The organism is Cryobacterium sp. N22 (genome assembly GCF_002929555.1).
Classification (GTDB): domain Bacteria; phylum Actinomycetota; class Actinomycetes; order Actinomycetales; family Microbacteriaceae; genus Cryobacterium.
On sequence record NZ_PJJP01000033.1, the window covers coordinates 1 to 57,671 of the forward strand.

The following is a 57,671-nucleotide window of genomic DNA, read 5'->3' on the forward strand; positions in this document are numbered from 1 at the left end:
GAGACCCCAGCCAACCGGCTGAACCAGCTGCTCCTCGCAGCATAAAACCACGCGTTGCTCCCACAGCTTGACTTTGCCCGGCAACGAAGGCGGGAAGTCCGCAAATGAGTGGATGCCGGGGTGCCCGGGCGGGTCAGGCGGCGGGGGTGCGCTCGTCCAGGCCCCAGGGCTGGCCGTAGCCCGCGGGTTCGGGAGCGGCCATGAGGTCGAGGTAGGGCTTCGCGTCGAAAGCCTCCGGGCCGAGCACTCCGGTGCCGGTCCACACGCCGGTCGCGAGCAGTTCCAGGGCGATCGCGGGGTTCAGGGCGGTCTGCCAGACCACGCACTGGGCGTCGTACTCCGCCATCGTCCACTCGTTGTCGCTGACGTGATAGAGGTAGACCTCCCGCGGCGCGCCATCCAGACCGGTGCCGGTCACCCAGACGCCGGCGCAGGTCTTGCCCGTCATGCGGGGGCCGATCGTGGCCGGGTCGGGCAGGCTCGCCGCGACCACGTCGCGTGGGGCGACCATGGCCGGGCCGTCGGCGGTGCGCACCCGCACCGGGTTCACGCTGTCGAGGCCGAGCAGGTGCAGGGTGCGCAGTACCCCGATGAACTCCTCACCGAGCCCGTACTTGAAGGTGACCCGCTTGGCGTCCAGCCAGCGCGGCATCAACAGCACCTCCTCGTGCTCCACGTTCACGCACTCCACCGGGCCGATGCCCTCGGGAAAGTCGAACACCTCGGGCTCGCTGAACGGCGGTGTCGTGTACCAGCCGCGGTCCTTCTCGAAGATCACCGGCGGGTTCAGGCACTCCTCGATGGTGGTCCAGATGCTGAACGACGGCGCGAAGATCTCGTTACCGGCCTCGTCACGCACGACCAGGTTGGCGCCATCCCGGGTCCCGAGCTCGTCGATCTCGCTGAACAGGTGGTCAGAGGCATATCGGGCGAAGACGTCGCTCAGTCCGGGCTCCACGCCCATGCCCACCAGAGCGAGCCGGCCGCTGGTCTCCCAGTCGCCGGCCTGTTCGAACTGGTCGTCGCCGAGCTTGATGCCGGTCTGCGCGTGCGGGTCGGTCGGATGCGGCTCGGACAGGCTCATCGCCATGTCGAGGTAATCGGCGCCGGCGGCGAGCGCGCCCGCGAAGATGCTCTGCACGAACTTCGGTTCCACGGCGTTCATCACGTGGGTGACTCCGTGCTCGCGCGCCACCCGGGTCACCACCGCCGGGTCGGATGCGTCGATCTGCGCCGCCGTGAACCGGGCAGCGGTCTCCGCGCCGTGGCGGGCCTTGAGTGCCGCGATCGTGCGCTCCGCCCGGCCCAGGTCGTAGTCGCTCACCACGACATGTTCGTAGAAGGAGCGGCGGGCAATGATCTTCGCGAATGCGTCACCGACGCCACCCGCCCCAACGAGAAGGATCTTCATTCCCCGAAACTAGCGCGCGGCGACCGCAAATGTCAGCCCTCGTGCACACATGCCGTGAGCCCGGCCGGCACCAGCGCCCGGAGTACTACGCGTGGGGGTGCGGCGCGGGCGAGCGATCCCGCCGCCTGGCTATGGTGTTCTCGCCGTCGAGCTTGGCCGCCAGTGGCGCCCACAGGACCACGGCCACGCCCACTCCGAGCAGCAGCCCGCCGATGGTGTCGGTGAGCCAGTGCGCGCCGAGGTAGGTGCGGCTCACCATCATGGCGACGGTGTAGACGGCGCCGGCAATCCACACCCACAGCCACGGGAATATGATCCCCAGCGCCACGGCCATGGTGGCGGCATTCGCGACGTGCCCGGAGGGAAACGAACCGAAGTCCGACGAGATCAGCATGTCTTCGGGACGAGCCCGGCCGAAGAGGGTCTTCAGCAGCTGAACGAGGCCGGCGCTGACGATGGTGGCGATCACAAAGTAGAGGGCCGCCCAGGGGCGCCTGAGCACGAGCAGGGTCACCACGATCAGCAGCGGAATCACGATCACTCCGGCGATGCCGGCGCCCAGGAAGTTCATCACCAGCGCCGGAACCTCCCAGACCGGGGAGCGGTGCTCGAGGATCTCTTCCATCCACTCAGCGTCGGCCTCGATCGGGCGACCGTTGCCCCGGGTGAGGATCAGGGCGCCGAGCAGGAACGCGAGGACGACGGCGACCGCACCGCTGATCAGCGGCCAGCGCCGGGCGATCCGGCGGGCGGGCGCATCCGCCGCGGCCTCGGGCTGCGTGGGCTCAGTCTCGGGGTTTCGGGAGGGGTCCATCAACCCATGTTAGATCGGACGCGGCGGGCGGTCAGTGCGTCAGCGCCGCCACCGTGCGCGGGCGCACGATGAACCAGAGGCTGAGGATCGAGATGATCGCGCAGACACCCATCACCGAGGCCATCGGCACGGCGGTGCCGACCCCGAGCAGGCCGACGACCGGCGAGATCAGACCGGCGATACCGAAGTTGGCGGCGCCGAGCACGGACGCGGCTGTGCCGGCCTCACTGCCGTGCGAGTTGAGGGCGATGACCTGCACCGTGGGGAAGGTGAAACCGCAGCCGGCGATGAAGAACCACAGCGGGATGAGGGTGCCCCACAGGCCCGCGCCCAGCAGGTCGAGGGTGAAGATGGCTGCCGACATGACCACGAGAACCGCGGTGGCGCCGATCAGGATGTTCTGCGGCCCCACGTTGTAGCGGTGCATCAGACGTGAGCTGGCCTGCACGCCCACAACGATGCCGAGGGAGTTCACCGCGAAGAGCACGCCGTACTGCTGGGCGCTGAAGTCATAGACCTGCTGGAACAGGAACGGCGACGACGAGAGGTAGGAGAACAGGCCGGTGAAGGTCATGGCGCCGATGATCGCGACACCCACGAAGGTGCGGTCGCTGAGCACGGCCCGGTAGCGCTGGCCCAGGCTCGAGTGACCCGGCACGGTGCGGCGTTCCTGCGGCAGGGTTTCCACGATCCAGATCGCGACGGCCACCATGACCACGATGCCGTAACCGGCGAGCACCCAGAAGATGCCGCGCCACGGCATCACGAGCAGCAGCTGCGAGCCGATGACGGGGGCCAGCACCGGCGCCAGGCCGCTGACCAGGGCCAGGCGGGAGAGCATCTTCACCAGCGGCTTGCCGCCGAAGAGGTCGCGCACCATGGCCATGGCCACGACGGCGCCCGCTGCGGCGCCGAAGCCCTGCAGCACCCGGAAGATGCCGAGGGTCACGATGTCGGTCGACAGTGCGGCGCCGACGCAGGCGAGCACGTGGAAACCCGTGGCCAGCAGCAGCGGCAACCGGCGACCGACCTTGTCGCTCCACGGGCCCACGATCAGCTGGCCGAAGCCGAATCCGATCATGGTGCCGGTGAGGGTGAGCTGGATGGCGGCGGCCGAGACCCCGAGTTCGCTTTCGAGGGTGGGGAACGCCGGCAGGTACAGGTCGATGGTGAACGGACCGAGGGCCGTGAGTGCGCCGAGGATGATGATGTAGACGATGCGCTGCCCACGGGAGAGCGCGTCACCCGGGTGACGGGCGGTGGAGGCGAGCTGCGCCTCGGAGATCACGGGGATGACGGCAGTAGTCACGGAGAAGGGTCCTCGGTCGGGGTCGTGCAGAAAGGGGGTGTGGGCGATTGCCCAGTAGCAAAAAGCGTGCACTGGTCGGTTCTATTCCCCGCACCAGGCATCCCGGCAAAGATTGCGCGGATCCGGCCTTTTCTGCACGTTCCGGCTAGAGCTGCAGCTCCATGAAGACATCCGCCCGCTCGTAGGGCATCGGACCGATCCGCTCGGCGGGCACATGGGCGAAGCCCACCGACTCGTAGAGGTGCACGGCGGCCGGCAGTTTGGTGCTGCTGCCCAGGAACAGCGAGGCGGCGCCGAGCCGCCGGGCCGTGTCGATGGCCGCCATGATCAGGCTCCGGCCCAGGCCGCGATTGCGGACGGCCGGACTGACCGCCATCTTGGACAGCTCAAAAACGCCGTTGCCCGTCGGCAGCACGGCGACGCAGCCCACCCGTTCTTCCCCCAGGCGGGCGATCAGCACAACGCCGCCGACGCCCTGGATGCGGCCGGCCGGGTCGTTCAGCAGCGCGCGGTCGGCGTCCTCCATGCTGAAGAGCAGGGTGATCCACTCCTCGTTGAGCTCCCGGAACGCCTGGGCGTCCTCGGCGGAGGTCATTTCATCAATGACGACGGGACGTCGCTGGGCGGCGGCGAGTGGCATGGTGGGCTCCTTCGTGCGGTACGTGATTACCATTCTGCGAGCAGTTGATTCAGACGTCCAATATCGGTTCCACCTAGATCAAGACGTGCCACATCTTGATAGGCTCGGGGCATGGTCGCTCATCTGGAACTCCGGCACCTGCGCTATTTTGTCGCGGTCGCCCAGGAACTGCATTTCGGCAGGGCGGCGGAACGCCTGCACATGGCCCAGCCGCCGCTGTCGCAGCAGATCCGCAAGCTCGAGGAGCTGATCGGCACCCCGCTCTTCGACCGCACCTCACGCCGGGTGGTCTTGACCGAGGCCGGGGTGGCGTTCCTCGACCGCAGCCGACGGCTCCTCGACCAGGCCGCGTCCGACGTCGACGAGGCCGCCCGGATCGGGCGCGGGGAGCAGGGCCGGTTCGACATCGGCTTCATCACGTCGGCCATCCCGCTGGGCATCACCGAGCGCATCCGCGCGTTCCGGTCGTTGTACCCGTCCGTGCACGTGCAGCTGCACGAGGGCTATACCTCGTTGATCCTCGGCCGCCTGCTCGATGGAGAGATCGACATGGGCGTGGTGCGCGACTCAGAGCCGCACCCCGCGATCACGATGACGACCCTGGCCACCGAGCCCTTCGTCGCAGTCGTGCCGAGCGATCACCCGGCGGCCGGCCTGACGGTTCTGGACGCCGGGATGCTGCGCGATGACCCGTTCGTCTTCTATCCGCGCGCCGCGGGCGAGCGGGCCTATCTGCGCAACCTCGAGCCCTGCCACCAGGCCGGCTACGAACCCCGAGTGGTTCAGGAGGCGTCCTCCTGGGTCACCATCCTGTACCTGGTCGGTGCCGGCCTCGGGGTGAGCATCGCCCCGGCCAGCGCCACCCTGAACCTGCCGGCCGGCGTCTGCACCCTCCCCCTGGCCGGTGCGCACCCGCGCAGCGAGGTGCAGCTCGTGCAGCGCGCCAACGACCGGCGGGCGATCATCGGGAACTTCCTGCGGGTGCCCGGGTCTCTCACCCCCACGTTGACACCGGGCGCGGAGCCGGGTTCAGGCTGAGACCGCGTCAGGCAGAGACCGCGCCCGCGCCGGCTGCCGGGGGCCCGGCCGGATCGTCGAGCAGCCCCTCGAAGGCCAGCTCCGCGGCGCCGATCATCAGCAGATTGGAGCCGAGCTCCGCGGCGCTGAGCCGCACGGTGCCGAACGCGGCGTCGAGAGAATGCTTCGCCACGGCCGAGCGCAGCCTGTCGGCATCCACCGCGAGCAGCGCGGCGAGAAACCCGCCGAGCACCACGAGCTGCGGGTTGAGGATATTGATCGCCCCGGCAAGCGCCACCGCGAGGTGGTCGATCTGACGGTTGACCTCGGCGCGCACGACCGGTGACGTGGACGCCAGCAGCGCCTGTTCGAGCTCGTCGGTGTCCGCTCCGTCCAGACCGAGCACCTCGAGCAGCTCGCGCCGGGTGACCTCGGCCTCGAGGGTGCCGCGGATGCCGGCGGAGTCGACCCGTTCGCTGTCGCTGACCCTGGTGTGCCCGAATTCGCCCGCGTAGCCGGCGATGCCGCCGGCCGGCGCGCCGCCGACGATCATGCCGCCGCCGATGCCGCTCGCACCGCCGTTGAGATAGATGAGGTCGGTGATGCCCTTGCCGGCGCCGAAGAACCGCTCGGCCAGGGCGCCCAGGCTGGCGTCGTTGGCGGCGAGCACCGGGTAGCCGGTGGCGGCCTCGAGCATCTCGGCGAGGGGCTCGTCGATCCAGCCCAGGTGCGGCGCGTGCCGCACGAGTCCGTCATGGGCGCGCACCAGTCCGGGCACTGCCACGCCGATTCCCACGACCTTGAACCTGGCCTCGAGCTCGCCGCGCATGCCGTCGATCACGGCGGCGGCGATGTTGACGGCCTCGAGCACGCTCGGCGACTGGTCGGTGGGATAGCGCACCCGGCGGTGCACCTGACCGTCGAGGCCGACGATGCCGATGGTGACGGCGTCGATCTCCGGGTTCACGGCGAGAGCCACAACCTGCTCGCTGACGCTGACGATGGGGCTGGGCCGGCCGACCTGGTTGGTGGAGCTCGGTTCGCTCTCGACGACCAGCCCGCGCTCGACCAGCTCGGCCACGAGCGCGGCGATGGTGGACCGGTTCAGTCCGGTGACCCTGGTCAGCTGGGAACGCGATGCCGCGCCGCTGCGGTGCACGAGTCGCAACACCACAGACAGGTTGTGTCTGCGCACGTCGTCATGGCTACTGCCCTGCACGGTTCCTCCGTCTGGCTGACGCCCGATTCTGCGAGCGCAAGTCACTCTGGCCCCCAGAATACCCGGCAACCGTGTCGACCTGCCGTGATACGTTGCAGATCGCCACAAATCGACCCGACGGCGCCGCAGACAAGGATGTCCATGGAATTCCCCAGCATGAGAATCGCCCTCACCGGCGGCAGCGGCAAGCTCGGCAGGACCGTGCTCGCGCGGCTCCGCGCCGAGGGCCACCAGGTGCTCAACCTCGACATCGCGGGCACCCGCGGGGCCGGTTTCCTGCGCACCGACCTCACCGACTACGGCCAGGTGCTGGATGCCTTCTCCGGCGTCGACGACCAGGCCGCCGGATTCGACGCCGTGGTGCACCTGGGCGCGATCCCGGCGCCGGGCATCGTGCCCGATGTGGCCACCTTCCACAACAACATGCTCTCCAGCTACAACGTGTTCCAGGCGGCCCGGCGCGCGGGCATCCGCCGGATCGTCTACGCATCCAGCGAGACCGTTCTCGGCCTGCCGTTCGACACCGATCCGCCGTACATCCCGGTCGACGAGGAGTACCCGGCCCGGCCGGAGAGCACCTACTCGCTCGTGAAGCACCTCGAGGAGCAGATGGCCATCGAGCTGGTGCGCTGGGACCCGGAGCTGTCGATCACCGCACTGCGGTTCTCCAATGTGATGGACCCCGAGGACTACGACGCCTTCGAGGCGTTCCAGTCGGATGCGACGCTGCGCAAGTGGAACCTCTGGGGTTACATCGACGGCCGTGACGGCGCCCAGGCGGTGCTCAAGGCTCTGCAGACCGCGCCGCCGGGCTTCGAGCGCTTCATCATCGCCGCCGCCGACACCGTGATGCGCCGGCCCAGCGCCGAGCTGGCCGCCGAGGTCTTCCCGAACGTGCAGCTCACCCGCGAGGTCGACGGAACCGGCACGCTGCTCGGCATCGACAAGGCCCGCCGCCTGCTCGGGTACTCCCCCGAGCACTCCTGGCAGGACCCCCGCTGACACCTCGCGAACTGTGAGATAAGCCCCGAAAACTCGAGTTTTATGGGGCTTATCTCACGGTTCGCGGATGGGGGCAGGGCCGGTGGAGCCCCGCTCGACGTAGCGCGGAGGCAACAGGTCGACGTGCGGGGTGCGGTCACCGGTGATCTGGCGGATGGTCAGCTCCACCGCGCGCACCCCGGAGTCCTCCGCGGACAACGGGATCTCGTCGAGGGGCGGGCTGAACTCCGAGGTGTCGAAGACCGCGCAGGCCGAGATCACCGACAGCCGGCCGGGAATCGAGATCCCCCGGGCGGCGAGCATCTCCAGCACCGTGACCTGCACGGATTCGCCGGCGTGCATGATCAGGGCCGTCATGGCCGGCACGGTGCTGAAGAGCTCGTCGATGCCGCGGCGGATGCTGTCCATGTCGGAGTCCGGCATCACGAAGGCCGTCTCGATGCCACGGTTTGCCGCCGCGCCGAAGAATCCGTCCCGGAACCGGAGCGGGTAGTTCGCACCCCAGTCATAGGTGAGGCGTGACATGCCGAGCAGCCCGATCGAGCGGTGCCCGAGGTCGGCGAGCCGGCCGACGGCCAGGTGCGCGGCACCCTCGAAGTCCAGGTCGACGCAGACCAGCCCGTCGGTGTCGGCCGGCACGCCGATGACGGTGGCCGGGATGTTCAGCGCCCGCAGCAGCGGCATCCGCTCGTCGTCGAGGGACACGTCCAGCGCGATGATGCCGTCGGCGAGTCGGCTCGAGGTCACCCGTTCCAGCCCGGTGGACGCCTCGTCGGCGGTGAGCAGCAGCACGTCGTAGTCGATCTTTCGGGCCGCCGTGGCGACGGCGAGCACGAAGGACATCAGCACCCCGGGCTGGGTGTCCGGGCGCACCGGGGCGGTCAGGGCGAAGATGCGGGTACGGGTGCCGGCGAGCATCCTGGCCCCGGCATTGGGCCGGTAGCCGAGCTCCTGGATGGCGCTGACGACCCGGTTCCTGGTCGACTCGGCAATGGAGCGGTTACCGCTGAGAGTGTACGACACCGTACTGATCGACACCCCGGCGAGACGGGCCACGTCGTTGATAGTTGCCATGCGTCCTCTGATACCTGGGTGGGGCCCTCAGTACGGGTCACCGCTAAGAATACCCAGCGCCCGGCCGGATGCCGGCGCGGGCGCTGGGTGGTGCCGGTCAGCCCTTGACGGCGCCGATCATGACCCCGGAACTGATGTGCTTCTGCAGGAACGGGTAGACGATCAGCACCGGAACCAGCGCGATGATCACCACGGCCATCTGCACAGCCAGGGTGGCCACCTCGCCGCTGCCCACACTCACCTGGCCGGGCACCGAGACACCCTGCAGCACGTAGGAGCGCAGGATCACCTGCAGCGGCAGCTTTTCGCTGTCGTTGATGTACAGGGTGGCGTTGAAGAACGCGTTCCAGTAGCCGACACCGTAGAACAGGCCGATCACGGTGATCACCGAGCGTGACATCGGCAGCACCATCTTGGTGAGGATGCGCCAGTCGCCGGCGCCGTCGATCCGCGCGCTGTCGATGATCGACTGGTCGATCCCCATGAAGAAGCCGCGCATCAGGAAGATGTTGAACACGCTGATGCAGCTGGGCAGGATGAGTGACCAGTAGGAGTTGATCAGGCCGAGGTTGCTCACCAGCAGGTAGCTGGGGATCATGCCCGCACCGAAGAACATGGTGATCAGCAGGAAGAACAGGATCGGCCGGTGGGCGTATGAGCCGGGGCGGGAAAGGCCGTAGGCGGCCATCACCGACACCACCAGGCTGATCAGGGTCCCCACCGCCGTGATGCCCACGCTGACCATGACGGCCCGGGTGACCACCCCGCCGGAGAGGATCTGCTCGTAGGCGGAGAGGGTGAGCTCGCCGGGCACCATCACCATGCCGCCGGCCGCCGTGATGGTGGCCTGCGAGGAGAAGCTGGTGAGCACGACGATATAGAGAGGTACGACGATCAGGGCGGCCATGCCGAAGAGCACGATGCCGCGGGCGCCGGCTTCGAGCGGAGCGCGGGGCTCCTCCCAGGCCGGCCTGGTGACCCGGGGCGGACGGGGGCGCGCTGAGGCGCGTGGTCTGGTGGTGATACTCATGATTTCTGGTAGACCCCGGCTTCTCCGAATAGGTGCGCGAGTTTGTTGGCGCCCAGCACCAGGATCACGCTGATCACGCCCTTGATCAGGCCGGCGGCGGCGGCGTAACTCCAGTCGCCGTTTTGGATGCCGGAGTAGTAGACGAAGGTGTCCAGCACCTCGGCCGCACCCGCTCCGACCGCATCGCGTTGCAGGAGCAGCTGCTCGAAGCCCACCGTGAGGGAGTCGCCGAGACGCAGGATGAGCAGCAGGATGATGATGGGCCGCAGGGCGGGCAGCGTGATGTGCCACATCCGTTTGAGCCGACCGGCACCATCCATTGCGGCGGCCTCGTACTGGCTCGGGTCAATGGCGCTGAGTGCGGCGAGGAACACGATGATCCCCCAGCCGGCGTCCTTCCAGAGGGCCTGGGAGGTGACCAGGACTAGGAAGGTGTCGGGCTGGGTCATCAGGTTGACCGCTTCGATGCCGTTGTCGCGCAGGAACTGGTTGAGCAGCCCCGCTCCGCCGAGGATCTGCTGGAAGATCGAGATCACGATCACCCAGGACAGGAAGTGCGGCAGGTAGACGATCGACTGGAACAGGGACCGCACGCGCGGGCTGAGCAGCCCCTGCAACAGGATCGCCAGCATGATCGGCACCGGGAAGAAGAAGACCAGCTGGAACGCCGTGATGGTGAGGGTGTTGCGCACCGCCGACCAGAAGGCTTCGTCGGCCAGCACCCGTTCGAAGTTGGCGAAGCCGACCCACGGGTTCTCGAACGCCCCCACGTAGGGCGAGTAGTCCTGGAACGCGATCGCGTTGCCGACGATCGGCACGTAGGCGAAGAGCGCGGTGAGCAGCAGCGCCGGTAGCACCATGATCAACAGGGTGCGGTCGCGCTTGAACAGGGCGCGGCGCTTCTTCCGTTTCTTCGCCGTCGCGGCCTTGAGGGTGGCTGGGTCTGCGGGCGGCGCCGCCGTAGTGGGGCGCCGCTCGTCTAATACGGTCATCGTCCCGGCCTACGCGTCCAGGTACTTCTGGTAGAACTTGCGCAGCTCGTTGCCACCGTTGGACTTCCAGGTCTCGATCGCGCCGTCCAGAGCCGAGAGCTCCTTGCGCCCGTTGGCCACGTCGGCCTTGAGGTCGTCGAAGGGCTTGGACAGCGAACCGAACTTGGCCGGTTCCTGGATCTGCACACCGTAGAGCACCGGGTCGGTCGCGAAGGCGCTCATCCGGGCGCTCCAGTTGCAGTAGTCGGTTACGAACTGCGGGTATCCAACGTGCGCCTGCACGACCGGCGGGTGCACCAGGAACGAGTAGGTGGAGGTGACCTCGGCCTGACCCTTGGCGTTGAGCACCGGGGCGCCGTTCGCGTCGAGGTCGTAGTGGGTGCCCTGCACGCCGGAGTTGAGGAGCTGGTACTCCGCGGTGCCGAACGGTGCCGCGATGAAGTCGGCCACAGCGAGCATCTCCTTGATGGCCTTTTCGTCGGCCTTCTTGTTGATGAAGCTGAAGATGTTGGTCGGGCTGCCCTTGTACAGGGTGGGATCGCCGCCGTCGGCCCCGAAGAAGTCCATGGCCTGGGTGTTGTAGCTCGGGTTGGACGGCAGCACCCTGGCGAGGGACTCGGCCCAGCCGCCGACGCCGTCGCTCTTGACCAGGGTGTTCCCGGCCTCGTAACGGCTGTTGGCCTGCTGGTCGTTGCCGGCCATGGCATCCGGGTGCACCGCACCGGACTTGAACAGGCGGGTCAGCCAGTCCAACGCCTGGCGGTACTGGTCGGTCTCGACTTTGTGCACCAGCTTGCCGTCGACAACGGTCCACTTGTCGGGCACGCCGAACATGATCTGACCGGCGTTCCACAGGTCGTCGGCGCCCCAGCGGTTCTTGGACGCGTCCGTCGCCTCGGTGAGGATGGTGATGAAGCTCTCGGCGTCGGTGGGCAGCGGCAGGCCGAGCTCGTCGAAGATGTCCTTGCGGTAGAAGAACGCGTTCTGGATGACCTCGCCCGGGTACGGGAGCCCGAAGAGCTTGCCCTGGAAGACCGAGTACTTCCACGAGTCGGTCGGGATGTTGGCCAGGTTGGGGTAAGCCTTGACCTTGTCGCCGGCGAGGTACGGGCTGAGGTCGGCGAACAGGGAGGTGACGGCCTGGTCGAACTTGGGCGGCAGGTTCCAGGATGGGATGACAACCATGTCCGGCACGTTGTTCGGGGAAGCGAGCACCGCCTGGATCTTTTCGCCGTAGGTGTTTCCGTCGGAGACCTGGAACTTGATCGTCGCGCCCAGTTCCTTGTTGACGGCCTTGAAGTAGTCGTTGTTCGAGCTGGGGATGGTCCACCAGGCCGGGGAGAGCGCGGTGTACGAGCCGCCGGCGCCCGGCATCTTCGCCACGGACGTGCGCAGGGTCGTCGGCAGCTTCAGGTAACCGGCGGTGGAGCCGTTGACGCTGACGAGGTCCGGAACCGCGAAGTCCACCGGATAGTAGTTCGGGATTACGCCGGCGATGTCCTCGGCGCTGAACAAGCCGCCCGACGTGCTGGCTGTTCCGGTGCTGCAGCCGGCGAGGGTGGCGGCGGCGGCTCCGGCTCCGACGAAGCCCAGGAAGGACCTCCGGTTCAGCGGCTTCTTGGCGAATGCTCTCAGATCAGAACTGGCCGTGTGGATGCTCATGCTGCCTCACTTCTTCGTAAGTTGCTGTTCTTGCCGAGGCCTGGGAAAACAAGAATTGCCCCCAAGTCCAGCTCCCTGCGGAAGCGCTTCGACAATCGGGAGTGTACAGGGATGAATTACGCGGAGGCAACCACAAATCGCGAATTGTGACCTAGACTCGGCAGGTCGACGTAGTTTTCGCGACAACTGTCGAAACGCTTCGACGGTCACCGAACCAGGAAGATCTTGATGACGCACGGCACCGACGCCGCAACGGCACACCGCCTCCTCGACCAGCTCACCGTCGAGGAGAAGCTCAGCCTGCTGCATCAGGCCAACCCGGCCATCGAGCGCCTGGGACTGGCCGCTTTCTCCACCGGTACCGAGGCCCTGCACGGCTTGTCCTGGCTCGGCGAGGCCACGTTGTTCCCGCAGCCCGTCGGGCTCGCCGCCTCCTGGGACCTGGACCTCGTGCGCCGGGTGGGTGAGGCCGTGGGCATCGAGGTGCGCGGCAAGCACGCCGACTCCCCCGCGGTGAGCCTGAACGTGTGGGCGCCGGTGGTGAACCCGCTGCGGCATCCGCTCTGGGGCCGCAACGAGGAGGGCTACTCGGAGGACTCCTGGCTGACCGGCCTGCTCGGCTGCGCCTACTCGTGGGGCCTGCGCGGCACCGACGCCGTGCGCTGGCGCACGGTGCCCACCCTCAAACACTTCCTCGGCTACAACAACGAGGTCGACCGCTCCACAACCAACTCGCAGCTGCGCCAGCGGGTGCTGCACGAGTACGAACTGCCGGCCTACCGGCCGGCCATCGAAGAGGGCGCCGCCGGGGCCGCGATGCTTTCCTACAACCTGGTGAACGGCCGCCCCGCGCACGTCTCCGACCTCGTCGCAGCCCACCTGCGCACCTGGGTGGGTGACAGCGCCGACCTGTTCATCGTCAGCGACGCCGCCGCCCCCACCAACCTTTTCGTCTCCGAGGAGTTCTTCGACGGCCCCGTGGCCGCGCACGCCGCCGCGCTGATCGCCGGCGTCGACAGCTTCACCGACAACGACACCAACACCGAACCCACGGTCTCGGCCATGCGCCAGGCCCTCGCCGAGGGACTCATCGGCATGGAGCACGTGGATGCCGCGGTGCTGCGCCTGCTCACCGCACGCGCCCGCACCGGCGAATTCGACACCGAGCCGCATCCGTACGCCGGCATCACCGCCGACGTGATCGGTTCGCCGGCGCACCTCGCCCTGGCGAGGGAGGCGGCCGCCGCCGGTACCGTGCTGCTGAAGAACGACCCTGTCGCCGGTGCCCCCGTTCTGCCGCTGGCGCCGGCGTCCCGCGTCGCCCTCCTCGGCCCGCTCGCCGACCGGGTCCTGGCCGACTGGTACAGCGGCAGCCTGATCGCCCCGGTGAGCCTCACGGACGGGCTGGCCGCGGCTTTGGCCGGCACCGGGGGCGGCGTCACCGTCGCCAGCGGCAGCGACCTGATCGCGCTCCGCGACCCGCGCACCGGCCGGTACGTCACCTCCGGCGGACCCGACGGCGGGCGTCTGCACGCCGCGAGCGACACCGTCGGCGACCCGCAGACCTTCGAACTCACCGAGTGGGGTCACGGCCACGTCACCCTGCGGAACACCGCCACCGACCGCCTGGTCACCCGCGGCCCGCACGGCTATCTCGAGGACACCGCCACCCGGGTGGGCGGCTGGGTCGCCCAGGAAGACCTGCGCCTGCTGCGCCACGACGACGGCAGCGTGTCGCTGCAGCACCGCGGTTCCGGCCTGTGGCTGCACGCCGACCTCGGCAACGGCGCCATCCTGGCTCAGCCGGCCACCGAGGCCACGGCCGACAGGTTCGGCCTCCGGGTGCTGCGCTCAGGGCTCGCCCACGCCGCCGAGGTGGCCGCAGCGGCCGACACCGTGATCGTCACCGTGGGCAACGACCCGCACCTGGGCGGCCGCGAGACCGAGGACCGCCCGGCCCTCGCGCTGCCCGAACACCAGGCCGAGCTTGTTGGCGCGGCCGCCGATGCCAACGCCCACCTGGCTGTGCTGGTCATCTCCTCCTACCCGTTCGCCCTCGGCGGGGCGCTTGAGAAGGCCCCGGCCATCCTGTGGTCGTCGCACGCCGGCGAAGCGCTCGGCCACGGCCTCGCCGACGTGCTCACGGGTGCGGTGGAGCCCACCGGGCGTCTCGCACAGACCTGGTGGTCCGGCGAGTCCGACCTCGCCGACGTGCTCGACTACGACATCATCACCAGCGCAAGCACCTACCTCTATTCCTCGGCAACACCCGACTTCGCCTTCGGACACGGGCTCGGTTACGCCCGTGCCAGCGTGGCGACTGCAACCCTGCCCGACACCCGGGTGCGATGGACCGAGGAGGCCGGGCTGGAGCATCCGGTGACCGTGACCACCGAAGTGGTGGGCGACACCGGCGACGGGCGGCCGGGCGTTGCCTCGGTGCAGCTCTACGTGTCGGCTCCCGGGCATCGTCTGCCGTTCCCCCGCCGCCGCCTGGCCGGCTTCGGTCGCGTGAGCGTCCCGGCCGGCGGTGCCGCCGAGCTGACCATCACCCTCAACCCGGCCGCGTTGACGGTCTGGGACGTGACCACCCAGCGCCCGATCGTGGAAACCGGCGACTACGAGCTGCTCGTCGGGCGCTCGGCCGAGAGCATCGACCACCGGCTGCTGTTGCACGTCGACGGCGTCTCCGTGGCGCCCCGCAACCCCGTCGCCGGTTTCGGCGCCGACTCCTTCGACCACACCGGGCACAACGACACCGTGCGGAGCGAGCTGGTGGCGTACACGCCGCAGGCCGGCACCGCCGTGGCCGTGGCCGCCGATGCGCGCCGCGCCCGCCTGGTCTACCTGTCGGTCGACCTGGCCGCCCTGGCCGGGGTGCTCGCGGTCGAGGCCCGCGGCGCCGGCCGGATCGACCTGGAGAGCCGGCGGGATGGACTGTGGTCACCGCTCGGCAGCGCCCCGGTCGGCGCGCCCGACTGGCAGACCGTGTTGATTCCTCTCGATGATGCGGGCACCGACGCCGCACCGGCCGACCTCCGGGTCACACTGTCGCGCGGGGTCCAGCTCGCGTTCCTCGGCGGGCCGCCCGCCGCGCTTTCCTAGATCGCCGCATCCACTCACCATCAGCACCACCGACAAGACGGGACATCATGCTCAGCAACCTCACCGGATGGCACTTCATCATCATCCTCTTCGTCGTTCTCCTGCTCTTCGGCGCACCCAAGCTGCCCGCGTTGGCGCGCAGCATGGGTCAGTCGATGAAGATCCTCAAGACCGAGCTGGCGCCCACCGACGCCCCCACCCCCGACGACAAGCCCCCAGTCCGCGAACTGTGACCTAAGCCCGAAAACTCGAGGTTTTTGGGGCTTAACTCACGGTTCGCGGGAGTGAAGGGTGCCGTCGGGGGCCAAGAACAGCCGGATGCCCGCGGTGGGCACAACGACTTCGTGCCGGCGGCCGCGGTAGCCGATGAGCCTGGGCCCCGCGAAGCGCTCCTCGCGGGCGCGCAGGGCCACGCTCACCAGGGCGCCCTCGGACCAGACCAGGTCGACGAGCACGCCGCCGCGGGAGGCCAGCCCGATGACCCGACCCTCGGGCAGCGACGCCGGCAGTGCGGGCAGCAGCTCGAAAGTGTCGGTGTGCGACTGCAGCAACATCTCGCAAACCGCGGCGACGAAGCCCAGGTTGCCGTCGATCTGGAACGGCGGGTGGGCGGCGAAGAAGTTGGGGTACAGCCCGCCGGCGTGTGGGCCGGCGTCGTCGCGGGCCGGCCGGAGCACCAGCTCGAGCAGGTCGTCGACCTTGGCGGGTTGGTGGAGTCTGGCGCGCAGGCACAGCTTCCAGGCCAGCGACCAGCCGGTGGAGTCGTCACCGCGCCGGTCGAGGGTGGCCGACGCCGCCCTGGCGTGCTCGGCGTCGAGTCCGTCGCCGGGGTACAGCCCCACCAGGTGGGAGACGTGCCGGTGCTGCGGGTTGGTCTCGAGGCGTTCCCGGTCCCACTCGAGCAGGGTGCCGTCGCTGCCGATCCGGGGACCGGGGATGCGGGCCAGCGCCGCCGTCGCCTCCGCGAGGATCGGGTCATCGGCCTGCCCGCTTTCGGCGGCGAGGGCGGGGAGCAGCGTGAACAGTTCGCGCAGCAGGGTGCGGTCCATGGTCGATCCGCTGCCGGCCGCGACCGGTCGTGCGTCCAGGAAGTACTGGTTCTCCGGGGAGGTGGAGGGCCGGGTGGTCAGGCTGCCGCCCGGCAGTTCCACCAGGAAGTCGAGGCAGAACCGGGCGGCACCGTGGGCGAGGGCCCACAGCCGGGCAAGCTGGTCGGGAGTGGCGGTGCCGAACCGGCGCACCTCGTCGAGCTGCCGCACCAGCCAGACCCCGGCCATCGGCCACTGTGCCCAGGAGGCGTCGCCGGTGACGGGCGAGCTGAACGCCCATCCGTCGGAGTTGTGGTGCGCCACCCAGCCCCGGCAGCCGTAGAGCCGTTCGGCGGTGTGCCGGCCGCGGTCGGCGAGGGCCTCCACAAAGGTGAACAGGGGCTCGGCGGTTTCGCCCAGCTGGGCCACGTGGGCGCCCCAGTAATTCATTTCGGTGTTGATGTTGAGGGTGTAGTTGCTGCTCCACGGCGGTTGCATGGCCTCGTTCCAGAGGCCCTGCAGGGTAGCGGGCAGCCCGCCGGGGCGGGAGCCCGCTATCACGAGGTAGCGGCCGTAGTCGAACAGGAGCGACACCAGGCCGGGATCGGTCATGGCGGCCGGGCGAGGGTCGGTGGCCGCGCGTTCGAGCCGATCGGGAGCACTCGACGCGTGGGCGTCGGCCGGCCCGGGCAGGTCCAGGTTGACCCTGTCGAACAGGGCGGTGTAGTCCAGCCGGTGCCGGGCGGCGAGGTCGTCGACACCTGCCCCGGCGACGGCGCCCAGCCGGACCGAGGCGGTGGCCGCGGCGTCGGCGGCGGTGCCGGCGGCCGGCCGGCCGGCGCCGGTGAACGTGGTCTCGGTGGCCACGCAGACCAGGATCTCCCTGGCGCCCGTGATGCGGAGGGCCCCGGACCCGTCGGGTGCGGCGTTGCCGTCATGCCGCACCGACACCACAATGGCGCCCTGCAGCGGGTCGATGCCGTCGAGTTCCCAGACGACGGCAGGCCGGTCCGGCCGGTGCCCCGGCGCCACGTCGGCCGGCAGCCGCAGCTGCACGCTCAGGCCGTCGGTCGTGACCGTGCGCCCGAGTTCGGCGAGCGGGGTGCTGACCGAGACCGTGAAGACCGGGTCGCTCAGGGCGGCATCGGCCACGATGTGGTGAACGAGCACCCCGTCGGGGTGGCTGGCGAAGCTGGTCTGCTCGAGGCCGGAACCCTGGATGTGGTGGGTGGCGTCGGCCAGGTCGAGCCACCGCCGGGTCAGGGCGTGCCCGCCGGGCAGGTCGATCTGCACGGTGCCGAACGGCAGGAAGGTCTGGCCGTACTCGGCGCTCAGCACGGCCAGTTCCGCCTCGGCCTCGGCCGCCCGGTCCTCGGCGAGGTGCGCACGCGCCGCGGCCAGCGCGGCCGCGGCGGCGGCCGCATCCACCTGACCGCGGCGGTGTTCGCTGTCCGGCGAGCCCGACCAGGCGGTCTCGTCGTTCAGGTGCAGCCGCGTTGACTGGTCGGTGGCATCGACCATGGCGCCCAGAGTGCCGTTGCCGAGCGGGAGGGCGTCCAGCCAGCTCCCGCTCTGGCCGGTGTAAGACAGCGCACTCATCCCTAGAACCGCACCCCTCCGGCGGCCAGGCCGGTCTTCCAGTACCGCTGCAGCGACACGAAGACCACGATGATCGGGATGATCGACACCAGGGAGCCGATCACCACGAGGGTCTGCAGGCCGGGGATGGTGATGGAGGCCTGGCTCCAGCCGGACAGCCCGACGGTGACCGGTTGCAGTCTGGCGTCGCTGAGCACCAACAGGGGCAGCATGAAGTTGTTCCAGCTGCCGATGAACGCGAACAAGAGGATGGTGACCCCGCCTGGGCTGAGCAGCTTGAGGGCGATCGAGAAGAACGCCCGCCACTCGCTGGCCCCGTCGAGCCTGGCGGCCTCGAGCAACTCCATCGGCATGGCCGACTGCGCGAAGACGAAGGCGAGCAGCACACCGAACGGGTACGCCAGGCTGGGCAGCAGGATGCCCCAGATGGTGTTGTTCAACCCGAGTTCCACGAGCAGCAGGTAGGTGGGCTGGGCGAGCACGGTCTGCGGGATGAGCATGCTGCCCAGCACCGCGCCGAGCACGATGGTGCGTCCCGTGAAGCGGTACATGGCCAGCGCGTAGCCGGAGATCAGGCACACGAACGTCATCGCGATCGAGCCGAGCCCCGAGTAGATCATCGAGTTGCCCATCCACCGCCAGAAGATGCCGTCGTTGTAGGTGCTCAGGTCAACGAGGTTCTCCATCAGGTTGAAGTTCGAGAAGACGAACCCCGGGGTGCTGAACAGTTCGGCCGTGCTCTTGGTGGACGCCACGATCAGCCAGTACACCGGCACCAGGAAGTAGAACGTGATGGCGCCCATGAAGATCCAGGCGGCGATGCGGGCGCCCCGGCTGGGGCGTTCGCCCTCGGCCAGGACCGAGGGTCGGGCGGAGCCGGCCTTCTGGGCGGTCCGGCGGGAGCGTGCCTCACGCACGGGCGGCGGCGGGGACGTGACGAGGGTCTGGGTCATCATGCCTTCCCTTTCTTTCGGTTGGTCATGATGGACACCACGATCGAGAGCACGAAGGTCGCCAGCCCGAGGATGATGGCCATCGCCGAACCGAGGTTGATGTTTCCGCCGAGGGTGGTGGCCGAGAAGATCGCCATGTTCGGCGTGTAGCTGCCCGAGATGTTCGAGGTGACCGAGCGCATGGTCATCGGCTCGTTGAACAGCTGCAGGGTGCCGATGATCGAGAACAGGGTGGTGAGCATCAGGGCCGGGTAGATCATCGGCAGCTTGATCTGCATGGCCATCCGGAATTCGCTGGCCCCGTCGAGGCGGGCGGCCTCGTACATTTCGCGGGGAACCGTTTGCAGGGCAGAGAACAGGATGATCATGTTGACGCCGGTGACCGACCAGACCGCCACGTTGGCGATCGACCAGAGCACGGTGCCCGGGCCGAGGAAGTCCACCGAGACGCCGAGGTCCGCCAGGCCCTCGACGATCGGGCTGACCCGCGGCTGGTACAGGAATCCCCAGATCAGGGCGGCCACGACGGACGGCACCGCGTACGGCAGGAACACCGCGAGCTGGAAGAATCGCTTGGCCTTGACCACGGCGGAGTCGAACAGGAGCGCCAGCAGGAGGGAGAGCGCCAGCATGATCGGAACCTGCACGACGCCGAAGAGCAGCACCCGGCCGAAGCTGTCCATGAAGGCCGAGTTGGCGAACGCCTGCACGTAGTTGTCGAAGCCGACGAACACCGAGTCGTTGTCGCCGCCGAAGCCGAGGCCGCTGCGTTTGACCTGGAAGAAGCTCGTGTACAGCGCCACCACGATCGGCAGGATCATGAAGACCACGAACGAGAGCATGAAGGGTGCGAGGAAGACATACGGGGCCACCCGCATCCCCCCGCCGGCGCGGATGCCGCGCCGGCGGGGGGATGCTGCGGGGGCGCCGGGGGGCGCCGTCAGTGTCGGGGAGGTCATTTGACGCTCAGACCGCTGTCTTTGAGGTTGGTCACGGTCAGCGCCTGCACCGCGTCCAGGGCCTCCGCGAAGGTCTGCGCACCGGTGCCGACCTTGGCGAACTCGTCCTTCAGGGCATCCTGGGTGATGTCGTAGTTCGGACCGTCGACCCAGCTGCTCGGCACATTCTTGGCCGCGTCGATGAAGACCTCGTTGATGACCTGACCGCCGAAGAACTCCTGCTCGGTGAGCATGGCGGGGTTGTCGAGGCCGGCCAGCGCGGTCGGGAACAGCCCGCCCTCCTTGATCAGGATGTCGAGGGATTCGTCCGAGCTGTTGAGCCAGGTGAGGAACTCCACGGCCTGCTCCACGTTCTCGGTTCCGGTGGGAACCACGTCGACGCTGCCGCCGGTTTCCCCGGCGGCATCGCTGCCCGCGAAGGTGGGCGACGGTGCGACCGACCACTTGCCGGAGAGGTCGGCGGCGTTCTCGGCCAGCAGGGCCGGGAACCAGGCGGCGTAGTTGATGCTCGCGATGGTGCCGGCGTTGACCTCCGCCCAGTACTCCGGGGTCCACATGTCGACGACCTTGACGAGCTGCTCGTCGACGAGGGTCTGCCAGATCGCGGCGACCTCCTGGCTCTGGTCGTTGTTGACCTCGACGGTCCAGGCGTCACCGTCGATGGTGTTGAAGGTGCCCTCGTTCTGCCAGACCTGCTCGGTCCACAGGCCGATCTCGTTCGGCGAGAACTGGCCGATGAAGACCTCGGGGTTGGCGGCCTTGAGGGCGCGGGCGGTTTCCAGGTACTCGTCCCAGGTGGTGGGCACGGCGAGGTTGTACTGGGTGAAGATGTCGGAGCGGTACATCAGACCGGTGGGGCCGGAGTCCTGCGGGATGGCGTAGACGCCGTCGCCGAACTCGACTCCCTTCCAGGAACTACCGGTGAACGACTCGTCGAGTCCGTCGGTGTACTCACCGATGTCGATCAGCCGGTTGTTGATGATGTGGCCGGGCAGCGAGTGCACGGACATCTGCACGGCATCCGGCGCGGTGCCCGCGTCGATGGCCGGCGGGATCTTCGCACCGTCGTCGCCGGTCATCCGGAAGAATTCGACCTGGATGTCGGGGTTGGCGTCGTTCCAGGTCTCGACCGCGGTCTCCAGGCCGGGGGCCCAGCCCCAGAATTCGAGGGTGACGGCGTCGGAGTCGGAGCCGGCGGAGGAGGAGCAGCCGGCCAGCAGCAGCGCGGACGCTGCCGTGAGGGCGACGGCGGAGCCGAGGGATCGGCGGGTACGGGAGAGTGCCATCGTTGGCATCCTTTCTAGGTGAACCAGGGTTGTGGTGGTGGTTGGTGGGGTCAGGACGAGGTCGGCGGCAGAGCCGTCTCCCTGAGCACGATCGGGGCGGCTGGGGCCACCAAGACGTCGCCGTCGAGGTGCGTCCCGGTGAGCAGGTCGTAGCCGGTGAGGGTGAGGGTGCGCGGCTGCTCGCCGTGGTTGAAGACGAAGAGGTAGCTGCCCTCCCCCGAATACCGCCGCACGATCTCGACGCCGCCGCCGGCCTGCTGATGCTCCGGCGTCACGCCGGCCTCCGCGACGATGCGGCCGAGGTGCTCGCCGAGCGCCGCGGCATCGAGCCGGGTGGCCAGGTAGTGCACCGTGCCGGCGCCGAGCCGGTTGCGGGTGATCGCCGGCCGGCCGGCCAGCGGGGCGTGGGTGAAGGTGGCCAGCACCTCGGCGCCCTGGGCCTGCAGGTCTTCGGCCCAGGCATCCGCCCGTGACCCGTCGGAGAGCTGCACGCTCTCGTCGGCGGCGAGCGGGTGGTGCTCTTCGACACGGATGCCGGCCAGCGGGGCGAAGGCTCCGCTGAAGCCGCCGGGGCGCACGCTGAGGTTTTCGTCGGTGCTGCCGGAGAAGAACCAGACCGCCGCGTGGCCGCCGGCCGCAACGAAGGCGCGGAGGGCTTCGGCCTCGGCGTCGGAGGCGGCGATCTTGTTGGGCACCAGCACCAGGTCGTAGCCGGAGAGGTCCTGATCGAGGCGCACCACGTCGCAGGAGATGCCCTGCCACCAGAGCGCCCGGTGCACGGCGCGCACGGCGGGCAGGAAGGCGAGGTCGTCGGAGGGCATCGCTCGGGTTTCGGCGGCCCACCAGGCGGTGGAATCCCAGACGATGGCGACCCGGGAGTCGTTGACCCGGCGGCCATTCGTGGGCGGTTCGGCGATCTCGGCCAGCGAGGTGAGGGTGTGCCCGAGGGCGACGATCTCGCGGAAGACCCTGGAGTCCTCCCCCGCGTGCGGAACCATCGGCGAGTGGAAGAACTCCGCGCCGACCCGCGGCGAACGCCACTGGAAGAACAGGCTGCCGGTGGCGCCCCTGGCCAGGTACTGCAGGGTGTTGCGCTCGAGCCGGCCGGGGTCCTTGGCGAACAGGCGCGCGGCGGCGTAGTCGTAGATCAGGCTGGTGGCCTGCTCCATCAGCACCCACGGGCGGCCCTGGTTGAACGAGCGGGCCACGTCGGCGCCGAACGCCACGTGGGTCTCTCCCTCGATGTCGCGGGCGCTGGGGTAGTGGTCGATCGACACCTCGTCGATCTCCGCGGCGAAGTCCCACTGGTCGTAGTGGTTCCAGCTGGGCAGCATGAAGTTGGTCGTCACCGGCACCCCGGGGCTGAGCTCGCGGATGACCGCGACCTGCTCGCGCAGCGCGTCACGGAGGGTGTCGGCGCTGAACCGCTTGAAGTCCAGCAGATGTGCCGGGTTCGGCAGGTACTGGGTGGCCTGCGGCGCCAGGATGTGTTCGAAGGTGGAGTAGCTCTGCGACCAGAAGGCGCTGTTCCAGGTTTCGTTCAGCGCGGCCACCGTGCCGTAGCGCTCGGCCAGCCACAGCCTGAAGGCCCGGTCCGTCTGGGGGCCGTACGACACCGTGCCGTACTCGTTGTGCACGTGCCACATGCGAAGCGCCGGATGCCGGCCGTACCGTTCGGCGAGCGCGCCGGCGATCCGCCGCGCGGCATCCCGGTAGGCCGGGGCGGCCGGGTTGTAGGTGTCCCGGCTGCCGTGCACGAGACGCACGCCGTCCGCGGTGACCGGCAGGGCTTCCGGGTGGGCGAAGGTGAACCACGGCGGCGGTGACGCGGTGGGGGTGGCGAGCACCACCCCGATCCCGTTGGTGTGCATCAGGTCCATCACCCTGTCGAGCCAGCCGAAGTCGTACCGGCCTTCCTCGGGCTCGAGCGACGACCAGGAGAACACCCCGACGGTGACCCGGTTGACGTGCGCCTCACGCATCAGGCGCACATCCTCCGCCCACACCGATTCGGGCCACTGCTCGGGGTTGTAGTCGCCGCCGTAAACGAACTCGTGCTGATGGTCTTTCAAGGTAATTCCGTCCAAACGTGCCGCGAACTGTGAGAAAAGCCCCAAAAACTCGAGTTCTTAGGTGCTTAGCTCACAGTTCGCGGGCCGGGGGGTGGGGTTAGGGGAGGGTGCGGGTGGCGACCAGGGCCGCGTACCAGTGGGCGCTGTCCTTGGGGGTGCGCACCAGGGTGTCGTAGTCCACGTGCACGATGCCGAACCGCTTGGAGTAGCCGTAGCCCCACTCGAAGTTGTCCATCAGCGACCACACCTGGTAGCCGCGCAGGTCGACGCCGCGGGCCATCGCCCGGTGCGCGGCGGTGAAGTGCCGGCGGAGGTAGTCGGTGCGGTCACCGTCGTGCACCCGGGGGCCGTCCTCCGTCTGCACGACGGTGTCGGCGAACGCGGCGCCGTTCTCGGTGACCATCAGCGGCTGGGCCGGGAACTCCTCGTGCAGGGCCACGAGCAGCTCCTCCAGGCCGGCCGGTTCGATGTTCCAGCCCATCTCGGTGTACGGGCCGGGCTGGGCGAGGAACTCGACCCTGTCGGCGCCGGGCCAGGGTGAGGCTCCGACATCCTTGTGGCCGTCGGCGTTCTGCCGCGGCGCCGACCCGTCCCACAGCCGCACCAGGGTCGTGGAGTAGTAGTTGACGCCCAGCACGTCGAGCGGCTGGTGGATGATCTCGGTGTCGCCGGGCAGGATGAACGCCCAGTCGGTGACGTCCTTGGTGTCTTCGAAGACGTCTTCGGGGTAGGCGCCGGTGAGCAGCGGGCCCAGGAACACCCGGTTGGCCAGGGCGTCGATCTGGCGCACGGCCTCCGGCCCGGTCTCGCCCTCGCCGCGCAGCACGTGCAGGTTGAGGGTGATCGAGAAGTCGGGGTCGTTGGTCACCAGCGGCTTCAGCGCCAGGATCGCCAGGCCGTGGGCCAGGTTGAGGTGGTGCACGGCGGTGAGCGCCTCGGCGCCGTCGGTGCGACCGGGCGCGTGGGAGCCGGAGCCGTAGCCCAGGTACGCCGAGCACCACGGTTCGTTCAGCGTGGTCCAGGTGACCACCCGGTCGCCGAACGCGGCGCCCAGGATCGCCGCGTAGTCCGCGAACGCGTACGCGGTGGCCCGGTTGGTCCAGCCGCCCTCGTCCTCGAGGGCCTGCGGCAGGTCCCAGTGGTAGAGGGTGACGATGGGGCTGATGCCCCGGTCGATCAGCCCGTCGATCAGGCGGCCGTAGAAGTCCAGGCCCGCCTGGTTGGCCGGTCCCCGGCCGGTGGGCTGGATGCGTGACCAGGAGATGGAGAACCGATAGGCCTGCAGGCCCAGCGACACCATCATGTCCAGGTCCTCATCGAGCCGGTGGTAGTGGCCGGAGGCCACGTCGCCGGTGTCGCCGTTCCAGATTTTGCCGGGCGTGTGGCTGAAGGTGTCCCAGATCGAGGGGCCGCGGCCGTCTTCGTCGAAGGCGCCCTCGATCTGGTAGCTGGCCGTGGCGGAGCCGAAGATGAACGACTCCGGGAAGGTGAGACCGGCGTCGCGGTAGTCGGGTGAGCCCTGCGTGGTGCTCTGCTCGATGATGCTCATCGGAGGGTGGCCTTTCGGTCGGTTGCGTCGGTGATGTCGCCACCGGCGAGGCGGGCCCGGAAGGGCGCATCCGAATCGCTGGTCACGACGGTGTCGTCGCCGGAAACGGTGATGGTGAAGGTGACCTGGCTGCCGTCCTCGGGGTTGGCGACCTCCACGGTGCGGAGGCCGGCGGACTCCCCCGGGTAGACCGTGAGCAGGGTCTGGTCGGTGTAGTCGTAGTCGGGCCTGTCGTCGCGGGCACCGGTGGCCAGCACCGCTCCCCCGCGCACCCACAGCGGGATGCTGTCGAACGCGTGGGTCTCCCGGCGCCAGACGGGCCCGGTGACGACCTCGTCGGTCAGGTAGTTCGTCCAGGTGCCGGCCGGCAGGTAGTACTGCACGTCGCCGGCTTCGCTGAAGACCGGGGCCACGAGCAGGTCGGCGCCGAGCAGGTACTGCCTGTCGAGGTAGTCCACGGCGGGGTCGCCGGGGAACTCGAGCTGCATGGGCCGCATGAACGGGGCGCCGACACTGTGCGCCTCCAGGCCCACCTGGTAGAGGTAGGGCATCAGCTTCAGCTTGAGCTTGGTGAACACCCGGGTAACGTCCACGGCGCTCTGGCCGGGCTCCTCCCGGCCGTCGTCGAAGAGCCACGGCACCCGGTAGCTGGTGGACCCGTGCAGCCTGGAGTGGCTGGACAGCAGGCCGAACGCCAGCCAGCGCTTGAACACTGCGGGGTCTGGCATGCCCTCGAAGCCGCCGATGTCGTGGCTCCAGTAACCGAAGCCGCTGAACGCCAGCGAGAGTCCGCCGCGCAGGGTCTCGGCCATCGACTCGTAGCTGGAGGAGTTGTCTCCGCCCCAGTGCACGGGCTGCATCTGACCGCCGACGGTGGCCGAGCGGGCGAACAGCACCGCGTCACCCTCGCCGCGGTGCTCCTGCAGCACCTCGAAGACGGCCTTGTTGTAGAGCTGGGTGTACAGGTTGTGCATCACCTCGGGCGAGGAGCCGTCGTGCCAGACCACATCCGTGGGGATGCGCTCGCCGAAGTCGGTCTTGATGGCGTCGACGCCCTGCGTGAAGAGGCCGCGCAGTTTCTCCTGGAACCAGGTGACGGCGGCCGGGTTGGTGAAGTCCACCAGCGCCATGCCGGCCTGCCAGAAGTCCCACTGCCAGATGTCGCCGTTGGCCTTCTTGACCAGGTAGCCGGCGGCGGCGGCCTCGGCGAAGATGCCGGCCCGCTGGGCGATGTATGGGTTGATCCAGGCGCTCACGTGCAGGTTCTTCTCGTGCAGCCTGGCGAGCATGCCCTCGGGGTCAGGGAACACCCTCGGGTCCCACTCGAAGTCGGTCCAGTTGAATTCGCGCATCCAGAAGCAGTCGAAGTGGAACACGGAGAGCGGCAGGTCGCGCTCGGCCATGCCGTCGATGAAGCTGTTCACCGTGGTCTCGTCGTACTGCGTGGTGAACGAGGTCGACAGCCACAGGCCGTACGACCAGGCCGGCACCCGTGCCGGCCGGCCGGTGAGGCGGGTGTAACGCTCGAGGATCTCCTTGGGGGTGGGTCCGTAGATCACCAGGTATTCGATGGCCGGGCCGGCCACGGAGAACTGCACCCGTTCGACGGCTTCGGTGCCGACCTCGAAGGAGACGTGTTCGGGGTGGTTGACCAGCACGCCGTAGCCGCGGTTGGTGAGGTAGAACGGCACGTTCTTGTAGGACTGTTCGCTGGAGGTGCCGCCGTCGGCGTTCCAGATGTCGATGGTCTGGCCGTTCTTGATCAGCGGGCCGAAGCGTTCGCCCAGGCCGTAGACCAGTTCACCCACGCCGAGCGAGAGCTGCGCGTGCGTGTAGGAGGAGGCCGGTGCGAGCCCGGTGGTGGTGACGCCGGAGACCCCGGCCGGTTCGGCGGGGATCGGGGCGCCGGGGGCGAGCTGCATGTGCCCGATCGACTTGTGGCCGCTCTCGGTGAGGGTGCGCCCGTCTGCCTCGAAGCTGAGGTTGAACGGGGCGCCCGGGCTCACCCGTGCGGTGAGCGCGCCGGCCGTGAGGGTGCCGCCGGTGGCGTCGATCACGATGTCGCCGGCATCCGGCTCGGCGCCGACGAGCTCGAAGCCCGGGCCGGTGGCGGTGCCGGCGTGCTGCTCGACGCGCACCTTGACGATGCCCTCCAGCGGTGAGGTGAGCGTCACGGTGAGCATGGCGCGGTTGAGCACGTCGCCGCGGCGTTCGATCACCTTCGTCGGGGCGGAGACCCGCAGGGCCGCGCCCACCTGTTCGATGTCGTAGGCCTCCTGCGCGTAGAACGCGGTGACGCCGGGACGGGTGTGCCAGAAACCATCGGTGAATTTCATGTCTACTTGACTGCTCCTGCGGTGATGCCCCGAGTGAGGGTGCGTTGGAAAATGAGGAAGAAAATCAGTGTGGGCAACAGGCCCAGCAGCGCCGAGGCGCTCGTCGTGGTGACGTCCATCAGCCGGTCGCCCTGCAGCACGGCGATGGAGACCGGGACGGTCTGGCTGGCGTTGCTGACCAGGAAGGTGAGCGGGATCAGGAACTCGTTCCAGGTCCAGATGAAGAAGAAGATCACCAGAACGCTCAGGGTGGGCTTGGTGATGGGGTACACCACACGCCAGAGCATCGTCCACTTGTTGGCCCCGTCCAGCGACGCCGCCTCGAGGATCTCCTTGGGGAAGGTGCCGAGCACGCTGGCGAGCAGGTAGGTGCCGAAGGCGCTCTGGATGACCACGAAGATGATGATCACGGCCCACTGGTTGTCGTACAGGCCCACGCTCTTGAACATGAAGTAGAGCGGGTAGAGCAGCACTTCCTGCGGCAGCATGTTGGCCAGCAGGATCAGCAGCACGATCCAGGTGCGGCCGCGCACCCGGCCGATGCCGAGCGCGAACGCGTTCAGCAGCGACACCAGCACGGCGAGGATGGCGACGACGCTGGAGATGAAGAAGCTGTTCCAGAGCTTCTCCGGGAAGTCCACCCGCTGCCAGAAGTTGACCATGCCGTCGAAGTACAGATCGGTGGGCAGCGTCAACGGGCCGGCGGCGTTGTAGTCGGCCGGCGACTTGAACGAGTTGATCAGGATGAGGAAGAACGGCACCGCGATGAGCAGGCCGATCAGGATGGCGACGAGCAGGATCATCCAGTCGCCGAGGGTCTTGCGGGTGGTGCTGCTGCGGCGCTTGCGCGGCTCACGGGCCGGCGGGCCGGCGACGGTGGCCGCGGCCGCGGGGTCGAGGATGGTGGAGGACATTAGCGTTCCTCTTCCTGGCGTTCGAGCCGGGTCTGGGCGAGCAGGAAAACGACCGAGACGATGGCGATGACGATGGTCAGGGCGGTGGCGATGGTGGCGCCGTAGCCCACCTGCTGCGACTGGAAGAACTCGCTGTAGGCGTAGTACGCCGGCACGATGGTGGAGGTGCCCGGTCCGCCGCCGGTGAGCGTGTAGATCGGACCGAAGACCTTGAGGGCGGCGATGGTGCAGGTGAGGGTGACCACGAAGATCTCGGGCCGGATGATGCTCACGGTGATGGCGCGGAAGCGTTGGATCCAGTTGGCGCCGTCGAGCTCGGCGGCCTCATAGAGTTCGGGGTCCACCCGCTGCAGAGCGGCCATGAAGATCACGATCGGGTAGCCGAGCTGCACCCAGATCATGATCACCATGATGCTGGGCAGGGCGGTGTCGGGGTTGCCGAGCCAATTCTGGGCAAGGCCGCCCAGGCCCACACCCTCGAGCACCTGGTTGAGCGCGCCGTTCTGCGGGCGCAGGATCCAGCCGATCACGATCGCGGCGACCACGCCGGGCAGGATCTGCGGCAGGTAGTAGGTGGCGCGCAGGAAGCTGGCGATCTTGCCGCCGAACTTCTTGCCGATCAGGTCGAAGAGCATCGCGGCCAGCACCAGGCCGAGCAGCGTTGGCACCACCACCATGGCCACGATCATCGCGATCGAGTTGCTGAACGAGGTCCAGAAGGTGGTGTCGCCGGCCAGCTTGACCCAGTTCTCCAGGCCCACCCATTCCGGCGGCTTGATGCCCCGGTAGTCGGTGAAGGTGAGGTAGATGTTCCAGATCAGCGGAACGACGATGATGAGCGTGAGCAGCGCGAGGCCGGGCACGAGGTAGATCCAGAAGGTTCTGGGGTTGCTTCCCGGGATGAGGCTCTGCCGGGCGAGCGGTCGAACGCCGGCTTTCCGAGCGACAACGGGCGCATCGGCTACGGATGCTTTCGTCATGCGATTTCCAACTCTCCGAGTGGGGGCCAGGGGCCTGGTGGGGCCCCTGGCCGGTTACTGCGAGGTCGTGCTGGGTGAATCCGGCTGGTGTTAGCCGACGATGTCGTCGACGCCGGACTGGTACTGGCCGCCGATCTGCTTGTTGACCTCGGCCGGCGACTTGGTGCCGTTGATGAGCTCCTGCAGGCCCGCGTTCAGTTCGTCGTAGAACGTGGCGGTGGGCCAGTCCGGGTAGAACGCGATGCCGTCCCGCTCGGTGAGGATGTTGAAGTTGCCGATCAGTTCCTGGCTCTTCGCGTCGGTGATGTCGGCGGTGTCGGCGGCGACGGGGATGCCGCCGTTGTTGCCGATCAGGGCCTGGATCTCCGGGCGCATCGTGATGTCGATGAACTCGTAGGCGAGCTCCTTGTTCGCGGCCTTCTCCGGAACGACCCACATGTTGCCGGCGGAACCGGGCGACATCTGTGCCTCGGGGAAGAGGAAGGTGCCCCACTCGAAGCCGGTGGCCTCGGTGGTGAAGCGGTTGTGCCACCAGGAACCCGAGAAGAAGATCGGGTAGGTGCCGTTGATGAACGCGGTGCCGGCATCCTCTGCCTTGAAGCCGGTGGCGTCGGTGGAGATGTAGCCGGCGTCGGTCCAGTCCTTGATGGTCTCGGTCGCGTAGGTCAGTTCGGGGCCGCTCCAGTCGACGTCGCCGGTGTAGAGCTGGTAGTCGTCGACGAATTCGCGGTCGGCTTTGGTGAGCGCGAGCTGGTACCAGAGCTGGCCGAGCGGGTATTCGGCGGCCGATTCGGCCAGCGGGGTGATGCCCTGGTCGGTGAACGCCTTCATCACGGTCTCAAGTTCGGCCACCGTGGTGGGCACCTCGAGGCCTGCGGCCGCGAACATGTCCTTGTTGTAATACATCTCCACGAACTCGCCGTAGTTGGGCACGCCGTAGAACGGGCCGGAGCCCATGATGCCGTCTTCGTCGTACCGGGCGGTGGTCTGCAGCGACGGGGCGAGGGCGTCGTCCCAGCCGTATTCGGCCACGGACTCGTCGAGGTCGGTGAGCAGGCCCTGGCTGGCGAGCAGGCCGGCGGTGGCGTTGCCCTTGTTGTATTCGAGGATGTCGGGGGCTTCGTCGGAGTTGAGCACCTGGCTTGCTGTGGAGCGGATCTGCTCGAAGCTCTTCTCCTCGAACTCGACGGTGGCGCCGGTCTCCTCTTCGAAGACCTTGATGGCCTCCTCCCAGGCGATGCCCATCGCGCTGGTTTCGCTCTCGAAGTGCCAGAGCTTGAGGGTGTTGCTGTCGCTCTCGGCCGCTCCGCCGGAGCAGCCGGAGAGCAGGAGCGCGCTGACGCCGAGGATGGCGGCACCGGAGAGGGTTCTCTTGGTTTTCTTCACTGTTCTACTTCCTTGTAGTGATGCGGGGGGAGGTGAATCGTGGTGCGGGGTGATGCGGTTCTCGGGATTAGTTCGAAACGTTTCGACAGTGCTTACAGCGGTGTCGAGGACTCTTCCCGAGGTCTCTAGCGGTGTGGGGCGGGGGTGGGGACGGGGGCTGTCGAGCCGAGCTCGACGTACGTCGGGTCGATGTACTCGACGTGTGGCTCGGCGTCTCCGGCGAACTGGGCCATCGTGAGCTCGATTGCGCGAGTGCAGGACTGGTCAGCGGGCAGGGGGATCACGTCGAGCGGCGGGTTGAGATGGCCGGTGGAGAAGCTGGAGCAGGCCGAGATGACCGAGAGGTCGTTCGGCACGCTGATGCCGCGCTGGCTGAGCACGTCGAGCACCATGGACTGCACGGGTTCGTTGCAGTGCAACACGAGCCCGGTCATGCCGGGCAGGGCCGCCGTCACGTGCTCGACGGCCGCCCGCACCCCGGCCGATTCCTCGGCGGCCGGGGTGAAGGCCACGGTGACGCCCAGTCGGGCGGCCTCGGCCAGGAAGGCGTCCCGGAAGCGCGGCGGGAAGTTCGAGCCGCGCTCGTAAACGAGAGGAGCCTGGCCGATCAGGCCGATCTCGCGGTGACCGAGGTCGACCAGCCGGCGAACGGCCAGCACCGCGGCCTGTTCGAAGTCGAGGTCGACACAGGTGAGGCCGGCGGTGTCATTGGGGATGCCGATCACCGTGGCTGGCAGGCCGAGCTCGCGCACCAGGTCGGTGCGGGGATCGGAGGTGGAGACATCCAGCAGCACGATGCCGTCGACCAGGGAGCTGCGCGCCACCCGGCGGAGGCCGCTGGTGGCTTCGTCCTGGGTGAGCAGGAGAACGTCGTAGTCGTACTGGCGGGCGGCCGTGACCACCGACAGCACGAAGGCCATGTGGGCCGGGGCGTGGGTGCCGGCGTGCAGCGGGGCGCTCAACGCGAGAATCTGGGTGCGCGCGCCCTTGAGCATCCGCGCGCCGGCATTGGCCCGGTAGTCGAGCTGGAGGACGGCCTGGTCGATGCGCTGCTTGGTGGATGCCGCGATCGAGCGCTTGCCGCTGAGGGCGTAGGAGACCGTGCTGATCGACACTCCGGCGACGCGTGCCACGTCGTGAATGTTGGCCACCTGGACTCCATCGTCGGTCGGATTGTGCGGGATCGATTGCGTCGGGCAACCGAGCGGCGGGCGATTCGTCTAAACGTTTCGACTGCCTCGGAAGGGAGCCTACGACAGACTTCCTCAGTTCCGCAAGTAGTTTGTGGTTATTGACGACAAATGCCAGATCAGCGACTCCTGCCCGCGGGGGCGACACACACGCACGTCACGAGGTCTCGACAAGCTCGACCAACGGGACGGGGGCGACACACACACGTCACGAGGTCTCGACAAGCTCGACCGACGAGACGGGGCGACCAGCGGGACAAGCGCGACCACTTCGCTGGTCGAGCCTGTCGAGACCCCGCAAGACAACCCTCGAACGCTGGTCGGTCAGCGGCGGGGAGCGCGGCCTCGCACGAAGCCGGCCGGATCGTCGAGCAGGCCGGCGAAGGCCAGCTCGGCGGCGCCCACCATCATCAGGTGCGAGCCCAGGCTGGCCCGCTCGATGGCCACGGTGTGGCCGATGCTGCTCATCGAGCGCACGATCATCGCCGCGGTGAGCTGCTCCCGGCCCACCGACAGCAGCGAGCCGAGGAACCCGCCGAGCACGACCATCTCGGGGTCGAACAGGTTCACGAAGTTGGAGATCGCCTCGGAGAGCAGCTCGATCTGCCGGCGCACCTCGGCCAGCACGGCCGGGTCGCGGGAGACCCCGAGAGCGATGTCGAGGTCATCCTGGTCGGCGCGCGGCAGCCCCAGCACCGCCAGCAGCCTGGCCATGCTCACCTCGGTCTCCAGGCAGCCGATCCGGCCGCAGTGGCAGCGCACCCCCGCGCTGTTCACCAGGGTGTGGCCCAGCTCCCCCGCGTAGCCGCTGGTGCCGCGGAGCGGGCTGCCGCCGATGATCAGGCCGCCGCCGATGCCGCTGGCGCTGCCGTTGAGGTAGACCAGGTCGTCGATGCCGCGGGCCGCGCCGAACATGCTCTCCGCGATCGCGCCGAGGCTGGCGTCGTTGCCGGCAAAGACCGGGTAGTCCAGCACCCGGGCCAGGTCGCGCGCCAGGTTGGCATCGCGCCAGCCCAGGTGCGGGGCGATCAGCACCCGGCCGTCCGCCGAGTTCACCAGCGCCGGCACGGCCACACCCACCCCGGCGATGCTGTAGCTCTGGTCGATCTCGCCGCGCATGCCGTCGACGATGGCCTTGACCGCGTTGATGGCCTCGGCCACCGTCGGTATCCGGGTGGTGTCGAAGCGGATGCGCCGGATCACCTCGCCGCCCAGGCCCACCAGACCCACCGTGATGGCGTCGATATCGGGGTTCACCGCGATCGCGGCCAGCCCCGGGTTCGGCACCACCTGGGGGCTGGGCCGGCCCACCCGGCCCACCACGCTCTCCGGTTCCACCTCGAACGCCATGCCCAGGTCGACGAGTTCGGCCACCAGGGCCGCGATCGTCGAGCGGTTCAGCCCGGTGCGCTTGGTGAGCTCGGCCCGGGAGCAGCCCCTGGCGTGGTGCAGCATCGTCATGACCATCGACAGGTTGTACCGCCGGAGCTGGTCGTTGCTGGTGCCGCCCCGTACGCCCAGGGTGGGTGGCGCTTGGCTCACGGGTGGGTCACGGTCCTCTCGGGTGCGGTGCCCGACGGGACACGTCGGGCTGCGTCAGTGTTATCGTCCCCCGGCGCGCCGCTTGTTGAAGATATCAAATGCCACGGCCAGCAGCAGCACCAGCCCCTTGATCGTCATCTGCCAGGCGGCATCCACCGAGAGAATCGACAGGCCCATGTTGAGCACGCCCATCACCAGGCCACCGACCACGGCGCCGACCACCGTACCGACGCCGCCCTGCACGGCCGCACCACCGATGAAGACGGCGGCGATCGCGTCGAGCTCGTAGTTCTGGCCCGCCGAGGCGACCGCGCCGCCGGCCCGAGCGGTTGAGACCACACCGGCCAGGCCGGCCAGCACGCCCATGTTCACGAAGATGTAGAAGTTGACCCACTTGGTCTTGACACCGCTCATCACGGCGGCGAAGAGGTTGCCGCCCATGGCGTAGACGTGGCGGCCGAACACCGTGCGGTTGAGCACGAAGTTGTAGATCAGGATGAGCGCGGCGAGCACGATCAGGATGATCGGGGTGCCGCTGTAGTCGCTGAGCAGCCAGGCGAACCAGACGATCGCGATGGCGGCGATGCCGTTCTTGATCCACATCGACGCGAGCGGTTCGCGCGGCAGGTCCAGCCGGGCGAGGGTGGCGCGGGTGCGCAGCTGGAACACGATCAGGGCCACGGCGGTGAGGATGCCCAGCGCAAGGGTGAGCACGTCGCGCCCGCCCAGTTCGCCCAGGTACGACGGCAGCCAGCCGGCGCCGATCGCGGTGAATTCGGCGGGCAGGCCGCTGATGGTTCCGCCGGTGAGCAGCACCAGGGTGAGGCCGCGGAAGATGAGCATGCCGGCCAGGGTGACGATGAACGCCGGGATCCCGACGAAGGCCACCCAGTAGCCCTGCCAGGCGCCGACCACGGCACCGACCAGCAGCGACACCAGAACCGCACCCCACCAGGGCAGGCCCCAGTTGTTCATGCTGATCGCGGCGACCGCGCCCACCAAAGCCACGACCGAGCCGACGGACAGGTCGATGTGGCCGGCGATGATCACGATGACCATGCCGATCGCGAGGATCAGCACGTAGGCGTTCTGCTGGATGAGGTTGTTCACGTTGCCGGGCAGCAGGAGGCGCCCGTCGGTGAGGATCTGGAACAGGATGACGATCACGGCCAGGGCGGCGACGATGCCGTACTGGCGCAGGTTGATCGAGAGCTTGGGTATCCGGCGCTTCACCGGGGGCTCGGTGGGCGCTTTGCTCGCTGGCGTGGTGGTGGTCATCGCGCTCAGTCCTTTCCTGCGGTCATGTAGTGCATGAGGGTTTCCTGCGAGGCGTCGGCCTTGGCGACCTCGCCGGTGAGTTTTCCTTCCGAGATCGCGTAGATGCGATCGCAGATGCCGATCAGTTCGGGCAGTTCGGAGGAGATCACGATGACCGCCTTGCCTTGCGCGGCGAGCTCGTTGATGATTCCGTAGATCTCATACTTGGCGCCCACGTCGATGCCGCGGGTCGGTTCGTCCAGGATCAGCACGTCGGGGCCGGAGAAGATCCACTTCGACAGCACCACCTTCTGCTGGTTGCCGCCGGAGAGCTTGCCGGTGATCGAGGTGACCGACGGCGCCTTGATGTTCATCTTCTGCCGGTAGGAGTCCGCGACCTTGTACTCCCGATGCCGGTCGATCACGCCGTACTTGGCCAGCTTGGCCAGGGCGGCCGCCGACACGTTCACGGTGATGTCGCCGATCAGGTTGAGGCCGTAGCGTTTGCGATCCTCGGTGGCGTACGCGAAACCGTGCTCGATCGCCTCCCCCACGGTGCGCATCTGGATTTCGGTGCCGTCCTTGAAGACCTGGCCGGAGATGTTGGTGCCGTAGGAGCGGCCGAACAGGCTCATGGCCAGCTCGGTGCGGCCGGCGCCCATCAGGCCGGCGAAACCGACGATCTCGCCGGCGTTCACGGTGAAGGAGGCGCCGTCGACGACCTTGCGGGCCACGTCGACGGGGTGATGCACCGTCCAGTTCTCCACCCGGAGCACCTCCTGGCCCACGGCCGGCTCTCGCGGCGGAAAGAGATTGTTCAGGTCCCGGCCGACCATGGCGCGGATGATGTGAGCCTCCGTGGCATCCGGCCCGGCCATGTCGATGGTCTCGATGGTCTTGCCGTCGCGGATCACCGTGACGGTGTCGGCGATGCGTTTGATCTCCTTGAGCTTGTGGGAAATGATGATGCAGGTGATGCCCTGCGTGCGCAGGTGGTCGATCAGGCCGAGCAGGTGCGTGGAGTCTTCGTCGTTGAGGGCCGCGGTGGGTTCGTCGAGGATGAGCAGCTTGACCCGCTTGGAGAGCGCCTTGGCGATCTCGACCAGTTGCTGCTTGCCCACGCCGAGCTCGAGGATCTTGGTGGCCGGGTTCTCGTTCAGGCCCACCCTGGCCAGCAGCAGTGCGGCCTCGCGGTTGGTCTTGTTCCAGTCGATCACCCCGCGGGTGGCGTTCTCGTTGCCCAGGAAGATGTTCTCGGCGATCGAGAGGTACGGGCTCAGCGCCAGTTCCTGATGGATGATGACGATCCCGTCGTGCTCGCTGTCGTTGATCGACTTGTAGGCCACCTCGTGGTCCTCGAACTCGATGCTTCCGTCGAAGCTGCCGGCCGGGTAGACCCCGCTGAGGACCTTCATCAGCGTGGACTTGCCGGCGCCGTTCTCCCCGCAGATGCCGTGCACCTGCCCTCTCGTAACCTCGAGGGAGACGCCGTCGAGGGCCTTCACCCCGTTGAAGTCCTTCACGATGTTGTTCATCCTGAGGATGATCGAATGCTCCACTGCGCTCTCCTGTTTTGCTGGTGGACCGGGCACCCGGTTTCCCGGGTGCCCGTCTAGGAGGCCGGCCTGCTCACTCGGGCAGGCCGGCCGGGGTCGGCTGGTTAGAGGCCGACATCCGATGCCTTGATGAAGCCGGAGTCGATGAGCTTGGACTGCACGTCGTCCTTGACGACGACCTCGGGGTCGAGCAGGAAGGACGGCACGACCTTCACGCCGTTGTCGTAGGTCTCGGTGTCGTTGACGGTGACCTCGTCGCCGGCCACGATCTCCTCGATCATGGTGAAGACCTGCTCGCCGAGCGTGCGGGTGTCCTTCCAGACCGTCATGGACTGCTCACCGTCGAGGATCGCCTTGACGTTGGCCTTGTCGGCGTCCTGTCCGGTGATCAGCGGGTAGTCGGCGCCCGGCGCGTAGCCGGCCGACTTCAGCGATGCGATGATGCCGATCGCCAGGCTGTCGTTCGGGGAGAGCACCACGTCGACCTTCTCGTCGCCGGTGTAGAAGGACGACAGGCGGTTGTCCATCTCGGACTGCGCCTTGTCGCTGGCCCAGCCCTGGATGCCGATCGAGGCCCAGTCGTCGTTGGAGGCGGGCGACTGGCCGCTCGGAACCACGAGGACGCCGCTCTCCACGTAGGGCAGCAGAACGTCCCAGGCGCCGGAGAAGAAGAACTTGGCGTTGTTGTCGTCGGGGCTGCCGGCGAACGGTTCGATCGAGATCGGCCCGGTCGCGTTGGCCAGGTCGAGCTCGGTCTGAAGGAACTCGCCCTGCAGCTGGCCCACCTTGTAGTTGTCGAAGGTCGCGTAGTAGTCCACGTCCTCGGTGCCGTTGATCAGGCGGTCGTAGGCGATGACGGTGGCGTCCTGTTTCTTGGCCTCGGCGAGCACCGGGGCGAGCACCTCGCCGTCGATGGCGGCGACCACGAGGATCTTGGCGCCGCCGGCGACCTGGTTCTGGATCTGGCTGATCTGCTGGTCGGTCTTGTTGTCGGCATACTGCAGGTCGACCGTGCAGTCGGCGTCTTCGAGCAGCGTCTTGAGCTGCTCGCCGTCGTTGATCCAGCGTTCCAGCGAGCGGGTCGGCATCGAGATGCCGACGTTGCACTCGGCACCGGCGGCTGCGTCGTCGCCGCCTCCTCCGGAGGTTCCGGCATCGGCGGAACAGGACGCGAGCGACAGCGCGAAGATGCCTGTGGCTGCGAGGGCGAGAATTTTCTTACGTCTGGACATAGTTGGAGCTTTCCTCTCTGAGAGCTGCCAGTCACCACAGACCCGAGGGAACGGGCCTGCCAGAGGAGGAAATTCCTGTTCCGCACCCTCCCGGCTTTGGGCGGGGCGTGTCAGGGTTACCTCCTTGTAACGGGACATCGCTGTGATTGACCCACCGCGCAAAACGCGGCCTTTGTTGACGGACAGAACTTATCTCGCCCCTCCTCGGTTTGCCTAGGGGCAAAAGAGGAAATGCCCCTGTTTGGGGGGTTGGTGCGATGCCACCTGCCGCATCGGGACGCATTTGCGGGGGAAATCGTCGAAACCATTCGATTGTGTCAACGTCGCAGAGAGGCGCGCGGGTGAGCCTCCGGTCAATATGTTGTGGCCGGGGGTTTTCCTTCCGGCTGCGCGGGCTGCTGTACGGATCGGCCGCGCGTGTGTAATATGTTGGTAATTGCAACAAATCGCCAATGAAGCTGAATCGGAGCACCGAACATGTCCCTCACCCCCACCCCCGCCGACAAGTTCTCCTTCGGCCTGTGGACCATCGGCTACAACGGGGCTGACCCGTTCGGCGGGCCCACCCGCCCGCAGCTGGACACCGTCGAGGCCGTCACCCGTCTCGCCGAACTCGGCGCATACGGCCTCACCTTCCACGACGACGACCTCTTCGCCTTCGGCTCCACGGATGCCGCCCGCCAGAAGGAGATCGACCGCCTCAAGCAGGTCCTCGCCGACACCGGCGTGATCGTGCCGATGGTCACCACCAACCTCTTCAGCGCCCCGGTCTTCAAGGACGGCGGCTTCACCTCCAACGACCGTGCCGTGCGCCGGTTCGCCCTGCGCAAGGTCATGCGCAACCTCGACCTCGCCGCCGAGCTCGGCGCCAAGACCTTCGTGATGTGGGGCGGCCGCGAGGGCGCCGAGTACGACGCTGCCAAGGACATCCGTGCGGCCCTGGACCGCTACCGCGAGGCCGTCAACCTGCTCGGCGACTACGTCACCGACAAGGGCTACGACATCCGTTTCGCCATCGAGCCCAAGCCCAACGAACCGCGCGGCGACATCCTGCTGCCCACGGTCGGCCACGCCATGGCGTTCATCACCACCCTCGAGCGCCCCGAACTCGTCGGCGTCAACCCCGAGGTCGGCCACGAGCAGATGGCCGGGCTGAACTTCACCGCCGGCATCGCCCAGGCGCTCTACCAGGGCAAGCTGTTCCACATCGACCTCAACGGCCAGCGCGGCATCAAGTACGACCAGGACCTGGTCTTCGGTCACGGCGACCTGCAGAACGCGTTCTCGCTGGTGGACCTGCTCGAAAACGGCGGCCCGAACGGTGGCCCGTCCTACGACGGCCCGCGTCACTTCGACTACAAGCCGAGCCGCACCGAGGACATCACCGGCGTCTGGGACTCCGCCGCCGCGAACATGCGCACCTACCTGCTGCTCAAGGAGCGTGCCGCGGCGTTCCGCGCCGACCCCGAGGTGCAGGAGCAGCTGGCCGCGTCGCGCGTGCCGGAACTGTCGCAGACGACCCTGGCCGCCGGCGAGAGCTACGACGACTTCCTCGCCGACACCAGCGCCTACGAGGACTTCGCCCCCGAGGAGTACTTCGGCGGCAAGGGCTTCGGCTTCGTACGCCTGCAGCAGCTGGCCCTGGAGCACCTGCTCGGCGCCCGCTAACCCTCAGCGCCTTCCCGCACCACCGGCCCCGGCCAGGTTCTCCTGGCCGGGGCTTCGCCCTGCCGTGAAGAACCGCACCCCATTCGCGAACCGTGAGCTAAGCACCTTCCCGAGCGAGTTTTGGGTGCTTTTCTCTCAGTTCGCGAGGAAGTCCGGCGGGCGAACTGGGACGTTACGGCGGGGGACGGCGCTGGTAGCCTGACCCGCGACAGGGGCATCGGCAAGCGGACGGGGCAGGCGCATGCGGCACACGGCAGGGATGGCACGGCGGCGTCGGCTACCGATGGTGGTGGGGCTGCTCTGCGGGCTGGCTCTCACTCTGACCGGATGCGCCGGCGCCCCCGGCGCGCCGCCGGTGGGCCCGGGAACAACCGCCGACTCTACCTCGATCGGGCTGGTGAACCTGTGGCGGGTCTCGGGAGTCGCCGAGGAGGAGGCCGACACCTGGTTGCGGCTGGACGTGCCGCATTTCGAGGTGTGGCGGGACTGCGGCATGATCATGGGCGACTGGCGGGCGACCGATACCCTGTTCCTGGCCTCCGTCAACGGAGCCAGCGACGCCTGTGCCGCCAACGGGAGCATTCCTGACGTGGCCTGGCTCGAATCGGTCACCGGGTATCAGCCGACCGACGCAGGCTGGGAACTCGTCGACGCGGACGGCACGGTGGTCGCGAGCCTGACGGTCGACGGCAAGCCGGACCCGATCCCGACCGCGGCGGACTTCTTCACCGAGCCGCCCCCGATCACGGACGCGGTGCGCGCGGACCTGCGCAGGCCGGTCGCCGTCCCCGACGGGTCAACCCCCGCCACGACCGACTCGCTGACCGGACGGTGGGTGCCGACCTCCTTCGATGGCTTCACCGAGCCGCACGTGCTCTTTGAAACGGATGGCTCCTGGACCGGATCCGACGGCTGCAACGGGAATCAGGGCCGCTGGACGGTCGATGGCGCCGGTGCCCTCCTCGCCACGGCAGGCGGGTCCACCTTGATGGGCTGCGATCTCGTCCTGGTGCCGTCCTGGGTGGCCCAGGCCAGGCTGGCCGTCATCGACGACGACCAGTTGCGGCTGCTGGACGCAGACGGTGTCGAGTTGGGCCTACTCGAGCGGGGCTGATCACCTCAGCGGAAGCTGACTCAGGACGGCACTCAGCTGCTCAGGCGTCGTCGACGCCGCTGCCGGGCGGCGGGGCGATGGTGTCCAGCTCGGCCCAGACCGCATCCGGCACGTCGATTGAGGCGTGGGCGACGGCCTCGTCGAAGCGCTCACGGTTGCGCACGCCCACCACCGTCGTGTCCACGAGCGGATGCCGCAGGCTGAATTGCAGCGCGAGCGCTGCCAGCGGGATGCCGGCCTCGACCGCGATGCGGGTGGCGGCGTCCACGGCCGCCTGGGTCTCCGGCCGGATCGGGCCGTAGGCGTAGGAGCCGGCGAACCGGGGGTCTCCGGTGAGGATCCCGGCGCCAAACGGTGCCGCGTTCTCGACGATCACGCCCCGGTCCCTGGCCGCCTGGTACAGGCTCAACGCCGAGCGGTCCACCAGGGTGAAACGGTTGTGGTTGATCAGAACGTCAAAGATGCCGGTGTCCACGAATCGCCGCATCATCGCGACCGGTCCGCCAGAGATGCCGATGTGACGGGCCACGCCCCGGTCCCGCATGGCCACGAGCGCATCCACGGCGCCGCCGGGCTGCATGACGCTCTCGAAACCGACGTTCTCGGGGTCGTGCAGAAACAGGATGTCGACGGAATCGAGGCCCAGCCGGTCGAGCGACTGCCGCAGGGATCGTTCCATCTGCGCCGCCGAGAAGTCGTTCTGCGCCACGTCACGGTCAAGCTTGGTCTGCACGACCAGTCCCGGACCGACCGAGCCGGCCAGCGCCTTTCCGATGACCTCCTCGGAGTGCGAGTCGCCGTAGATGTTGGACGTGTCGATGACGTTCGTGCTGAGCCGGCCGGCCGCCCAGGATGCGGCCAGGGCATCCGTGGCGCTGCTTTCGGCGGCACTCCGCGGCGACCAACCCGAGGTGCCGAGGGTGAGGGGAGACAACAGAAGCGCCTGCGGGCCAGCGGGCCGGGGATTGAGGGAGACCATGGGGCGAGGCTAGTCCCTCTTGCAGGAGGGCGGAGCGGATCGAGAACCCGACGAAGATCAGGGGCACCGCGATCGGCATGCAGTACCGTGTCGAGAACTGGGCGTTCGGGCGGGAGGGGCCGACCTCTTCCCGGCCTGTCGTCGCTTCCAACAGAGGATCGATCCAATGAAATTCGTTCTGGCCCCCGACTCGTTCAAGGAATCGATGACCGCGGTCGAGGCCGTCGCCGCCATGCGACGCGGTGTGCTGTCGGTGTTTCCCGACGCCGACTGCGTGGGCGTGCCCATGGCGGATGGCGGCGAGGGCACCACCGAGGCCCTGGTGGGCGCCCTGGGCGGCAGCGTCGTCAGCGCACCGGTGCACGACGCCCTCGGACGCCCCGTTCAGGCCCGGTACGGCTATGTCGCTCACGAACGACTGGCGATCATCGAGATCGCGGCCGCGGCCGGGATAACCCTGGTCGCCCTCGCCGACCGGGACCCGAAGATCACCAGCTCCTACGGCGTCGGCGAGCTGATCGGACACGCGCTGGCCCTCGGTGCGACGCGCTTCATCGTGGGTCTGGGCGGCTCGGCGACGAATGACGGCGGCGCCGGGATGCTCGAGGCTCTCGGGGCCCGTCTGCTCGACGATTCCGGGGCGGACCTGCCCCGCGGCGGTGCGGCCCTGGTGCGGCTGCACCGGATCGACCTGTCCGGCTTCGACGCGCGGCTGGCCGGCAGCACGTTCCAGATCGCCAGTGACGTCACGAATCCGCTGGTGGGGGCCGCCGGCGCCAGCGCCGTCTTCGGTCCGCAGAAGGGCGCCGACCCCGCCACGGTGCGCGAGCTCGACGCCGCACTGGGCGTGTACGCCACCGTGATCGCCGCCCTGACCGGCGCGGATGTGTCCGCCCGCCCCGGCGCCGGAGCGGCCGGTGGACTCGGGGCCGCCTTTCTGGCGTTCTTCCCGGCCGAGCTGCGCAGTGGTGTGGATCTCGTGATGGATGCTGTGCGCCTGGCCGACCTGATGGCCGGTGCCGATTTCGTCTTCACCGGCGAGGGCAGCATCGACTCCCAGACCCTGAGCGGGAAGACCCCTTTGGGCGTCGCGGAGGCGGCTGGTCTGCGCGGCGTCCCGGTCATCGCGTTCGCCGGCCGAATCGGGTCCGGCGCCGAGGTGCTCTACCAGCACGGCTTCGCCGCCCTGGTGCCCATCCTGCCGGGCGTCTCCGACCTGCCCAGCGCACTCGCCGATGGCGCGGCCAATCTTGAGCGCGCCGTCGCCACCACCTGCCGACTGCTCGCGCTGCCGCGGCGGCCCGCGACCGTTTGAACATCCCCGCCGGACCGAATATGTTTAGACCCAGAACATTTTATGTGTGAACCACCCCGGGCCGACGGCGAGGATGCCACCGACCCGCGGGTGGTGGCATATCTCCTGCAATTCTGATGCCCATCCGCACCCAGCCCCGGAAGTCCGGGGCCGACCTCGGACCGGGTCGAGAATTGCAGGAGTTGTGCCCACCACCGCGGATTTTTGAGGTTTGGAGTGCGTCATGGCGCTGGTTGCCGGAGTCGACTCGTCGACACAGAGTTGCAAGGTTGTTGTGCGGGATGCCGAGACGGGCGCGCTGGTGCGCACCGGCAAGGCGAGCCACCCGGCGGGCACCGAGGTCGATCCGGCCGCCTGGTGGGATGCCCTGCTGGCCGCCGTCGACAATGCCGGCGGGCTCGACGACGTCGCCGCCGTGTCGGTGGCCGCCCAGCAGCACGGCATGGTGGTGCTCGATGAAGACGGCCGCGTCATCCGCCCGGCCCTGCTCTGGAACGACACCCGTAGCGCGCAGGCCGCCGCCGACCTGATCGACGAGGTCGGCGCCGCGGAATACGCCCGACGCACCGGCGTCGTACCGGTGGCCTCGTTCACGGTCACCAAGCTGCGCTGGCTGCGCGATGCCGAACCGGCCAACGCCGTCAGGGTCGCCGCCGTCGCCCTCCCGCACGACTGGCTCAGCTGGCGGCTGCGCGGCTACGGCCCGGCCGGCGAAAGCGAGCTCGGCCCGGTGCTGACCGCACTGGCCACCGACCGTTCGGATGCCAGCGGCACCGGCTACTTCTCGGCCGCCCTCGATGCATACGACCGTGAGCTGCTCGTGCGCGGGCTCGGCCACGACGCCGTGCTCCCCCGGGTGCTCGGCCCTGGCGAGACCGCCGGCACCACAGTGGCCCTGCCCGGCGTGCCCGCCGGCCTCGTCGTGGGCGTGGGCGCCGGCGACAACGCCGGCGCCGCCCTGGGCCTGGGAGCCGCGGCCGGCGACGTGATCGTGTCGATCGGCACCAGCGGCACGGTCTTCGCCGTCACCGCGGTGCCCAGCGAGGATGCCTCCGGCGCCGTCGCCGGGTTCGCCGACGCCAGCGGGCTGCACCTGCCGCTGATCGCCACGCTCAACGCCGCACGCATCCTGGACTCGATCGCCGGCCTGCTCGGCGTGGACCACGATGAACTGGGCCGGCTCGCGCTGGAGGCCGAGCCCGGCGCTCAGGGCCTGGTGTTGCAGCCGTACTTCGAGGGCGAGCGCACCCCCAACCTGCCCGACGCCACGGCCTCCCTGTTCGGGCTGACCCTGGCCTCGACCACCCGGCCGAACCTGGCCAGGGCCGCGATCGAGGGGCTGCTGTGCGGGCTCGCCGACGGGCTGGACGCCGTGCGGGCGCAGGGAGTCAGCGTCGAACGCATCCTGCTGATCGGCGGAGCGGCGCAGAACCCGGCGGTGCAGTTCATCGCCGCGCAGGTGTTCGATGCGCCCGTGGCCGTGCCCACCCCCGGCGAGTACGTCGCCGACGGCGGTGCCGCCCAGGCGGCCTGGTCGCTCACGGGCACCCGCCCGGCCTGGTCCGTGGCGGTCGAGGCGCACCCCACCCCGGATTTCCGCCCGGTCATCCGCGCCCAGTACGCCGCGCACCGCGCCTGACGCCCGCATCCCGCTGTCCCATTTTCGCGAAAGCGGGGTTGTGGTCGCTTCACGTGACCCGAAGCAACCGTTACTCCGCTTTCGCGACCGACTTGGGGCCTCTTCGCCCCGGGCGCGGGGTACGGCATTTCGCGAAAGCGGGGTTGTGGTCGCTTCACGTGACCCGAAGCAACCGTTACTCCGCTTTCGCGAAATGGGCCGGGAACTGACGACGCTAGCTGGTGGGGATCCAGACGCGCATGCCGCCGGGTGCGCGGTTGCCCCAGCGGTAGTACGGCACCGCGGTCACCGTGATCGCGCCGCCGGCAGACCCGGCAGGATCAGCGAACCCCACAGACCCGGCAGGTCCCGCCTGCCCGGCCACCGGGTAGAGCTCCTCCGAGTGCGACGCCCGGCGTGACCCGGCGATCCGCACCAGCGGCAACCCCAGGAGCGGGTCGACGGGGCCGAGTTCGGCGGGCACAGCGGCATCCACGACGAAATCCTCGAGCACCAGCGACTCGGGCAGGTCGGCCTGTTCGAGCGCGTAGACCAGCGGCCCGCGCGTCACCACGACGCAGCCGCGCACCGCATCCACCTGCGGATGCGCCCGTCTCAGCCGCACGGGCATCTCCAGCACCAGCTCGATCGAGCGGAGGTCCGTCCCCGCCACCCGCAGGTAGCCGCCGGTCATCGCAGGCTTCACAGCATCCCCGTTCACCCTCAGCCGCCAGGACTCCGCCCAGCCGGGCACCCGCAGGGCCACCTCGCCGCCGCTGAACGGCGCGTCGAACTCGATCGCCACCACCCCGTCGACCGGGTAGCCGGTGTTGATCCGGGCCACGGTCGCCACACCGCCGACCTCGCCGAGCTCGATGGTGCCGGTCTCGTAGAGGTGCAGTTGCAGGGAGCCGTCAGCGGTCGTCGCCGCGTAGTGCTGCAGCGACGAGACCAGCCGGGCCAGGTTGGGCGGGCAGCAGGCGCAGTCGTACCAGCCCACCCGGCGGTCCGGGGCCTGCTCGTGGGCGCCGTCCCGGTGGGTGCGCACCTGCAGCGGGTTGGAGTAGAAGAACGCGGTGCCATCACTCGTGGTCGATCCGGCGACGGCGTTGTACAGCGCGCGTTCGATCTCGTCGGCGAACCGGCCCTCGCCGGTGAGCAGCAGCATCCGCCAGTTGAACTGCACGCTGGAGATCGCGGCGCAGGTTTCGGAGTACGCCCGGTCCGGCGGCAGCTCGAACGGGTCGCCGAAGGCCTCGTCGCGGTGCCGGGAGCCGAGACCGCCGGTGACGTACATCTTGCTCTGGTGCACGTCAGTCCAGATGCGTTCGAGGGCGGCGAGCAGCTCGGGGTCGCCGTCCTCCGCGTAGACGTCGGCCACACCGGCGGCCAGGTACAGCTGGCGCACCGAGTGCCCGGTGGCGCCGGGCACCATCCGTACCGGTTCGTGGTCCTGGAAGTAGCCGTAGCCGAACCGGTCCTCGCCCACGCTCCGGTGGCCACGCAGGTCGATGAAGCGCTGGGCGAGCTCGAGCCAGCGCCGCTGTCCGGTCACCCGGTACACCTCGACGAGGGCTGTCTCGATCTCCGGATGCCCGCAGACCGCGTCAACGCCGCCCGCGCCGAAGCGCTGCTCGACCAGTCCGGCGAATCGCAGCCCCACCTCGAGCAGGTCGGTGCGCCCGCGGGTGCGCTGCCACGCCACCCCGGCCTGCAGCAGGTGCCCGAGGCAGTACAGCTCGTGGCCCCAGCGGAGGTCGGCGAACTGTTCGTCGGGCTTGGCCACCTGGAAGAACGAGTCCAGGTAGCCGTCGTCCTGCTGCGCCGCCTCCAGCAGCGCCACGGTGTCGTCGACGAAACCGGCGAAGGCCCCGGCCCCGCCACCGGCACGCCCGGCCTCCCAGCCGATGGCCTCGAGCACCTTGTAGACGTCGGAGTCGGCGAAGACGAAGCCGCGGAAGATTCCACTCTCCAGGCCGGCCGCGATCCGCAGGTTGGCCAGTGCGCCCGACTGCTCGAGCTGCTCCACACAGTGCGCCAGGGTGGCGTCCCGGTTCACCCGCTGCCAACTGGCGAGCTGCCCGGTTCCGGTGAGGTTCACCGCGTCGAGGGGTAGCGGGCGGAGCACGCTGTGCGCCCCGGCGAGCGGGCTGACGGGTCCGTTGATGGGCATGAGAGCTCCTGTGACTAGTGGCGAAAAGCAAACGGCGGGGCGGCTATTCCCAGTCCGCGACCGGCCAGCCATCGTCCCAGCGAAGCGGGATGAGGCCGAGTTGGAAGGCGCCGTCCAGGCCGGCGTCGTAATAGTGGAAGGCGAGGGTGCCGCCGGACACCGACTGACCGCCGGGGCCGACCCTGTCCCCGTCGCTGGAGAGCAGCGGAGTGCCACCGTCGTCCAGCAGCGCGGCGCCGTTGGCGTCCAGGTACGGTCCGTCCACGGTGTCCGACCGTCCGACGGCGATGTTGTAAGTGCTGTCCACGCCGCGGCAACAGAAGTCCCGGGAGAAGAACAGGTAGAAGTAGTCGTCGTGCGCGAGCAGGAACGGCGCCTCGAGAGCGTTCACGGCCAGGTCGCGGTCCGCGAGCAACACCGGTTCGGCGTCGTCGGCGCGCAGCCCGCTCGGCCACTCGAGTTCGACGAGGTGCAGCCCGGAGGAGAATGAGCCGAAGCTCAGCCAGGGTGTTCCGGCGGCATCCTCGACCACCCCGCCGTCGATCGCGTTATAGCCGGTGCCAACGGAGGTGATCACCTCGCCCCGGTCGACCCACTCGTAGCCGGCCGCATCCGGATCGAGGGTGCTGTTGGTCGCCAAGGCGATCACCGAGGTGTTCGTGCCGAACAGCGAAGCAGAGTAGTACAGGTACCAGGTGCCGTCGTGCTGATAGAGCTCCGGCGCCCACAGGTTGTCGACTCCGGGTACCGCCTCCACCAGCCAGTCCGGCTTCTCCTGCCAGACCTCGCCGACGTACTCCCAGTCCAGCCCGTCGACGGAGCGGCGGATCTGGATGTTGCCGTCCGCGATCTGCCCGTTGCCGGTGGAGTACACGTACGACGCCTCACCATCGGCCCCAGCCACGTAGGCGGGGTCGTGGGTGGCGATGTCACCGCTGAGCTCGCGGGCCCCCTGCTCGGCCGAGCAACCGCTCAGCACGACCAGGAGCACCGCGGCCAGGGTCAGGACGAACAGGCCCGCGAGCGTGCCCGCCTGACCCGTTCGTCCTAACCGAGCGCGATCGCCGACCATGAGACGGGAGGCAGCGTCACCGTGAGCGTGCCGTCGGCGATGACCGCGCCGGCGAGGTCCTTCAGACCCACCCGGTTCTGGTCGGCCAGCGTGTTCTTCGCGTACGGGTCGGCGTCGTGCAGGGTGACGGCTTCCGTGATGGCGGATGCGCCGAGCCCGGACACGTCGATGGCCACCTCGATCGATTCGGTCTGACTGCGGTTCACCAGGAACACCGCGCTCGTGCCGGTCTCGGCGTCAGCGGTCACGACCGAGTCCACCAGCGGGGCGGCGCCGTACACGGCGGTGTCGTAGGTACCGACGTCGATGCGGGGCGTGAGCACCTCGCCGCGGGCGAGCCTGGAGGTCACCGAGAACGGGAAGAACGTGGTCTGGCGCCAGGAGGCTCCACCGGGTTCGGTCATGATCGGGGCGATCACGTTCACCAGCTGGGCCAGCGAGGCCGAACCGACCCTGTCGTGGTTCTGCAGCAGGGTGATCAGCAGGTTGCCGAGCACGACGGCATCCGCCACCGAGTAGACGTCCTCGAGCTGGCGCGGCGCGAAACGCCACTCGTCGTTGACCTCCTCGGAGTCGCGGTGCTCGTCGAGGTACCAGATGTTCCACTCGTCGAAGGAGAGCTGGATGGTCTTCTGGCTGCGCAGCCGGTGCTTGACGTGGTCGGCGGTGGCCACGACGGTGTCGATGAAGTACTTCATCTCCAGCGACGACGCCAGGTACGAGTCCAGGTCGCCGTTGCGCTCCTGGTAGTAGGCGTGGCAGGAGATGTAGTCGACCGACTCGTAGCTGTGCTCGAGCACCACTCGCTCCCACTCACCGAAGGTGGGCATCGCCGAGCCGGAGGATCCGCAGACCACGAGCTCCAGCGACGGGTCGGCGGTCTTCATCGCCGAGGCGGTGCGAGCCGCGATCTTGCCGTAGTCGTCGGAGGACATGTGGCCGACCTGCCACGGGCCGTCCATCTCGTTGCCGAGGCACCACATGCGGATGTCGTACGGTTCGGTCTTGCCGTTCGCGACGCGCTCGTCGGCCAGGGCGGTGCCGGCCTCGCCGTTGGCGTATTCAAGCAGGTCGAGAGCCGATTCGATACCGCGGGTGCCGAGGTTCACGGCCATCATCAGTTCGGAGCCGGTCAGTTCGCACCAGCGGCCGAACTCCTCCAGGCCCACCTGGTTGCTCTCCAGCGAGTGCCAGGCCAGGTCGCGGCGCACGGGGCGCCGGTCGCGGGGGCCCACGCCGTCTTCCCACTTGTAGCCGGAGACGAAGTTGCCGCCGGGGTAGCGGATGGTGGTGGAGCCCAGCTCCTTGACCAGGTCGACCACGTCGAGGCGGAAACCGTCCTCGTTGGCGGTGGGGTGGTCGGGCTCGTAGATCCCGTCATAGACGCAGCGGCCGAGGTGCTCCACGAAGGAGCCGAAGATGCGCCGGTTGATGGTGGCGACCACATTGGTGCGGTCGATACTGATTCGTGCGGTGGTCATGGAGATCGTGTCCTATCTGTGCAGCGTTGACAAAGTGGGGCGAAGTCGGGTGAAGCGAGGGAAATAGTGGAAAGCGGTTGGGAGGCGGTTCAGGCCAGCGACGCGCGCCGGGCGGGCGCGAGCGGCAGGGCACCGTCTTCATTGCGCACGGCGCCGTGCGCGGGGTGCGCGGCGTCCAGGGCGGCGAGCCGGTGGTCGATGAGCCAACCGGCCACGAACAACGGCGCCGAGGCTCCGATGAGCGGCATCAGCACGCCGAACTGGAACAGGGCGAGCGTGAGCGCCCCCAGGGCCAGGATCAGGGACAGGCTCAGCAGCGGGGACACGAACGGCAGCACGAACGCGTACCGCCAGATCGACCGGGCAGAGTCGCGGTAGCGGGTGCAGATCGTGATCGCCGAGAACGCCGCGAGCAGGGTGCCGACCGAGACCACGACGAGCAGAACGAGGAGCACGGCGCTGACCGGGCTGCCGGCCACCGCGGTGGTCTGGAAGGCCACCAGGTCGAGGAAGACCAGCACCGCGGCGAGCTGGAACGGGATTGCGACGACCGCGAGGTGCCAGAACTGGGCTCGATAGGCGGTGATGAAGTCCCGCACCAGCCTGTCACTGGGTTGTCCGGCGCGTAGCCGGCCGAGCAGGATCGATGCGGCCGTGGCCGCAGGGAACACACCCAGCACGATCAGCCCGGCGAGAGTGCCCGCGATGAAGAGCAGGTTGATCACCACGAGCGCGATCGCGAACCGCAGCCAGTGCATCAGCTTCCCGGCCCAACCGATGGAGTAGTCGTCCATGTCAGGCGCCTCTCGTGCCGAACCAGGCCACTCCGTCGGCGGCAAGGCCGCTGAAGGAGAGGGCGGGCCTGGCATTCGCCCAGTCCCAGCTGGCGAAGACCACGGCGTCGAGTTCGGTGCCGGATGCGGCGCCGCTTGTGTCGGCGCCGCCGACCACGAGCCGCACGAGTTCGGTGCTGCCGTCGAAGAGCCGCTCGGGCGCATCCGCGGTCACCGTGCGCGCCGGTGCGACGGAGACAGTGTCGGCGTTCACCAGGGCACTGGACTCCGGGGCCAGGCGCACCGCACGCCACGGACCGGCCAGGCTCACCGGTGCGGCCAGACGCTCCGCATCGGCACCGGCGAACGGTTGCGGCGAGACGACGGGCCAGCCGGCGTCGGTGAAGAAGGTGCGCCGCAGCTGCACGACGTGCTGGCTGGGGTCGTCGGCGAAGCGCACGTGGTGCACCATGAAGTACTCGTCGACGCCCGTGCCCGGCTCGATCAGGATCGAGTTGTGCCCGGGAGCGAGCCAGCCCGTGTCGTCACCGAACCGGTGGCTGCCGAGCACCTTGGTGCCGATCAGTGCCGCATCGGTGTCGAGGTCGGTCATCGAGTGGCCGAGCAGGTCGGTGTACGGGCCGGTGATCTCCGCGGCCACGGCCACGCGCACGTTGTAGCTGTCGAAGAGCGAGTCGTAGGAGCAGAACAGCACGTAGCGGTCCTCTTCGCGGCGGTAGACGATGAAGGCGCCTTCGATCGCCCGGTCCACCGACACCGGCCGGCGGGCGATGAGGGCGCCCAGGTCGCCCGGCGTCTGCGGCCGGCCTGTCGCGGGGTTCAGCGGCAGCGTGTAGATGCCGGAGAAGAACGACCCGTAGGTCAGCCACGGGGTGCCGGACCTGTCCACCGTGACGGCCGCGTCGATCGCGTTCTGGCTGTCGGTACCGGCCCGGGTGGCCACAACGACGCCGCGGTCTTCCCACGGTCCGGCCAGCCGGCTCGCCACGGCCAGGCCGATGGCCGATGTGCTCGAACCGAAGGTGGAGGCCGAGTAGTACATGTGCCACCGCACGTCGGCAGCGTCGTCACCGGCAGCATCGCTCGGGGCGGCGCCGGGTGCCGGCCAGCGCACGACCTCCGGCGCCCAGAGTCCGGGCGCCTGGCTCCACTCGAATGCGGGGGCGGGCACGCCGTCCAGGGCGGTGCCCACGAAGGTCCAGTGCACGAGGTCGTCCGAGCGGCGCACGTGCACTCCGGCCGGCACCGAGTCGGCGCCGGCGGCGGCATCCGTGGAGAACATGTACCAGGTGCCGTCGGTGTCGCGCACGACGGTGGGGTCGTGGGCGTTGCGGGTGCCCCAGGCTGCCGGGTCGCCGGCGGGGGCCGGCGCCAGGCTGCGCAGCGTCTCGCCGGGCAGGGTCTGGTCGATGAGGGTCATGGTCAGCCCTTCCCGCCGGTGAGGGCGACGGATTCGATGATCTGGCGCTGGAAGATGATGAATACGATCAGCACGGGCAGCAGCGCGATGAAGGACGCCGCCATGATCAGCGGGTAGTCGGTCTGGCTGGCGTACTGGGCGTTGAAGCTCGCGATCACGAGCTGCAGGGTCTGCTTCTCCGGCGTGTTCAGGTAGATGATCGGGGCCAGGTAGTCGTTCCACACGGCCATGAACCAGAGGATGAACTGGGCGGCCATGGCGGGGCGGATGGCCGGGAAGATCAGCCTGCTGAAGATCTGCAGGTAGGAAGCGCCGTCGAGCTTGGCGGCCTCGATGATCGAGTCCGGCACGTTCTCGAGGTACTGCTTGAGGAAGAAGATCATGATGATGTTGCCGAACAGGCCCGGCACGATCAGCGGCAGCAGGGTGTCGACCCAGCCGATCTCGGCGAAGACCATGAACTGCGGGATCATGATGGTCGGGAACGGGATCATCAGGCCGGCCAGCAGCATGAGGAACACGGCGTTCTTGAATGGCATCCGCATCTTCGCGAAGGCGAACGCGGCGATCGATGAGGTGAGCGAGCCGATCACGGTGACGGTGCCGGCCACGATCAGGCTGTTCCGGATGCCGCTGAGCAGCGGCCCCGCCGACCAGACCCGTAGGTAGTTCTCCCACACCACCGGGTCCGGGATCCACTGCGGCGGCAGCGCGAAGATGGCGTCGTGGGTCTTCAGCGAGGTGGAGAAGGTCCAGATCAGCGGGCCGAGCATCACGACCGCGCCGAGCGAGAGGATCAGCGTGACGAGCACGTTGCCGAGCTTGTACCGAGTGGTGCGGGTCAGGGCGTGACCTTTACCGTCCGGTGTGCGGCCGGGGCGGCTGGCCGGGCTGTTGGGGATTCCGCCCTGCGGGTCGAGCAGCGGGGCGCCGGCCTGGACTGCGCCGGGAAGGGAAGTTGATGTACTCACGGTGGCAACCTTCAGTCAATCGAGAACTGGTTGCGGCGGTTGAGCCGGAATTGGATGACGGTGACGATGAAGATGATCAGTCCGAGCACGATGGACATGGCCGATGCGTAGCCCATGTGCAGGTTGTTGAAGGCCTGGCGCCAGATGTACCAAACGATGGAGGCCGAGCTGAATTCGGGGCCACCGAGCGGGGTCATGATGTTGATCTCGATGAAGATCTGCGAACCGCCGATGATGCTGGTGACGACGAGGAAGAAGGTGACCGGGCGCACCATCGGGAGGGTGATGTTGCGGAACTGCTGCCAGGTGCCGGCCCCGTCGAGGGCGGCGGCCTCGTAGAGGTACCGGGGCACCGATTGCAGCGCGGCCAGGTAGAGCAGCATGGAGTAGCCCAGGCCCTTCCAGGTGGCCATGATGATCAGCGCGGGCTTGACGGTGTCCTTATCGGCGAGCCAGTTCGGGCCCTGAATACCGACCAGGTCGAGGACCTGGTTGACCAGGCCGAAGTCGCCGTTGTAGGCCCACTGCCACATGATGGCGATCGCGGCGATCGAGGAGATCACCGGGACGTAGTAGACGGTGCGGAAGAACGTGATGCCGCGCATCTTGCGGTTGAGCCCGAGAGCCAGGGCCATCGAGAGCACGAGGCCGATCGGGATGCCGATCATCAGGAACAGCGTGTTCCACATCGATTTGAGGAAGTACGGGTCGTTCCACATCTTGATGTAGTTGTCGAGCCCGTTGAACTTCGGCGCCGCGAGTCCGTTCCAGCTCGTGAACGACGCGTAGACCGAGTACAGCAGCGGGTAGAGCGTGAAGAGCAGGAACCCGATCAGGGGGATCGCGATGAACAAGAGCGCGATCTGCTGCTCACGCCGATGTAGACGGGAGCGGCGGGGCTTCGTGCGAAGAACTGTGGTGGACATCAGCGATCTTCCTTGACTTGATTCCGAGAACGGGGGCCGGCGAGGGCCGGGGGCGGATGCCGCGGCCACGCGTGGAGAGCGCGGCCGCGGCATCCGGGGCGGTATTAGCCGATACCGGCCTGGAGGTTGGCGTCGTCCAGGAATGCCTGCATCTTGGGCTGCGCCTCCTTGAGGTAGTCAGCGGCGGTCTGCGTGCCGTCGAGCACCGGCTGGATGTTGGTGAACAGCTCGTCATACCACTCGGCGTTGTAGGTGTTGTTCGCCGGCAGCGCGCGACCGTAGCCGTTGACGATGTCGAGGAACTCCTGCTTGTTGGCCGGCTTGGTGGTCGAGTCGGCCACCCAGGTGTCGGCCATGTCCTTGAGGTTCGGGATCTGCACCCCGGCGTCGACGAGGGTCTGCTGCGCCGTGACATCGGCGGAGAGGTATTCGACGAGCTTGGCGGAGAGCTCGGGGTCTTCGGTCGTGCTGCCGACGGCGATGCCGAGCGAGCCGACCCAGGTGGCGGACTCACCGGTCTTGCCGGCCGGGTAGGGAATCAGGTCCCAGTCGAAGTCGAGCTCGGCGTAGGTGGAGACGTCCCACGGGCCCACCGGGAAGAACGCGATCTGGCCGCTCATCCAGCGCTGGTAGGTGTCGAGGGTCTGCGCCTGCGAGGTGGACGGGGTGATGCCCTCCACGTTGGACAGGTCCGCGAACCACTGCAGCGCCTCGGCGAATTCCGGGGTGTCAACGGTGACCTTGGTGCGGTCCTTGTTGAGGAAGTCGGCGCCGTTCGACCAGGCGAAGGACTGCAGGCTCCACTGCACGTTGAGGCCGGTGCCCCACTGGTCCAGCTCGCCGTCGCCGTTGAGGTCGACGGTGAGCTGCTTGGAGATGTCGACGAACTCCTGCAGGGTCAGGGGGGTGTCCACATCGGGAAGCGGGATACCGGCGGCCTCGAACATGGACTTGTTGTACCCGAAGGAGAACGGGCCGACATCCTTGGGCAGCGCATAAATGGCGCCCTCGCCGACCAGGCTGCCGTCGAAGCGGTAGCTGTCCACGCCGTATTCCCAGATGTTGTCGAGGTCGAGGGTGTCCGACCCTTCGACGTACTCGGTGATGTCGAGGACGACGCCGTTGTTCACGTAGGCCTGGATGTCGCCCTGGGCGATGTAGAACACGTCCGGGATCTGCTTGCCGGCGATGGCCGCCTTGAGCTTGGTCGCGTAGTCATCGGCGGTCGTGCTGATGATCTTGACCTTGACGTCGTTGGCCTTTTCGAAGGCCTTGATGGCCGTCGTGTACGCGGCCTTCTCGTCTTCGCCGCCGCGGAACATGAATGTGAGCTGCTTCTCACCGGTGTCTGCTGCTCCTGCCGAGCATCCGCTGAGCAAGAGGCCGGTCGTAGCGATCATTGCTACGGAAGCGGCGATAAGACGTGACTTCTTCATCACGTAGTCCTTCCCGATTGGCTGTGCTGTGAGTGTGATGCCACGGCCCGACGGGACGGACATCCATTGTCCAAAACGTTTTACAACGTTGTAACAGTATGTCAGGCTCGAAGCAATCGCAACGAATTCCAGGAAAAAATTCCAACGTTGCAATAAACGTTACCGTCCCGTTGCCCGCCGCAGCCGGGGCGGCCCACCGAACCGGAGCCTCTCGATGTCCCTCGAATTCCCCGCTGACCTGGCCACGAACCACGCCGCCTACCCCGTCACCGACCGACCCCCGATGGGTTGGAACTCCTGGGATTGTTACGGCACAACAGTCACGGAGGCCGAGGTCCTGGCCAACGCCGAATACATGGCCGAACACCTGCTGCGCTTCGGCTGGGACACCATCGTCGTCGACATCGCCTGGTACGACCCCGCCGCCCGCGCCGGCGGCTACAACGACGATCCCGGCATCGAGATGGATGCCTGGGGCCGCCAGCTGCCCGCGACCAACCGGTTCCCGTCGGCGGCCGGCGGCGCCGGCTTCGCCCCGCTCGCCGCCCGGGTGCACGCGCTCGGCCTGCGCTTCGGGCTGCACATCATGCGCGGGATCCCGCGCACCGCGGTGGCCGGCGCCGTGCCGGTGTTCGGCCTGCCCGGGGTGAGCGCCGCCGACATCGCCGATCCGGACTCCGTCTGCACCTGGAACCCCGACAACATGGGCCTGAACCACGACCACCCCGGCGCGCAGGCCTACTACGACGCTCAGGTCGCCCAGTTCGCCGCCTGGGGCGTTGACTTCATCAAGGCCGACGACATGCTGGCCCCGTACCACTCCCGGGAAATCGAGGCCTATGCCCGCGCCATCGCCCGGTCGGGGCGACCGATCACGCTCAGCCTCTCCCCCGGCACCGACCTGTCGCTCGCGCACCGTGAGCACCTGGCCGGCCACGCCGAATTCTGGCGGGTCTCCGACGACCTCTGGGATCGCTGGGAGGACATCTACGACCAGTTCGGCCGCCTCGCCCGCTGGGCGCCGCACCAGCGCCCGGGCGCCTGGGCCGACGCCGACATGCTGCCGCTCGGGCGCATCGGCATCCGCGCCGAGCGTGGCGAAGACCGGATGAGCCGGCTCACCGCCGACGAGCAACGCACCATGCTTACCCTGTGGTGCCTGGCCCGGTCCCCGCTGATGTTCGGCGGCGACCTTCCGTCAACCCCGGCGGAGACCCTGGCGCTGCTCACCAATGCGGCAGTGCTGCGCATGCACCGGGACTCGCATGGGCAGCGCGAACTCTGGCGGGAGGGTGACACCGTGGTGTGGAGCTCGGTCGCCGGGTCGCCGGAGGACACCGGCGCGGCGGGAGCGCCCGCGGCCGTCTACGTAGCCGTGTTCAACACCGGGGAGACCGCACGGGACATCCGGCTGCCGCTGTCGGCGCTGGGGGTGCCGGCGACCACCGCCGGTGCCACCGACCTCTGGGACGGGCGGTCGCTCGAGGTGGCGGGCGGCGAGCTCACCGTAGCCGTGCCGGCGCATGGCACCCGGCTGGTGCTCTTCGGCAGCCCGCCCGCCTGACAACCGCTTGGCCGTCAGCACGGTAGCGCTGGACGGCCGGTGATTCCGATAAGGTTCGGAAAAGCCGGGGGAATTCTTTTCTTTGGCGGACTTTTCTTGGGGGAATGGTGCAACTAAATACTCGTGCCGCGTTGGCGGTTGTCACGGCTGGGGTCGTGTTGTTCGTGTTGTCGGGGTGCGGATCGTCGGAGGCGCCCCCGGCGGAAGCGGTGGTGTCTCAGGAAGACCAACTGCAGGTGTTCGTTGAACAGGCGGATGCCTGGGGTGCCGACATTATTGCGCAGGCTCCCGAGGAGGAAGCAAAGGCCATCTACGAGAATTTCGGGGGCAGCCGCCAGGCAGGCGCTGACTACGCGGAATGGCCGCAGTACTACTACTGGGCCCAAGGTGTAGATCTTTATCCCGATGGCCCTCGGACACCGACCGAGTTCGCCGATGACCTGGAGCCATGGCTGGAGGATCAGGGCTGGGTGCGAAACCTGGACAGTGAGTTCTCTCCGGGTGAGGAGAGCTATGTGCGTGGCTACGTTCGCGGGCGGTATTCGCTCGAGGTAGAGGTGTATACGGTGACGCCTCCGCAGGCCCAATCACTGAACTTCACTATCGTGACGCCAGACACCGATCAGAACCCGCAGTGAGCTCTCCGCCGAGCTACGCCGCCGTCGACTCCCGGTCGATGACCGTGTAGTCGGCCAGGTACACCTCGGGCACCCGTGGGGTGACGCCCTCCTCGATGCGCTGCACAAGCAGGCGCACCGCGGTGTCGGCAATCTCGTCGCGGCCGGGGTCGATGGTCGACAGGGTCGGCAGCGAGTACTTGGTCTCGTCGAGAGCGTCGAAGCCGATGAACATCACGTCCTCCGGCACCCGCAACCCGGCAACCTGGGCCACCCGCATGGCGCCAAGCGCCAGGGTGTCGTTGAGCCCGAACACCGCGTCAAAACTCACCCCGGTGTCGATCAGCGCGCGCATCGCCTCGGCGCCGTCCACCCGGTGCCACCTGCCCACGTTGCAGATCAGGGCGGGGTCGAACGGGATGCCGGCCTCGGCGAGGGCCTCGCGGTAGCCCTGCACGCGCAGCACGGCCGAACCAACCACCTCACCCTCGTGCGCGCCGATGATGGCGATCCGGCGACGACCCCGGCTGATCAGGTGCATGGTCGCGGCCTTCGCGGCCTCCACGTTGTGCATGGTGACGTGGTCGACGGGCCCGCCGAAGACCCGCTCGCCGAGCAGCACCATCGGGTAGCCCACGTTGAGCAGAGCGGCATCTTCGGTGCTCAGGCCCAGCGGGCTGAAGATCAAGCCGTCGGTGAGCTGCAGCCGCGGGCTCGAGAGCATGGCGATCTCACGGTCGCGGTCGCCACCGCCGGTCTGCTCGAGGAGCACCACGAGGTGACGGCGTTCGGCGGCCTGGATGATCGCATCCGCCAACTCGGCGAAGTAGCTCAGGCTGAGCTCGGGCAGGGCCAGGCCGATCACACCCGTGCGGCCGGAGCGCAGGCTGCGCGCCGAGATATTGGGCTTGTAGCCGAGCTCGTCGATGGCCGCGCGCACCCGCTCCCTGGTCGCGGGCCGGATGTGCTGGAAGTCGTGGACCACGTTGGAGACGGTTTTGATCGACACCCCGGCGAGCGCCGCCACATCGCGCAGTGTTGCTGCCATTTCGCTCCCCTGGTTGGTCCGTGCCGCGAACAGTCCGTGCGCGCGGTCGCGGTCGCGGCTCCGTGCGGCCAGCGCACCGCGCTCGGCGCGTCGGTCTGTTCACTCCCGAACTTACCCGGTCGATTACAACGTTGCAGCCCCTGGCGGCTCCGGCGTGGTCAATTGCCGGGGGGAAGAAAGTGATCCGCGAGACTCAGAGGGCACTCGCCCACCGGGAACACCCGGAACCGCGTGAGTAGGCTGGACGGGTGAATGCCAACGCCTCCGCACCCGTCGACCCCGAATCCGCCGCAAATCTCGCCGAACGCGGCCTGAGACTGGCGGTGCTGAACGCCGACGACGAGGCGGGCCTCAAGCGCTG

45 protein-coding genes (1 of these 45 running past the window's edge) are annotated in these 57,671 nt (G+C 68.3%); 11 read left to right on the forward strand and 34 right to left on the reverse strand.

Annotated features, from left to right (window positions below; translation table 11 throughout):
- Nucleotides 1-133: 133 nt before the first annotated feature.
- The 4 genes from CXY76_RS08355 to CXY76_RS08370 form a co-directional block, all read right to left on the reverse strand.
- Nucleotides 134-1,411: a saccharopine dehydrogenase family protein gene (locus tag CXY76_RS08355; protein ID WP_104163782.1), complete on the reverse strand. Its 1,278-nt coding sequence runs from the start codon at nucleotides 1,409-1,411 to the stop codon at nucleotides 134-136.
- A gap of 85 nt (nucleotides 1,412-1,496) precedes the next feature.
- Nucleotides 1,497-2,225 carry a phosphatase PAP2 family protein gene (locus tag CXY76_RS08360; RefSeq protein WP_104163783.1) on the reverse strand — a complete coding sequence of 243 codons (729 nt, stop codon included), beginning with the start codon at nucleotides 2,223-2,225 and terminating at the stop codon, nucleotides 1,497-1,499.
- 31 nt (nucleotides 2,226-2,256) lie between these two features.
- Nucleotides 2,257-3,534, reverse strand: a complete 1,278-nt coding sequence (locus tag CXY76_RS08365) for a multidrug effflux MFS transporter (RefSeq protein WP_233199657.1) — start codon at nucleotides 3,532-3,534, stop codon at nucleotides 2,257-2,259.
- Nucleotides 3,535-3,679: 145 nt separating this feature from the next.
- Nucleotides 3,680-4,174, reverse strand: a complete 495-nt coding sequence (locus CXY76_RS08370) for a GNAT family N-acetyltransferase (protein ID WP_104163914.1) — start codon at nucleotides 4,172-4,174, stop codon at nucleotides 3,680-3,682.
- 111 nt (nucleotides 4,175-4,285) lie between these two features.
- On the opposite strand from CXY76_RS08370, the gene CXY76_RS08375 reads away from it, so the two are divergent.
- Nucleotides 4,286-5,212 (forward strand): LysR substrate-binding domain-containing protein, encoded by a 927-nt coding sequence (locus CXY76_RS08375; RefSeq protein ID WP_104163784.1) that lies wholly within the window; start codon nucleotides 4,286-4,288, stop codon nucleotides 5,210-5,212.
- Nucleotides 5,213-5,219: 7 nt separating this feature from the next.
- Here the strand turns inward: CXY76_RS08375 and CXY76_RS08380 are convergent, their stop codons facing one another.
- Nucleotides 5,220-6,386, reverse strand: a complete 1,167-nt coding sequence (locus CXY76_RS08380) for an ROK family transcriptional regulator (protein WP_233199658.1) — start codon at nucleotides 6,384-6,386, stop codon at nucleotides 5,220-5,222.
- A gap of 180 nt (nucleotides 6,387-6,566) precedes the next feature.
- Here CXY76_RS08380 and CXY76_RS08385 point away from each other — a divergent pair, with 180 nt between their 5' ends.
- The gene (locus CXY76_RS08385; RefSeq protein ID WP_104163915.1) at nucleotides 6,567-7,412 is read left to right on the forward strand and encodes an NAD(P)-dependent oxidoreductase; all 846 of its coding nucleotides are present in this window, start codon (nucleotides 6,567-6,569) and stop codon (nucleotides 7,410-7,412) included.
- 54 nt (nucleotides 7,413-7,466) lie between these two features.
- Here CXY76_RS08385 and CXY76_RS08390 read toward each other — a convergent pair whose 3' ends face one another.
- The 4 genes from CXY76_RS08390 to CXY76_RS08405 form a co-directional block, all read right to left on the reverse strand.
- Nucleotides 7,467-8,486 (reverse strand): LacI family DNA-binding transcriptional regulator, encoded by a 1,020-nt coding sequence (locus CXY76_RS08390; protein WP_104163786.1) that lies wholly within the window; start codon nucleotides 8,484-8,486, stop codon nucleotides 7,467-7,469.
- 97 nt (nucleotides 8,487-8,583) lie between these two features.
- Nucleotides 8,584-9,516, reverse strand: a complete 933-nt coding sequence (locus CXY76_RS08395) for a carbohydrate ABC transporter permease (RefSeq protein WP_104163787.1) — start codon at nucleotides 9,514-9,516, stop codon at nucleotides 8,584-8,586.
- On the reverse strand, nucleotides 9,513-10,508 hold the full coding sequence (locus CXY76_RS08400) for a sugar ABC transporter permease (protein ID WP_104163788.1): 996 nt from the start codon (nucleotides 10,506-10,508) through the stop codon (nucleotides 9,513-9,515). Before CXY76_RS08400 ends, CXY76_RS08395 begins: the two co-directional genes overlap by 4 nt.
- A 9-nt stretch (nucleotides 10,509-10,517) precedes the next feature.
- The gene (locus CXY76_RS08405) at nucleotides 10,518-12,170 is read right to left on the reverse strand and encodes an extracellular solute-binding protein (RefSeq protein WP_104163789.1); all 1,653 of its coding nucleotides are present in this window, start codon (nucleotides 12,168-12,170) and stop codon (nucleotides 10,518-10,520) included.
- A 228-nt stretch (nucleotides 12,171-12,398) separates the two neighbouring features.
- Between CXY76_RS08405 and CXY76_RS08410 the strand changes: the two genes are divergently transcribed.
- Complete coding sequence (locus CXY76_RS08410) at nucleotides 12,399-15,275, forward strand: glycoside hydrolase family 3 C-terminal domain-containing protein (RefSeq protein ID WP_104163790.1); 2,877 nt, start codon at nucleotides 12,399-12,401, stop codon at nucleotides 15,273-15,275.
- Nucleotides 15,276-15,322: 47 nt separating this feature from the next.
- Nucleotides 15,323-15,508, forward strand: coding sequence for a twin-arginine translocase TatA/TatE family subunit (gene tatA / locus CXY76_RS08415; RefSeq protein ID WP_104163791.1), 186 nt, complete (start codon nucleotides 15,323-15,325; stop codon nucleotides 15,506-15,508).
- Nucleotides 15,509-15,544: 36 nt separating this feature from the next.
- Here tatA and CXY76_RS08420 read toward each other — a convergent pair whose 3' ends face one another.
- From CXY76_RS08420 to chvE, 15 genes are all read right to left on the reverse strand, one after another.
- A complete protein-coding gene (locus tag CXY76_RS08420) occupies nucleotides 15,545-17,902 on the reverse strand; it encodes a glycoside hydrolase N-terminal domain-containing protein (RefSeq protein WP_104163792.1) in 2,358 nt (785 codons plus the stop codon).
- A gap of 2 nt (nucleotides 17,903-17,904) precedes the next feature.
- Entirely contained in the window at nucleotides 17,905-18,858 is a 954-nt protein-coding gene (locus tag CXY76_RS08425) for a carbohydrate ABC transporter permease (protein ID WP_199190242.1), read from the reverse strand.
- Complete coding sequence (locus CXY76_RS08430; protein ID WP_104163793.1) at nucleotides 18,855-19,814, reverse strand: carbohydrate ABC transporter permease; 960 nt, start codon at nucleotides 19,812-19,814, stop codon at nucleotides 18,855-18,857. The genes CXY76_RS08425 and CXY76_RS08430 overlap by 4 nt, the downstream gene beginning before the upstream one ends.
- On the reverse strand, nucleotides 19,811-21,100 hold the full coding sequence (locus CXY76_RS08435; RefSeq protein WP_104163794.1) for an extracellular solute-binding protein: 1,290 nt from the start codon (nucleotides 21,098-21,100) through the stop codon (nucleotides 19,811-19,813). The genes CXY76_RS08430 and CXY76_RS08435 overlap by 4 nt, the downstream gene beginning before the upstream one ends.
- A gap of 50 nt (nucleotides 21,101-21,150) precedes the next feature.
- Complete coding sequence (locus CXY76_RS08440; RefSeq protein ID WP_233199659.1) at nucleotides 21,151-23,172, reverse strand: beta-galactosidase; 2,022 nt, start codon at nucleotides 23,170-23,172, stop codon at nucleotides 21,151-21,153.
- 97 nt (nucleotides 23,173-23,269) lie between these two features.
- The gene (locus CXY76_RS08445; protein ID WP_104163795.1) at nucleotides 23,270-24,721 is read right to left on the reverse strand and encodes a GH1 family beta-glucosidase; all 1,452 of its coding nucleotides are present in this window, start codon (nucleotides 24,719-24,721) and stop codon (nucleotides 23,270-23,272) included.
- Entirely contained in the window at nucleotides 24,718-27,057 is a 2,340-nt protein-coding gene (gene yicI / locus CXY76_RS08450; RefSeq protein WP_104163796.1) for an alpha-xylosidase, read from the reverse strand. Before yicI ends, CXY76_RS08445 begins: the two co-directional genes overlap by 4 nt.
- Nucleotides 27,058-27,059: 2 nt before the next feature.
- Nucleotides 27,060-27,971: a carbohydrate ABC transporter permease gene (locus CXY76_RS08455; RefSeq protein WP_199190243.1), complete on the reverse strand. Its 912-nt coding sequence runs from the start codon at nucleotides 27,969-27,971 to the stop codon at nucleotides 27,060-27,062.
- A complete protein-coding gene (locus CXY76_RS08460; RefSeq protein ID WP_104163797.1) occupies nucleotides 27,971-28,951 on the reverse strand; it encodes a carbohydrate ABC transporter permease in 981 nt (326 codons plus the stop codon). The genes CXY76_RS08455 and CXY76_RS08460 overlap by 1 nt, the downstream gene beginning before the upstream one ends.
- Before the next feature lie 90 nt (nucleotides 28,952-29,041).
- Nucleotides 29,042-30,337 (reverse strand): ABC transporter substrate-binding protein, encoded by a 1,296-nt coding sequence (locus CXY76_RS08465; protein ID WP_104163798.1) that lies wholly within the window; start codon nucleotides 30,335-30,337, stop codon nucleotides 29,042-29,044.
- A gap of 125 nt (nucleotides 30,338-30,462) precedes the next feature.
- Entirely contained in the window at nucleotides 30,463-31,488 is a 1,026-nt protein-coding gene (locus CXY76_RS08470; protein WP_104163799.1) for a LacI family DNA-binding transcriptional regulator, read from the reverse strand.
- Nucleotides 31,489-31,851: 363 nt separating this feature from the next.
- Nucleotides 31,852-33,069, reverse strand: a complete 1,218-nt coding sequence (locus CXY76_RS08475; RefSeq protein WP_233199660.1) for an ROK family protein — start codon at nucleotides 33,067-33,069, stop codon at nucleotides 31,852-31,854.
- 60 nt (nucleotides 33,070-33,129) lie between these two features.
- On the reverse strand, nucleotides 33,130-34,347 hold the full coding sequence (gene mmsB, locus CXY76_RS08480; RefSeq protein ID WP_104163800.1) for a multiple monosaccharide ABC transporter permease: 1,218 nt from the start codon (nucleotides 34,345-34,347) through the stop codon (nucleotides 33,130-33,132).
- 5 nt (nucleotides 34,348-34,352) lie between these two features.
- Entirely contained in the window at nucleotides 34,353-35,861 is a 1,509-nt protein-coding gene (gene mmsA, locus CXY76_RS08485; RefSeq protein ID WP_104163919.1) for a multiple monosaccharide ABC transporter ATP-binding protein, read from the reverse strand.
- Nucleotides 35,862-35,986: 125 nt separating this feature from the next.
- Complete coding sequence (gene chvE / locus CXY76_RS08490; protein ID WP_104163801.1) at nucleotides 35,987-37,114, reverse strand: multiple monosaccharide ABC transporter substrate-binding protein; 1,128 nt, start codon at nucleotides 37,112-37,114, stop codon at nucleotides 35,987-35,989.
- A gap of 477 nt (nucleotides 37,115-37,591) precedes the next feature.
- Between chvE and xylA the strand changes: the two genes are divergently transcribed.
- Both xylA and CXY76_RS08500 read left to right on the forward strand, forming a co-directional pair.
- Nucleotides 37,592-38,782: a xylose isomerase gene (gene xylA, locus CXY76_RS08495; RefSeq protein WP_104163802.1), complete on the forward strand. Its 1,191-nt coding sequence runs from the start codon at nucleotides 37,592-37,594 to the stop codon at nucleotides 38,780-38,782.
- Nucleotides 38,783-39,041: 259 nt separating this feature from the next.
- A complete protein-coding gene (locus CXY76_RS08500) occupies nucleotides 39,042-39,896 on the forward strand; it encodes an META domain-containing protein (RefSeq protein ID WP_158253864.1) in 855 nt (284 codons plus the stop codon).
- A 40-nt stretch (nucleotides 39,897-39,936) separates the two neighbouring features.
- Here the strand turns inward: CXY76_RS08500 and CXY76_RS08505 are convergent, their stop codons facing one another.
- Nucleotides 39,937-40,875 (reverse strand): aldo/keto reductase, encoded by a 939-nt coding sequence (locus CXY76_RS08505; RefSeq protein WP_104163804.1) that lies wholly within the window; start codon nucleotides 40,873-40,875, stop codon nucleotides 39,937-39,939.
- Between the two features lie 166 nt (nucleotides 40,876-41,041).
- On the opposite strand from CXY76_RS08505, the gene CXY76_RS08510 reads away from it, so the two are divergent.
- Nucleotides 41,042-42,190 (forward strand): glycerate kinase, encoded by a 1,149-nt coding sequence (locus tag CXY76_RS08510; RefSeq protein ID WP_104163805.1) that lies wholly within the window; start codon nucleotides 41,042-41,044, stop codon nucleotides 42,188-42,190.
- 223 nt (nucleotides 42,191-42,413) lie between these two features.
- The gene (gene xylB, locus CXY76_RS08515; protein ID WP_104163806.1) at nucleotides 42,414-43,829 is read left to right on the forward strand and encodes a xylulokinase; all 1,416 of its coding nucleotides are present in this window, start codon (nucleotides 42,414-42,416) and stop codon (nucleotides 43,827-43,829) included.
- A gap of 214 nt (nucleotides 43,830-44,043) precedes the next feature.
- Here xylB and CXY76_RS08520 read toward each other — a convergent pair whose 3' ends face one another.
- From CXY76_RS08520 to CXY76_RS08555, 8 genes are all read right to left on the reverse strand, one after another.
- The gene (locus CXY76_RS08520; RefSeq protein ID WP_104163807.1) at nucleotides 44,044-45,981 is read right to left on the reverse strand and encodes a glycoside hydrolase family 127 protein; all 1,938 of its coding nucleotides are present in this window, start codon (nucleotides 45,979-45,981) and stop codon (nucleotides 44,044-44,046) included.
- 43 nt (nucleotides 45,982-46,024) lie between these two features.
- Nucleotides 46,025-47,053 carry an arabinan endo-1,5-alpha-L-arabinosidase gene (locus tag CXY76_RS08525; RefSeq protein ID WP_104163808.1) on the reverse strand — a complete coding sequence of 343 codons (1,029 nt, stop codon included), beginning with the start codon at nucleotides 47,051-47,053 and terminating at the stop codon, nucleotides 46,025-46,027.
- Nucleotides 47,029-48,534 carry an alpha-N-arabinofuranosidase gene (locus tag CXY76_RS08530; protein WP_104163809.1) on the reverse strand — a complete coding sequence of 502 codons (1,506 nt, stop codon included), beginning with the start codon at nucleotides 48,532-48,534 and terminating at the stop codon, nucleotides 47,029-47,031. Before CXY76_RS08530 ends, CXY76_RS08525 begins: the two co-directional genes overlap by 25 nt.
- A gap of 89 nt (nucleotides 48,535-48,623) precedes the next feature.
- The gene (locus tag CXY76_RS08535; RefSeq protein ID WP_158253865.1) at nucleotides 48,624-49,328 is read right to left on the reverse strand and encodes a YesL family protein; all 705 of its coding nucleotides are present in this window, start codon (nucleotides 49,326-49,328) and stop codon (nucleotides 48,624-48,626) included.
- A 1-nt stretch (nucleotide 49,329) separates the two neighbouring features.
- Nucleotides 49,330-50,748, reverse strand: coding sequence for an arabinan endo-1,5-alpha-L-arabinosidase (locus tag CXY76_RS08540; protein ID WP_104163811.1), 1,419 nt, complete (start codon nucleotides 50,746-50,748; stop codon nucleotides 49,330-49,332).
- A 2-nt stretch (nucleotides 50,749-50,750) separates the two neighbouring features.
- On the reverse strand, nucleotides 50,751-51,719 hold the full coding sequence (locus tag CXY76_RS08545) for a carbohydrate ABC transporter permease (RefSeq protein WP_369826111.1): 969 nt from the start codon (nucleotides 51,717-51,719) through the stop codon (nucleotides 50,751-50,753).
- 11 nt (nucleotides 51,720-51,730) lie between these two features.
- On the reverse strand, nucleotides 51,731-52,645 hold the full coding sequence (locus tag CXY76_RS08550) for a carbohydrate ABC transporter permease (RefSeq protein WP_104163812.1): 915 nt from the start codon (nucleotides 52,643-52,645) through the stop codon (nucleotides 51,731-51,733).
- 104 nt (nucleotides 52,646-52,749) lie between these two features.
- A complete protein-coding gene (locus CXY76_RS08555; RefSeq protein ID WP_104163813.1) occupies nucleotides 52,750-54,081 on the reverse strand; it encodes a sugar ABC transporter substrate-binding protein in 1,332 nt (443 codons plus the stop codon).
- 214 nt (nucleotides 54,082-54,295) lie between these two features.
- Here CXY76_RS08555 and CXY76_RS08560 point away from each other — a divergent pair, with 214 nt between their 5' ends.
- Together CXY76_RS08560 and CXY76_RS08565 are read left to right on the forward strand one after the other, a co-directional pair.
- A complete protein-coding gene (locus tag CXY76_RS08560) occupies nucleotides 54,296-55,645 on the forward strand; it encodes a glycoside hydrolase family 27 protein (protein ID WP_233199661.1) in 1,350 nt (449 codons plus the stop codon).
- A gap of 155 nt (nucleotides 55,646-55,800) precedes the next feature.
- On the forward strand, nucleotides 55,801-56,283 hold the full coding sequence (locus CXY76_RS08565) for a hypothetical protein (protein ID WP_146073409.1): 483 nt from the start codon (nucleotides 55,801-55,803) through the stop codon (nucleotides 56,281-56,283).
- Between the two features lie 13 nt (nucleotides 56,284-56,296).
- On the opposite strand, the gene CXY76_RS08570 is transcribed toward CXY76_RS08565, so the two are convergent.
- Nucleotides 56,297-57,310, reverse strand: a complete 1,014-nt coding sequence (locus tag CXY76_RS08570; RefSeq protein ID WP_104163815.1) for a LacI family DNA-binding transcriptional regulator — start codon at nucleotides 57,308-57,310, stop codon at nucleotides 56,297-56,299.
- A 248-nt stretch (nucleotides 57,311-57,558) separates the two neighbouring features.
- On the opposite strand from CXY76_RS08570, the gene CXY76_RS08575 reads away from it, so the two are divergent.
- Nucleotides 57,559-57,671 carry the 5' end (the start) of a GNAT family N-acetyltransferase gene (locus CXY76_RS08575; protein ID WP_104163816.1) on the forward strand. 1,210 nt of this gene lie beyond the right edge of the window, so only the first 113 of its 1,323 coding nucleotides appear in the window; it begins with the start codon at nucleotides 57,559-57,561; its stop codon lies beyond the right edge, outside the window.

Bases quoted from the DNA above. Each gene is read 5' to 3' on its own strand.
- CXY76_RS08455 (WP_199190243.1), bottom strand. From the start codon at position 27,971: ATGTCCTCCACCATCCTCGACCCCGCGGCCGCGGCCACCGTCGCCGGC.
- CXY76_RS08525 (WP_104163808.1), bottom strand. From the start codon at position 47,053: ATGGTCGGCGATCGCGCTCGGTTAGGACGAACGGGTCAGGCGGGCACG.
- CXY76_RS08390 (WP_104163786.1), bottom strand. From the start codon at position 8,486: ATGGCAACTATCAACGACGTGGCCCGTCTCGCCGGGGTGTCGATCAGT.
- xylA (WP_104163802.1), top strand. From the start codon at position 37,592: ATGTCCCTCACCCCCACCCCCGCCGACAAGTTCTCCTTCGGCCTGTGG.
- CXY76_RS08460 (WP_104163797.1), bottom strand. From the start codon at position 28,951: ATGACGAAAGCATCCGTAGCCGATGCGCCCGTTGTCGCTCGGAAAGCC.
- CXY76_RS08410 (WP_104163790.1), top strand. From the start codon at position 12,399: ATGACGCACGGCACCGACGCCGCAACGGCACACCGCCTCCTCGACCAG.
- CXY76_RS08375 (WP_104163784.1), top strand. From the start codon at position 4,286: ATGGTCGCTCATCTGGAACTCCGGCACCTGCGCTATTTTGTCGCGGTC.
- CXY76_RS08500 (WP_158253864.1), top strand. From the start codon at position 39,042: ATGGCACGGCGGCGTCGGCTACCGATGGTGGTGGGGCTGCTCTGCGGG.
- CXY76_RS08420 (WP_104163792.1), bottom strand. From the start codon at position 17,902: ATGAGTGCGCTGTCTTACACCGGCCAGAGCGGGAGCTGGCTGGACGCC.
- mmsA (WP_104163919.1), bottom strand. From the start codon at position 35,861: ATGAACAACATCGTGAAGGACTTCAACGGGGTGAAGGCCCTCGACGGC.
- CXY76_RS08505 (WP_104163804.1), bottom strand. From the start codon at position 40,875: ATGGTCTCCCTCAATCCCCGGCCCGCTGGCCCGCAGGCGCTTCTGTTG.
- CXY76_RS08555 (WP_104163813.1), bottom strand. From the start codon at position 54,081: ATGAAGAAGTCACGTCTTATCGCCGCTTCCGTAGCAATGATCGCTACG.
- CXY76_RS08435 (WP_104163794.1), bottom strand. From the start codon at position 21,100: ATGGCACTCTCCCGTACCCGCCGATCCCTCGGCTCCGCCGTCGCCCTC.
- CXY76_RS08430 (WP_104163793.1), bottom strand. From the start codon at position 19,814: ATGACCTCCCCGACACTGACGGCGCCCCCCGGCGCCCCCGCAGCATCC.
- CXY76_RS08540 (WP_104163811.1), bottom strand. From the start codon at position 50,748: ATGACCCTCATCGACCAGACCCTGCCCGGCGAGACGCTGCGCAGCCTG.
- CXY76_RS08560 (WP_233199661.1), top strand. From the start codon at position 54,296: ATGTCCCTCGAATTCCCCGCTGACCTGGCCACGAACCACGCCGCCTAC.
- xylB (WP_104163806.1), top strand. From the start codon at position 42,414: ATGGCGCTGGTTGCCGGAGTCGACTCGTCGACACAGAGTTGCAAGGTT.
- mmsB (WP_104163800.1), bottom strand. From the start codon at position 34,347: ATGACCACCACCACGCCAGCGAGCAAAGCGCCCACCGAGCCCCCGGTG.
- CXY76_RS08530 (WP_104163809.1), bottom strand. From the start codon at position 48,534: ATGACCACCGCACGAATCAGTATCGACCGCACCAATGTGGTCGCCACC.
- tatA (WP_104163791.1), top strand. From the start codon at position 15,323: ATGCTCAGCAACCTCACCGGATGGCACTTCATCATCATCCTCTTCGTC.
- CXY76_RS08510 (WP_104163805.1), top strand. From the start codon at position 41,042: ATGAAATTCGTTCTGGCCCCCGACTCGTTCAAGGAATCGATGACCGCG.
- CXY76_RS08385 (WP_104163915.1), top strand. From the start codon at position 6,567: ATGAGAATCGCCCTCACCGGCGGCAGCGGCAAGCTCGGCAGGACCGTG.
- chvE (WP_104163801.1), bottom strand. From the start codon at position 37,114: ATGTCCAGACGTAAGAAAATTCTCGCCCTCGCAGCCACAGGCATCTTC.
- CXY76_RS08395 (WP_104163787.1), bottom strand. From the start codon at position 9,516: ATGAGTATCACCACCAGACCACGCGCCTCAGCGCGCCCCCGTCCGCCC.
- CXY76_RS08355 (WP_104163782.1), bottom strand. From the start codon at position 1,411: ATGAAGATCCTTCTCGTTGGGGCGGGTGGCGTCGGTGACGCATTCGCG.
- CXY76_RS08550 (WP_104163812.1), bottom strand. From the start codon at position 52,645: ATGTCCACCACAGTTCTTCGCACGAAGCCCCGCCGCTCCCGTCTACAT.
- CXY76_RS08570 (WP_104163815.1), bottom strand. From the start codon at position 57,310: ATGGCAGCAACACTGCGCGATGTGGCGGCGCTCGCCGGGGTGTCGATC.
- CXY76_RS08535 (WP_158253865.1), bottom strand. From the start codon at position 49,328: ATGGACGACTACTCCATCGGTTGGGCCGGGAAGCTGATGCACTGGCTG.
- CXY76_RS08400 (WP_104163788.1), bottom strand. From the start codon at position 10,508: ATGACCGTATTAGACGAGCGGCGCCCCACTACGGCGGCGCCGCCCGCA.
- CXY76_RS08445 (WP_104163795.1), bottom strand. From the start codon at position 24,721: ATGAGCATCATCGAGCAGAGCACCACGCAGGGCTCACCCGACTACCGC.
- CXY76_RS08425 (WP_199190242.1), bottom strand. From the start codon at position 18,858: ATGATGACCCAGACCCTCGTCACGTCCCCGCCGCCGCCCGTGCGTGAG.
- yicI (WP_104163796.1), bottom strand. From the start codon at position 27,057: ATGAAATTCACCGATGGTTTCTGGCACACCCGTCCCGGCGTCACCGCG.
- CXY76_RS08360 (WP_104163783.1), bottom strand. From the start codon at position 2,225: ATGGACCCCTCCCGAAACCCCGAGACTGAGCCCACGCAGCCCGAGGCC.
- CXY76_RS08405 (WP_104163789.1), bottom strand. From the start codon at position 12,170: ATGAGCATCCACACGGCCAGTTCTGATCTGAGAGCATTCGCCAAGAAG.
- CXY76_RS08520 (WP_104163807.1), bottom strand. From the start codon at position 45,981: ATGCCCATCAACGGACCCGTCAGCCCGCTCGCCGGGGCGCACAGCGTG.
- CXY76_RS08370 (WP_104163914.1), bottom strand. From the start codon at position 4,174: ATGCCACTCGCCGCCGCCCAGCGACGTCCCGTCGTCATTGATGAAATG.